This window comes from Burkholderia sp. Nafp2/4-1b (genome assembly GCF_003635165.1).
Classification (GTDB): domain Bacteria; phylum Pseudomonadota; class Gammaproteobacteria; order Burkholderiales; family Burkholderiaceae; genus Burkholderia.
Genome location: NZ_ML058620.1, coordinates 57,672 through 105,116, shown reverse-complemented (window position 1 = coordinate 105,116; position 47,445 = coordinate 57,672). Strand labels below are relative to the sequence as shown.

Annotated in this window: 48 protein-coding genes and 2 pseudogenes (1 of these 50 cut by a window edge); 25 read left to right on the top strand and 25 right to left on the bottom strand. The window is 63.8% G+C overall.

Going from position 1 to position 47,445, the window contains the following annotated elements:
• On the bottom strand, positions 1–756 hold a 756-nt coding region (locus C7H84_RS28635; protein WP_121861940.1), incomplete at its 3' end, for a glucose 1-dehydrogenase.
• Between the two features lie 148 nt (positions 757–904).
• On the bottom strand, positions 905–1,804 hold the full coding sequence (locus tag C7H84_RS28630; protein ID WP_121861939.1) for a LysR substrate-binding domain-containing protein: 900 nt from the start codon (positions 1,802–1,804) through the stop codon (positions 905–907).
• Between C7H84_RS28630 and C7H84_RS36585 the strand changes: the two genes are divergently transcribed.
• A complete protein-coding gene (locus tag C7H84_RS36585; protein ID WP_162999386.1) occupies positions 1,803–2,096 on the top strand; it encodes a hypothetical protein in 294 nt (97 codons plus the stop codon). The two genes, C7H84_RS28630 and C7H84_RS36585, sit on opposite strands and share 2 nt — an antisense overlap.
• Positions 2,097–2,135: 39 nt before the next feature.
• Here C7H84_RS36585 and C7H84_RS36580 read toward each other — a convergent pair whose 3' ends face one another.
• Positions 2,136–2,426, bottom strand: coding sequence for a hypothetical protein (locus C7H84_RS36580; protein ID WP_162999385.1), 291 nt, complete (start codon positions 2,424–2,426; stop codon positions 2,136–2,138).
• A 478-nt stretch (positions 2,427–2,904) separates the two neighbouring features.
• On the opposite strand from C7H84_RS36580, the gene C7H84_RS28620 reads away from it, so the two are divergent.
• From C7H84_RS28620 to C7H84_RS28605, 4 genes are all read left to right on the top strand, one after another.
• Positions 2,905–3,297 (top strand): RidA family protein, encoded by a 393-nt coding sequence (locus C7H84_RS28620; RefSeq protein ID WP_121861938.1) that lies wholly within the window; start codon positions 2,905–2,907, stop codon positions 3,295–3,297.
• Between the two features lie 10 nt (positions 3,298–3,307).
• Positions 3,308–4,087: an SDR family oxidoreductase gene (locus tag C7H84_RS28615; RefSeq protein ID WP_121861937.1), complete on the top strand. Its 780-nt coding sequence runs from the start codon at positions 3,308–3,310 to the stop codon at positions 4,085–4,087.
• Positions 4,088–4,147: 60 nt separating this feature from the next.
• Positions 4,148–4,441: a DUF1330 domain-containing protein gene (locus C7H84_RS28610; protein WP_121861936.1), complete on the top strand. Its 294-nt coding sequence runs from the start codon at positions 4,148–4,150 to the stop codon at positions 4,439–4,441.
• Positions 4,442–4,660: 219 nt separating this feature from the next.
• Positions 4,661–5,110, top strand: coding sequence for a RidA family protein (locus tag C7H84_RS28605; RefSeq protein WP_121861935.1), 450 nt, complete (start codon positions 4,661–4,663; stop codon positions 5,108–5,110).
• A gap of 360 nt (positions 5,111–5,470) precedes the next feature.
• On the opposite strand, the gene C7H84_RS28600 is transcribed toward C7H84_RS28605, so the two are convergent.
• Entirely contained in the window at positions 5,471–5,713 is a 243-nt protein-coding gene (locus C7H84_RS28600; protein WP_121861934.1) for a hypothetical protein, read from the bottom strand.
• A 341-nt stretch (positions 5,714–6,054) separates the two neighbouring features.
• Between C7H84_RS28600 and C7H84_RS28595 the strand changes: the two are divergent.
• The 3 genes and pseudogenes from C7H84_RS28595 (at position 6,055) to C7H84_RS28585 (ending at position 8,330) form a co-directional block, all read left to right on the top strand.
• Positions 6,055–6,408: pseudogene (locus tag C7H84_RS28595) on the top strand (carboxymuconolactone decarboxylase family protein).
• Positions 6,409–6,511: 103 nt separating this feature from the next.
• Positions 6,512–7,219, top strand: coding sequence for a type 1 glutamine amidotransferase domain-containing protein (locus C7H84_RS28590; RefSeq protein WP_121861933.1), 708 nt, complete (start codon positions 6,512–6,514; stop codon positions 7,217–7,219).
• A gap of 112 nt (positions 7,220–7,331) precedes the next feature.
• Positions 7,332–8,330, top strand: a complete 999-nt coding sequence (locus C7H84_RS28585) for a dicarboxylate transporter/tellurite-resistance protein TehA (protein ID WP_240462121.1) — start codon at positions 7,332–7,334, stop codon at positions 8,328–8,330.
• Positions 8,331–8,814: 484 nt separating this feature from the next.
• On the opposite strand, the gene C7H84_RS28580 is transcribed toward C7H84_RS28585, so the two are convergent.
• Positions 8,815–9,729 (bottom strand): hypothetical protein, encoded by a 915-nt coding sequence (locus tag C7H84_RS28580; RefSeq protein ID WP_121861932.1) that lies wholly within the window; start codon positions 9,727–9,729, stop codon positions 8,815–8,817.
• A 235-nt stretch (positions 9,730–9,964) separates the two neighbouring features.
• Between C7H84_RS28580 and C7H84_RS28575 the strand changes: the two genes are divergently transcribed.
• Together C7H84_RS28575 and C7H84_RS28570 are read left to right on the top strand one after the other, a co-directional pair.
• Positions 9,965–10,264 (top strand): H-NS histone family protein, encoded by a 300-nt coding sequence (locus C7H84_RS28575; protein ID WP_121861931.1) that lies wholly within the window; start codon positions 9,965–9,967, stop codon positions 10,262–10,264.
• Between the two features lie 152 nt (positions 10,265–10,416).
• A complete protein-coding gene (locus tag C7H84_RS28570; protein WP_121861930.1) occupies positions 10,417–10,875 on the top strand; it encodes a hypothetical protein in 459 nt (152 codons plus the stop codon).
• Positions 10,876–10,971: 96 nt separating this feature from the next.
• On the opposite strand, the gene C7H84_RS28565 is transcribed toward C7H84_RS28570, so the two are convergent.
• The 4 genes from C7H84_RS28565 to C7H84_RS28545 all read right to left on the bottom strand — a co-directional run bounded on the left by C7H84_RS28565 (position 10,972) and on the right by C7H84_RS28545 (position 13,872).
• Positions 10,972–11,307 carry a hypothetical protein gene (locus C7H84_RS28565; protein ID WP_205611471.1) on the bottom strand — a complete coding sequence of 112 codons (336 nt, stop codon included), beginning with the start codon at positions 11,305–11,307 and terminating at the stop codon, positions 10,972–10,974.
• A 463-nt stretch (positions 11,308–11,770) separates the two neighbouring features.
• Complete coding sequence (locus tag C7H84_RS28555) at positions 11,771–12,265, bottom strand: DUF6471 domain-containing protein (RefSeq protein WP_135370794.1); 495 nt, start codon at positions 12,263–12,265, stop codon at positions 11,771–11,773.
• A 167-nt stretch (positions 12,266–12,432) separates the two neighbouring features.
• Positions 12,433–12,930, bottom strand: a complete 498-nt coding sequence (locus C7H84_RS28550; protein ID WP_121861928.1) for a hypothetical protein — start codon at positions 12,928–12,930, stop codon at positions 12,433–12,435.
• Between the two features lie 258 nt (positions 12,931–13,188).
• Complete coding sequence (locus C7H84_RS28545; RefSeq protein WP_240462120.1) at positions 13,189–13,872, bottom strand: hypothetical protein; 684 nt, start codon at positions 13,870–13,872, stop codon at positions 13,189–13,191.
• A 303-nt stretch (positions 13,873–14,175) separates the two neighbouring features.
• Here C7H84_RS28545 and C7H84_RS28540 point away from each other — a divergent pair.
• Positions 14,176–15,624 (top strand): annotated as a pseudogene (locus C7H84_RS28540) (dihydroxyacetone kinase family protein); the annotation flags it as partial.
• 27 nt (positions 15,625–15,651) lie between these two features.
• On the opposite strand, the gene C7H84_RS28535 reads toward C7H84_RS28540, so the two are convergent.
• Entirely contained in the window at positions 15,652–15,939 is a 288-nt protein-coding gene (locus tag C7H84_RS28535) for a DUF1330 domain-containing protein (RefSeq protein ID WP_121861927.1), read from the bottom strand.
• 265 nt (positions 15,940–16,204) lie between these two features.
• Here C7H84_RS28535 and C7H84_RS28530 point away from each other — a divergent pair, with 265 nt between their 5' ends.
• Positions 16,205–17,587, top strand: coding sequence for an MFS transporter (locus C7H84_RS28530; protein ID WP_121861926.1), 1,383 nt, complete (start codon positions 16,205–16,207; stop codon positions 17,585–17,587).
• A 240-nt stretch (positions 17,588–17,827) separates the two neighbouring features.
• Here C7H84_RS28530 and C7H84_RS28525 read toward each other — a convergent pair whose 3' ends face one another.
• Complete coding sequence (locus tag C7H84_RS28525) at positions 17,828–18,118, bottom strand: muconolactone Delta-isomerase family protein (RefSeq protein ID WP_121861925.1); 291 nt, start codon at positions 18,116–18,118, stop codon at positions 17,828–17,830.
• A 408-nt stretch (positions 18,119–18,526) separates the two neighbouring features.
• Here C7H84_RS28525 and C7H84_RS28520 point away from each other — a divergent pair, with 408 nt between their 5' ends.
• Together C7H84_RS28520 and C7H84_RS28515 are read left to right on the top strand one after the other, a co-directional pair.
• Positions 18,527–19,153 (top strand): isochorismatase family cysteine hydrolase, encoded by a 627-nt coding sequence (locus tag C7H84_RS28520; protein WP_121861924.1) that lies wholly within the window; start codon positions 18,527–18,529, stop codon positions 19,151–19,153.
• 144 nt (positions 19,154–19,297) lie between these two features.
• Complete coding sequence (locus tag C7H84_RS28515) at positions 19,298–20,479, top strand: MFS transporter (RefSeq protein WP_121861923.1); 1,182 nt, start codon at positions 19,298–19,300, stop codon at positions 20,477–20,479.
• Between the two features lie 119 nt (positions 20,480–20,598).
• Here the strand turns inward: C7H84_RS28515 and C7H84_RS28510 are convergent, their stop codons facing one another.
• Positions 20,599–21,150, bottom strand: coding sequence for a helix-turn-helix domain-containing protein (locus C7H84_RS28510; RefSeq protein ID WP_240462119.1), 552 nt, complete (start codon positions 21,148–21,150; stop codon positions 20,599–20,601).
• Positions 21,151–21,370: 220 nt separating this feature from the next.
• On the opposite strand from C7H84_RS28510, the gene C7H84_RS28505 reads away from it, so the two are divergent.
• Positions 21,371–21,994, top strand: a complete 624-nt coding sequence (locus C7H84_RS28505; protein ID WP_121861921.1) for an isochorismatase family cysteine hydrolase — start codon at positions 21,371–21,373, stop codon at positions 21,992–21,994.
• A 109-nt stretch (positions 21,995–22,103) separates the two neighbouring features.
• Here the strand turns inward: C7H84_RS28505 and C7H84_RS28500 are convergent, their stop codons facing one another.
• A complete protein-coding gene (locus C7H84_RS28500; RefSeq protein WP_121861920.1) occupies positions 22,104–23,012 on the bottom strand; it encodes a LysR family transcriptional regulator in 909 nt (302 codons plus the stop codon).
• Between the two features lie 94 nt (positions 23,013–23,106).
• On the opposite strand from C7H84_RS28500, the gene glaH reads away from it, so the two are divergent.
• Positions 23,107–24,039: a glutarate dioxygenase GlaH gene (gene glaH / locus C7H84_RS28495; protein WP_121861919.1), complete on the top strand. Its 933-nt coding sequence runs from the start codon at positions 23,107–23,109 to the stop codon at positions 24,037–24,039.
• 91 nt (positions 24,040–24,130) lie between these two features.
• Complete coding sequence (locus C7H84_RS28490; protein ID WP_240462118.1) at positions 24,131–25,369, top strand: alpha-hydroxy acid oxidase; 1,239 nt, start codon at positions 24,131–24,133, stop codon at positions 25,367–25,369.
• Between the two features lie 148 nt (positions 25,370–25,517).
• Here the strand turns inward: C7H84_RS28490 and C7H84_RS28485 are convergent, their stop codons facing one another.
• The 8 genes from C7H84_RS28485 to C7H84_RS28450 all read right to left on the bottom strand — a co-directional run bounded on the left by C7H84_RS28485 (position 25,518) and on the right by C7H84_RS28450 (position 34,763).
• The gene (locus C7H84_RS28485) at positions 25,518–26,912 is read right to left on the bottom strand and encodes an aspartate aminotransferase family protein (protein ID WP_121861918.1); all 1,395 of its coding nucleotides are present in this window, start codon (positions 26,910–26,912) and stop codon (positions 25,518–25,520) included.
• 19 nt (positions 26,913–26,931) lie between these two features.
• On the bottom strand, positions 26,932–28,410 hold the full coding sequence (locus tag C7H84_RS28480) for an NAD-dependent succinate-semialdehyde dehydrogenase (RefSeq protein WP_121861917.1): 1,479 nt from the start codon (positions 28,408–28,410) through the stop codon (positions 26,932–26,934).
• A 124-nt stretch (positions 28,411–28,534) separates the two neighbouring features.
• Positions 28,535–29,005: an Lrp/AsnC family transcriptional regulator gene (locus C7H84_RS28475; protein WP_121861916.1), complete on the bottom strand. Its 471-nt coding sequence runs from the start codon at positions 29,003–29,005 to the stop codon at positions 28,535–28,537.
• 13 nt (positions 29,006–29,018) lie between these two features.
• Complete coding sequence (doeB, locus tag C7H84_RS28470) at positions 29,019–30,044, bottom strand: N(2)-acetyl-L-2,4-diaminobutanoate deacetylase DoeB (RefSeq protein ID WP_121861915.1); 1,026 nt, start codon at positions 30,042–30,044, stop codon at positions 29,019–29,021.
• A gap of 4 nt (positions 30,045–30,048) precedes the next feature.
• Positions 30,049–31,257 (bottom strand): ectoine hydrolase DoeA, encoded by a 1,209-nt coding sequence (gene doeA / locus C7H84_RS28465; protein ID WP_121861914.1) that lies wholly within the window; start codon positions 31,255–31,257, stop codon positions 30,049–30,051.
• A 10-nt stretch (positions 31,258–31,267) separates the two neighbouring features.
• Complete coding sequence (locus tag C7H84_RS28460; protein ID WP_121861913.1) at positions 31,268–32,272, bottom strand: cyclodeaminase; 1,005 nt, start codon at positions 32,270–32,272, stop codon at positions 31,268–31,270.
• Position 32,273: 1 nt separating this feature from the next.
• On the bottom strand, positions 32,274–33,245 hold the full coding sequence (gene eutB, locus C7H84_RS28455) for a hydroxyectoine utilization dehydratase EutB (RefSeq protein ID WP_121861912.1): 972 nt from the start codon (positions 33,243–33,245) through the stop codon (positions 32,274–32,276).
• A 105-nt stretch (positions 33,246–33,350) separates the two neighbouring features.
• The gene (locus C7H84_RS28450; RefSeq protein WP_121861911.1) at positions 33,351–34,763 is read right to left on the bottom strand and encodes a PLP-dependent aminotransferase family protein; all 1,413 of its coding nucleotides are present in this window, start codon (positions 34,761–34,763) and stop codon (positions 33,351–33,353) included.
• Between the two features lie 457 nt (positions 34,764–35,220).
• Between C7H84_RS28450 and C7H84_RS28445 the strand changes: the two genes are divergently transcribed.
• The 7 genes from C7H84_RS28445 to C7H84_RS28415 all read left to right on the top strand — a co-directional run bounded on the left by C7H84_RS28445 (position 35,221) and on the right by C7H84_RS28415 (position 41,883).
• Complete coding sequence (locus C7H84_RS28445; RefSeq protein ID WP_121861910.1) at positions 35,221–35,703, top strand: MarR family transcriptional regulator; 483 nt, start codon at positions 35,221–35,223, stop codon at positions 35,701–35,703.
• On the top strand, positions 35,700–37,856 hold the full coding sequence (locus C7H84_RS28440) for an FUSC family protein (protein WP_121861909.1): 2,157 nt from the start codon (positions 35,700–35,702) through the stop codon (positions 37,854–37,856). Before C7H84_RS28445 ends, C7H84_RS28440 begins: the two co-directional genes overlap by 4 nt.
• A 34-nt stretch (positions 37,857–37,890) precedes the next feature.
• Positions 37,891–38,103, top strand: coding sequence for a DUF1656 domain-containing protein (locus C7H84_RS28435; protein ID WP_044849171.1), 213 nt, complete (start codon positions 37,891–37,893; stop codon positions 38,101–38,103).
• Between the two features lie 2 nt (positions 38,104–38,105).
• Positions 38,106–39,068 (top strand): HlyD family secretion protein, encoded by a 963-nt coding sequence (locus C7H84_RS28430; protein ID WP_121861908.1) that lies wholly within the window; start codon positions 38,106–38,108, stop codon positions 39,066–39,068.
• Positions 39,065–40,576 (top strand): efflux transporter outer membrane subunit, encoded by a 1,512-nt coding sequence (locus tag C7H84_RS28425; protein ID WP_121861907.1) that lies wholly within the window; start codon positions 39,065–39,067, stop codon positions 40,574–40,576. The genes C7H84_RS28430 and C7H84_RS28425 overlap by 4 nt, the downstream gene beginning before the upstream one ends.
• A gap of 180 nt (positions 40,577–40,756) precedes the next feature.
• Positions 40,757–41,182 carry a TOBE domain-containing protein gene (locus C7H84_RS28420; protein WP_121861906.1) on the top strand — a complete coding sequence of 142 codons (426 nt, stop codon included), beginning with the start codon at positions 40,757–40,759 and terminating at the stop codon, positions 41,180–41,182.
• Between the two features lie 335 nt (positions 41,183–41,517).
• Complete coding sequence (locus tag C7H84_RS28415; RefSeq protein ID WP_121861946.1) at positions 41,518–41,883, top strand: bleomycin resistance protein; 366 nt, start codon at positions 41,518–41,520, stop codon at positions 41,881–41,883.
• Positions 41,884–41,994: 111 nt separating this feature from the next.
• Here the strand turns inward: C7H84_RS28415 and C7H84_RS28410 are convergent, their stop codons facing one another.
• The 4 genes from C7H84_RS28410 to C7H84_RS28395 all read right to left on the bottom strand — a co-directional run bounded on the left by C7H84_RS28410 (position 41,995) and on the right by C7H84_RS28395 (position 46,438).
• Positions 41,995–43,056, bottom strand: a complete 1,062-nt coding sequence (locus C7H84_RS28410) for a DMT family transporter (protein WP_121861905.1) — start codon at positions 43,054–43,056, stop codon at positions 41,995–41,997.
• 802 nt (positions 43,057–43,858) lie between these two features.
• Positions 43,859–44,521: a ProQ/FinO family protein gene (locus C7H84_RS28405; protein WP_121861904.1), complete on the bottom strand. Its 663-nt coding sequence runs from the start codon at positions 44,519–44,521 to the stop codon at positions 43,859–43,861.
• A gap of 581 nt (positions 44,522–45,102) precedes the next feature.
• Positions 45,103–45,594, bottom strand: coding sequence for an NAD(P)H-dependent oxidoreductase (locus C7H84_RS28400; RefSeq protein ID WP_121861903.1), 492 nt, complete (start codon positions 45,592–45,594; stop codon positions 45,103–45,105).
• Between the two features lie 190 nt (positions 45,595–45,784).
• Positions 45,785–46,438: a TetR/AcrR family transcriptional regulator gene (locus C7H84_RS28395; RefSeq protein WP_121861902.1), complete on the bottom strand. Its 654-nt coding sequence runs from the start codon at positions 46,436–46,438 to the stop codon at positions 45,785–45,787.
• A gap of 83 nt (positions 46,439–46,521) precedes the next feature.
• Between C7H84_RS28395 and C7H84_RS28390 the strand changes: the two genes are divergently transcribed.
• A protein-coding gene (locus C7H84_RS28390) for an MBL fold metallo-hydrolase (RefSeq protein ID WP_121861901.1) crosses the window boundary here: on the top strand, positions 46,522–47,445 show its 5' portion. Its footprint extends 201 nt past the window's final position; the window shows 924 of its 1,125 coding nt (coding positions 1–924); it begins with the start codon at positions 46,522–46,524; the stop codon falls past the right edge of the window.

Below are 47,445 nucleotides of genomic sequence, written 5' to 3'. Positions count from 1 at the left end.
CGCGTTCATTTCATTCAGCATCCCACCATTGACGTCGAGCGTGATGCCCGTCAGGTAGCTCGACAGGTCGCTCAGCAGGAACAGGCATGCATGGGCGACGTCCGCGGCCTCGCCGAGCCGGCCGAGCGGAATGCCCTTGATGATGTCCTCGCGCATGTCGGGCGTCAGCTTGTCGCCGGTGATGTCGGTCTGGATCAGGCCTGGCGTGATCGAATTGACCCGGACCCGGTCGGCGCCGAATTCGCGCGCCATCGCCTTCGCGAGGCCGAGCACGCCGGCCTTGGCGGCGCTGTAGTGCGGGCCGCCGAAAATGCCGCCGCCGCGTTGCGCGGAGACCGACGACATGCAGACGATGCTGCCGCCGCGCTGCGCCTGCATCGCGGGCAGCACGGCTTGCGACATGTACAGCGTGCCGCGCAGGTTCACGTCGACGATCGCATCGAAGTCGCGCGCCGAGATATCGAGCGTGCGCACCGGCTGCGTGATGCCGGCGTTGTTGACGAGGCCGTCGATGCGCCCGAAGTGCTCCAGCGTCGCGCGGGCGGCCGCCGCGCATGCGTCGCGGTCGGTCACGTCGCAGGCGAGGCCGAGATGGCCGGCGCCGAGTTCGGCGGCGGCCGCTTCCGCATCCTCGCGGCGAAGGTCGAGGATCGCCACGCGTGCGCCCTGCGCGGCCAGCGCGCGGGCCGTGGCCTTGCCGATTCCGCGCGGCGACGCGGCGCCGGTCACGATGATGGTCCGGTTGTCGAGCAACATCGCTTGTCTCCTGTGTTGATGTGTTGTCCGGAGTTTCGGCTCACCGGACACCCGCATCAACGCGGAAACGCTCAGCCATAGTTGAGAAAAATTCAGATGACGGCGCGCGGGCCGCCGATGCTGCAACGCAAAATCCCCGACGCGCCGCTCAACTCGCCCCGCCGTGCGCCGCGACTTCCCGCTCGATCCACGCCAGGAAGCGCTTCACGCGCGGCAATTCCGTGTTCTGCCGCGGGTAAACAAGGTGATGCGCGCCGACTTCGACCGCATGGGCCTCGCCGAACACCGGCACCAGCAACCCTTCACGGATCTTCACCGACGCGAGCATCAGGCTTTCGAGCGCGATGCCGAGGCCGAGCGCGGCGGTTTCGAGCGACATGTACGAGCGGTCGAACGAGAAGTCGAAGGTTTTCTGCGCCGCCAGCGGCACGCCGGTGCGGCCGAACCACTGCTTCCACTGGACCAGCGGCGTTTCGGAATAGATCAGACGATGGGCGAGCAGGTCTTCCGGCGCGTGTACCGGATGTTGCTCGAGGTACCGCGGCGACGCGAGCGGCGCGATGAATTCGCCGCGCACCGTCTTCACCTCGAGGGTGTCCCAGTTGCCGTAGCCATGGCGGACGTCGATATCGTAGAAGCCGTTCGAGAATGACGCGTTTTCGTAGGAGCACGCGAGGTTCAGCTGGATATCGCCGTTCGCCTCCTGAAACGACGACAGCCGCGGCAGCAGCCACATGAGCCCGAAGCTCGGGCTCGAATGCACGCGCAGGATATCGACCTCGGTGCGGCTCGACGCGCGCTCGGTCGCGCGGCTCAGGTCGGCGAGCGAGCCCGTGACGTCGGCCAGGTAGCGCTCGCCGGTCGGCGTGGGGACGAGGCCGCGCCCCGAGCGCTGGAACAACGGCTGACCGATCTGCGATTCGAGGTTGCTGAGCTGGTGACTCACGGCGGACGCGGTCAGGCCCAGCTCGTCCGCCGCACGATTGACGCTTTTGGTCCGGGCGACACTTTCGAACGCGATGATGGCCTTGAGCGGGGGAATGCGCATGCTGGAATCCGTTGAAGCGCGTACGTTCGCGCGCAATAGCGAGCACGTTACCGAATTTCAGTGGACGAGGAAACCCAAGTATCGCTATTACACGCTTGAAGTTGTAAGCCAGCGCATGCAGGCACACTTCAGTGCTCACATTGGCAAACCGACGAGTCAGGAAGTGGGTGTAGCCCATCCGATGTTTGAACGTCGCGAACACGTGCTGACAGCCGGCCTTCATACCGTCATCATATCCGGCATTCTATCCAGCTTTCACTCCGCAGCTTCCAGTACTGACTCGTGTTCCTAGCGCGTAATCCGCCGGTAGTCGCTTGGCTTGCACGCGATTTCATCGCGCGGCAGCGGCCAGTTCGCCATTCCGTACAGCGGCGATGCCACCGGCAAGACGTTGCTGGTTCAGATGACGCCGGCCGCGAAAGACCTTTCCTTCCCCGCAGGCCTCCAATTCCCTGCCAACCTCACGCCGTAGCAGGTCGTCCGGCCGGCGCCGTCCCAGATTGTCAGCCCGCTGACCGCGCTGGTCTCCGCCCAGATGCAGACCGACGTTGCCGACCTTCAGGCCTATCATTTTTGTTTTTCTCTCGTGAAAGATGTCCACTGATTTAAAAGCAGTGGACATAGCCTGCCCGCTCAGGTCACAGAGTTCCAGACGTCCATTTCTGCACGCTTACCGTTGTCGCGCAGCCGCTCGCCGCAGTTCGCGTTCGAGTTCCTGATGCGGCATTGACCCCGCTTCGTTTGCCGTGGACTCACGCTGGCCACTTTGGGGTCGGTTAGTGCCTGTGGTGCCGCCCGCCGCGACTGGTATGCGAAGGGGCGTAGTCGTCCAGTTTCCTGGCGCTTGGGTGCTATTCAGCGCCAATTTGACATGCTTTCCGATGTGGGGCCGTATTCGTCTGGCGACCGACGGCTTCGCAGAAAGTCACATTTTTCGAGATCACACGGTGGAACTGCATCCTAAGAAATTAACGGTAACTGCCTCTGTACCCAAGAATACATCGTCCCTACCATCAATTCTCAGCGAGCAAACCATTCCAACGCGCAAGCGCCCTGCGCTCTTCCCCGAGACGTTGGCCTCCTTTTACGGACCTTCAATCATGAGTAAGAAGACCATTGTTCCCGTTCCGGGCGTTAGCGAAAAATTCGACGTGCCGCTGTCCTTCGTAGTCAAGGCCGACAAGTTCCTTTTCGTGTCTGGCGTTCCACCGATTGACCATAAAACGGGCGCTCTAGTGAGGGGCGATATTGAGACGCAAACGCGCGCGAGTCTCAGCACGATCAAGTACGCACTGGAATCCGCAGGCTCTTCGCTGGACAACGTGGTCAAAGCAACGATCTATATCACCAACTCGGCGTATTACAAGATCGTGAACGATGTCTATCGCGAGTTCTTCTCCAAAGACTTCCCCGCTCGGACGTTCGTGGCAATGTCTTCCTGGCCGATGGAATTCGACATCGAGATTGAGTGTGTTGCGCTGAGCGGCGACTAAGGGAGCGGTCATGGATCTCAATATTCGCGGTCGCAAGGCACTGGTATGTGCCGGCAGCAAAGGACTGGGACGCAGTTGCGCCATGGCACTCGCGGACGACGGCGTCATTCTGACCATCGTTGCCAGGTCCGAGGGCCCTCTTGAAGCGACGGCCAAGGATATCCGCGAGGCGACGGGCGTAGAGGTAACGACGGTTGTTGCAGACATCACCACGCCGGCAGGGCGAGAACTGGCGCTGAAGGCGTGCCCGGCGCCTGACATCCTCGTGAACAATGCGGGCGGCCCTAAGCCAGGTGATTTCCGGTCGTGGTCGCGTGATGACTGGATCCACGCCCTCGATGCCAACATGCTCGCTCCCATCGAGATGATCCGACTGACGATCGACGGAATGATGGAGCGCAAATTCGGGCGCATCGTGAACATCACCTCCTCGGCAGTGAAGGCCCCTATCGACAGTCTTGGACTGTCCAACGGTGCGCGTAGCGGTCTGACAGGTTTCGTCGCTGGACTTGCGCGTAAGACGATCGCCAACAATGTGACGATAAACAATCTGTTGCCTGGCTCCTTCGCAACGGATCGCCTGACCTCCATAGTGAAGGCGCAGTCTCAATCAACTGGACTCTCTGAGGAAGCCGTTACTCAGGATTGGCTGCAAAAGATTCCCGCCGGTCGCTTCGGCAATCCGGATGAATTTGGAAAGGCCTGCGCATTCCTTTGCAGCAGTCATGCGGGATTCATCTCCGGCCTGAATCTGTTGATCGATGGCGCGGCATACCCGGGCACCTTCTAGATCGCGCAGCGATGCAGATCCAGCGTACACCAATCACCATTTCTACCGAGGCGGATTCCCTTGAAAGCCTATGTCATTGCTCAAATAGCTGTCGATGACGTCGACCGATACAAGCCGTATGCAGCCCAGGTGCCGGCCACCATCGCTGCGTACGGCGGCAGGTATCTGATACGCAACGGTGCCAAACATGCGCTTGAAGGAGCGCCGCCAACGGAGCGCATAGTTGTCCTGGAGTTTCCTTCGCTGGAGCGAGCCAAGGAGTGGTATACGTCCGAGGCGTATCAGTCGGCTCGGGTGATCCGCTTGAGCGCGTCCACCGGCAACTTGTTCATTATCGAGGGCTCCGAGGAATAGAAGCCTGCCGCTGTTTCGAGCATGCGATGATCACTTGACGGTTTGATCCACCGGCTATGTTGGTGTCTCGTCGGCTCGTTGTCCGCGCGTACCACAGTGATGCTCGCCATCTTGGTCGATTTTGCCAAGCCGCGACGTCCATTACCGGACTAAATTCCCTGTACGCCGGGCGTCGGGCGCACCGACGGATTTCGGACGTAGGCAACCGAAACGAAAATTATGAAGAACGTCTATGCGCTGCTTGCCGGCGCCCTCACCGCCGTTGTTGCTTCTTCCGTAGCCACCGCCGCGCCGCAATATCTCAACTCCGGCATGGTTTTGAAAGGGGGATTCCCCTTCTCGGAAGCCGTCAAGGTCGGAGACACGCTTTATCTGTCGGGTCAAGTCGGGCTCGTACCGGCCACACAGAAACTCGCCGTGGGTGGTCTGGAGGCCGAGTCGCATCAGACCATGCGAAACATCAAGACCGTTCTCGAAGCAAACGGCTACACGATGGACAACTTGGTCAAGTGCACGGCATTTCTCGCCGACATGGTGGAATGGCCGGCCTTCAACAAGATCTACAAGAGCTATCTCACCGAAGGCAAGTATCCGGCGAGAAGTGCCCTAGGCGCGGATGGGCTGGCCTTGGGTGCGCGCGTCGAGGTCGAGTGCATTGCATCCAAATGAGAGGACCCACACTTGAGCTTGCAATCAGTCAAAGTGTCCGTGTCGAAGTAAAGCTGAGCCACCGCGCTAATCGAATCGTCGGCCAAGTGTGGAGGCCGACGCTGTGATGGGCAGCCGTGGATAAAGCGTGTCGCGCCTGGTTCTTTGACCTCCTGATCGACGTGATGGATATGCGTGGCGACGCGCGAAGGGCGTAGGCCCGCAGCGCCTTGCCACTCGCGGCGGTGTCAATCGTCCGCGGGATCGGCCTTGGCGCTGCCATCGAGGCTCAGCTGTCTGAACTGTATGCACTTCTTCGCTATGGCGCTGCAAGAAGCGATGTTTCTCGGACTGCGTGAGCCAGAGCGGCGCTCCGCCCAGTCAGGCAGTGTTGGAAAGCGTCGTTTCGACAGGCCGGTAGACAAGTCCCGGTTCGTCAATCCTACGACGGTTGTCGACGGCAAAACGGATGCCGAGTTGTTTGCGGATGTAGTCCTGTGTCAGGCCGAAGTGCGGACCGATCAGGTGCACCGCCACCACGTCGCGAATCTCATGACGCGACAGTAGCCACGCACGGTGATGGCCCGTGCGCAGAATCGTCGAGATTTCGACGAAAGACAGCATTCGCCGCTCTGTTGCGATATAGCGTCCGTGCGCGGAGACGGTATCGGCTTCGGCCGCATGCAGATCGACGAACTCATCAGCCCCGGCAACGCACCCTCTCAGATAACAGCCCCGACTGCAGGTACTCCTACCCAGCCACGGCCCCCGATTACCCGGCGCGGGAAGATAGCAACGGGGCACTTACGCCGCACCGATCCAGCCACGACAAAGTTTTTCTTTCAGTTTTAGGCAGTTTATCTGCGTTGCCGCTGCGGCGGAAAAAAGCCAATATTACGCCCATGGACTGTGCGTTCGAGGGTGCATGGATGGTAGCCCCCTCTGACCTCAGCGGAGCACAGATTGTGATGCAAGACAGGAACGCCTATCGAGACGCACTGCTGGGCAAAGTCGGCGATTTTGCATACATCACCCCCGACGTATTGCCACGCCTAATCACCATCGAACGCGCGCCTGCCAAGGCTAGCAAGCTTTAGACCGAATGCACCACTTGGTCGGCTTGGCGGTGGCCGTCACGACATGCTGTGACGGCTGCATCGCACTGCACACGAAGAAGGCGGTCGACCAGGAAGCGTGATTGGAGGAAATCTCCGAGACCCTTGGCGTGGCGATCGCACTCAATGTCCGGTGCTGCACTAACTTATACGGCCCGAGTTCTGGAAGCTCACACGGCCTGCTGGGGCAATAAGACTGGATAGATTTTTTTGTGTGTCTTTCGGCTTACCAACTAGTTGGTAAGCAAATCGCGGGGCTGACCCACGGCCAGCCTCTATCCGTAGCAGTAGTCAAAAGGGAAATACCATGAAAGCAACTGGAAACAAGCAAAAGCGCGTACTGCTGGTGATGAGTTCGTTGGACGAAATGGGCATCAGCGGCAAGCACACCGGCACCTGGTTCACCGAATTGGCTGCCCCTTACTACATTCTGACCGAAGCAGGCTATGAAGTAGTGCTGGCATCCCCCCAGGGCGGCGAAGCACCGATCGATCTGTTGAGTCACAAGGTGCCGTTCACGACAGAATACACCGAGCGGTTCCTGAAGGATCCGGTGGCGCTGTACGCGGCCAAGAACACCCGCAAGCTGCGCAACATCGACTACACCGGCTTCGATGCACTGTTCGTGCCGGGCGGTTACGGCCTGCTGTGGGATCTGGCTTCCGACTCCTTCCTCATCAAGCTGATCAAGGAATTCCACGCCGAACAGCGTCCGATCGCAATGGTCTGCCATGCTCCGGCCATCCTGCGCGATGTCAAGAAGGACAACGGCGAATACCTGGTCAAGGGTGTAAGCCTGACGGGCTTCAAGAACGCCGAAGATGGTGAGATCGAACTGGACAAGCACCTGCTGTTCTCCCTGGAAGACGAACTGAAGAACCGCGGCGCCAACTACGTGAGCAAGGCCAATTGGGAGCCGAACGTTGTGGTTGACGGCCCGCTGATGACCGGTCAGAGCCCTGCTTCTGCAGCACCGCTGGCGCAAGCATTGGCTGAGCGACTGAAGGCACAGTAAGCCGGTGACGCATGGCCCGCCTGGCGGGCCATGCGTTTTCACCAAATATCACTGTGGAAGAAATTGTTACGGAAAAGTGGCACTGCTGTCGCGCTTAAACTAGGAGTTTCCCTTGAACTGCAAGCTACGGTTTCTGTTCGATACCGTCATCGGCAAACTGACTGCCGTTCCGGTCGCCTTCTTCGGCATGGCAGTCGGAACCTTAGCTCTTTCGCAGGCGTGGCTGGTCGCTGAGCGGATATGGCCGAGCGCAATAAAGCCGTCACGTTGGTTCGGTGTGCTGGGTTTACTGATCTGGGCTGTGCTGTTATTGGCCTACGTGTCTAAGTGGTGCTGGCGTCGAAACGCAGCTTTGGCGGAGATGCGCGACCCATTGAGTTCTTCGTTGGCGGCACTGGGGCCAGTATCAACTATGCTTGCCTCGGTGGCACTGCTTTTCTGGTCGCGGCAAGCGGGAATGGTGCTATGGCTCTCCGGCCTCATATGGCAGGTGGCCTTGGGTTTGTGGGTCTATGGGCGTTTCTGGAAGGGAGGTCACGCGCCGACGAGCGTTACCGCAGCAGTCTATCTGCCCGCGGTGGCACAAAATCTTGTGGCTGGCATGTCGAGTGCGGCGTTCGGATGGAGCCAGCTCGGTGTATTGTTTTTCGGTGCAGGAATGTTTTCGTGGCTTGCGCTGGAGTCAATGATACTCAGCCGCGCAGCTACCCACACACCTTTACCAGAGGCGCAGCGACCGCTGCTGGGGATTCAAGTCGCGCCGGCAGTAGTAGCCGGCGTCTGCTATACCAGCCTGCGGCTGGAGGCGGCCGACTTTTTTGTGCAAATGCTGTTGGGATATGGTTTGTATCAGGCAGGCTTGGCGCTGCGGTTGTTGCCGTGGATTTGGCGGGATACCTTTTCGCCATCGTACTGGTCGTTCAGCTTCGGCGTAGCCGCGTTGGCGAATTTGGCGTTGCGACTGCATGAACGGTCACCAAGTACCGTAACCGCGGTGTTGGCGCCGCTCACTCTGGTAGGCGCCTCGTTGGTTATTGGCGGCTTGTTGCTGGGCACTTTGCATCTAACCTGGCAAGGCCGGTTACTGCCATCCGCTGGAGTGATCCCGTAATCCCGGACACGGCCGGCGGCCGAAGCCCCTGCCTGCGAAGGCTCGCTGCTCCGCCACCATTCAGGGTAATCGAATGGTTCCGGTAAACGTTCGGGTTGCGGCTCTATCTTCGCCACCGCGCCGGACTGTCTCAACCCTACCCCCGTGGTCGTCCGGATTTCCCCAGCGCGCCACCTGTCATGCCCGTCCGCGCCAGCGGTCACTAACCGAAGCCCTTCCAGGGGAAGGGGCGGCCCTCTCGGCGGGCGGCTCGGGGCTCGGCCGACGCGTGACGGGGAGTATGGTGTTCGAAGTGGGCCATCCCCAGGGAAAACTTTCATCGTGAGTCAGGAGGCGCGCGCAGTGCAGTGACCGAGCTGCGCAGCGTGCAAACGGAATAAAAGCGCCCGGGGCAGAGCGCTTGCTCCAAATCATGCAGGACGTGCTCGGCACGATGATCGACCATCGGAGAATCGTCGTTATGGAAGAGCGACTACGCCCCCCTTTAACGCTTGGCCCATCCGAATTCTCGAATCACGAAGCCGGTGGCGTGAACCGCTAGTGCCGCATCTTCTTCTGTAACATCCCGCAGGCCATATCGATGGGTCTCGTTGTGTTTTCCCCTTGGGTGCAGTCTATTTACGATCTCCAGTGCCGAACACAGGGTACGTGACTCGTCAAAGCCAACATGCTTTTGGATGGCGGCTATGACCTTACCTAGATCCTTCTCCAGGATCTGATCCTCCCCATTCTTTTGATAGAGCCAATGCGATGCCATGGCCGCACACGCGTTCCGACATTGATCGACAACCGATGTCGGGATTTCCCGATAGGCGACGTCTAGGACGCGCTTGACCGCAACGCGGATTGCCTGAAGGCTCTCGGGATGAACCCGTGTCTCGTCGATCTCGGGAAGTATTCCTATCGCAGACTCGGCGCGCAGCGTCACCATGACATCGTGAGCGACAGTCCGCTCGACTTGCACAATGCGCCACAAGGAATACGCAACCGCAGTGCCGATCGCAAGCTGCAGCCCTTCGCCTCGCTCCGGCTTGCCCAAGAGTTCCTGGCACTCTAGGTACAGGTTCAATCGCTTTGCAATTCGGCCGTCGTTACGCCCGCTCGCGATATCGGAGACCAAGTTCGAGTGAGCGTTGACGACGCACATCTCTTGGTTGGAGTTTCCCTGTTTTTGAAATACCCGCCCCCTTCGAACGCGCGACACTGCATCAAACGAGTCCTCGCGGAATATCCACGAGAACGGCACGCTATCGATACTTGCAGGCATTCTTTCAAGGTCGGCTGGCGATTGCACCAGAACGCATTGAGACAGCACTGGCGGAGGCACGACCAAATACGAAGCGTTATCGCGCCCCTCATAAACCAGTCCACTTTCTCGTTCGATTCCTAGGCGCGCCATGTGCAGTTGATCCCTGTTGCTAAGATGAGAGCTATACAGCGCTGAACGTCGAGCACACCGGAATCACGGGGCGAGAACGACCTGGTGGGCGCAATAATCATCGGGCGGCAATGATGAATGCGCTCGATGATCGACCTCGAGGCAGTCTCTACCGCTCAAGACACACACTCTATCCCCACTTTCCTTCAGCAAACCTATATCATGTGCCCGTGCATTCCGCCAGGAGGAAGAGAAGATGGCCAGCTACAAAGACTTGAAAGCCCAGATGGAAGCGCTAGCAGAAAAGACCGAAGCCGCCCGCTTAGCGGAGTTCCAAGCTATCGTCGACGACATTCGCGCTAAGGTAGCCGAATATGGGATTACCGAGAAAGACATCTTTGGAGCGCGCCGCACTCGATCTGCGAAGCACGCCAACGCCCCCGTAGAAGCCAAGTATCGCGATCCCAAGACCGGCGCAACCTGGTCCGGCCGCGGTCGTGCGCCCGCCTGGATCAAGGACGCCAAGAACCGAAATCGCTTTCTCATTCAAGAGTGATCTTACTGGTAGCAAGTTGGGCCACGAAGCGCTGATGCCACGGCGCGTCAGCGCACCCTGAATTGCCCCGTCAGCCCGGGGACGTAAAGATTTGCTCCCGGGTGTCGTTATGTCCGTATGTCAGTTCATCGACATTTTCAAGGACAACACGAATGCAATTGAAGAAAGTGATGCTGGTCGCCGTGTTGATTACTGTCGCAATCATGTCGGGTTGTGGTGATAAGCACGACCGTAGCGAGCAGAACTCGGCGGCAGGGTCGCCCGGTCAGCCACCGCCGAGCCACGCAACATCCGAGACACCCCCGGCCAGTGAGTCGGTCAGCCAGGTGCAGCAGGCAAACGTTCAACAACTTGCGGTACCTTCGGGACCCACACCGGCCGCTGAGGGGCTAATTCGCGCGCATTTCGATGAGTTGTTTGCTGTCGACGCCAATGGAAACCTCAGCCCGAAGGTTCCGATTGAAGTCAACGGCACTCAGATGACGCTAGGCGTCTCGTTCGGCGGCCGCGATCAGTTTGGCGGCTTCGCCTTCGGCCAAGCAGTTGGTCACGTTTTCGGTGTTCGCCGACTGCAAAGCGGTTTCGTACAGATCGTGAAGTTGTATAACTAATCGTCAAGTGCGGACAATCTGCACGATTTGAGACGTCCGGCATTATCCCCGCTCGACAAGCGACTTACTCATCGCATCGGGGCGCCTTGCACTCAATCACGTACGGGAATCATCGCCAGTTCCAGCGAGTAGCTGCATGGTGACGTCGGAGTACGACTTCACGTCGTTCACCGTGCACCACTGTTTCCACACGTACTCTGCATCGAGTGACCAGCCATCCCGGCCGACCAGTTGATAAACGCGGCCCGACCGAGTCTGGCCACGCAGCGTTGCACGGTCGAAATTCGTAATCGCGGAACTGACACGACCAGTCGAATCGAGCACATCGGCCCCGACGAAATGCCGGGTCCCAGCATCTGTCTCGAAGATACGCCAGCTCGATAGCGTGACGTTAGGCACTTCGTCCGACGACGGCAGTCTCCAGATTGGCACCGCAGTCTCCTGTGCTAGTTGAGCTTCCAGCGTGCAAAGGTACAGCTGAGCAATATGCGGGCCATAAGGGCCCGGCGCCGCACTCACCACTTCACCGGTCGGGCTTCCGGCGCGACGCCGGCATTTCCCAACATTCGGGGTACATGGCGCACGTCAGCTCGATGTCGGCCAGACTCGGATAGTGGCGCAGCACCCTCTGGGCGACCGAGGCTACGTCCCGGGGTATGGTGTCGGCCGGCGACCTCGATAGCTCCACGAGAAACGCGCGCGCCCTAAGCACCGCAGCCGTGCGCTCGCTCGGCGTCGTCATTGCTCTGCCCCTTTACGGACCTGCCGGATCGCGGGACTCAAATAACCGGCAGGTCAAAACCGTTACCAATATACGGTTTCATTCTAGCCGTTGGCCTGTAATTGACAAGGCAACTTCGGCGCGGAACAACTACTCGGATGTAGGGTGGATACCCTACATCGCGGCCGAAACGAGCGCCCGAGAATCAACATACGCGTCCATGCTTTGGCTTCTGAGCACGGTCATACATTGCAGAAAGAACGTCAGCGAGAAGTCTCCGGCGGAGAGATGCGACAGCATCGTCTTTGCCGTGGTACTCACACCTACAACTGCGAGACGGTGTAGCAATTCGTCTGGTGTAACCCACGGCTGTTGCGTGAGCTCAGCCGCGAGAACGGCCTGCGCACGGGCTTCCCACGTACCTTCCGACGCAAATGCCTCCATCCACAAGGCGGGCGGGCGCGCACCCGTTACGTGAATGATCTGAAGGAGCAAAGTGAACTTGACAGAGCCACGCGCGACACGCGCGATAAGCGGGCGCTCCACCTCGTCAACTCCCGCCTCCGCCAAGGCATCGATCAACCGGGCATAACTACATCCTTCGCGCGCCATCGCGACATGAATCACGCGAGAAGACAGGCTCGCCCAAGGCGCCTCCGCTGCACTCACAAATATATCCTTGTGTTCTGGCCGATTCCGGTTAAATTAGAACGTAACGATGTCTCGATCCTAACTTGACCGAGAAGGTATATCTAGAGCAGCGTAGCAAATCCGCGGCTGTAGCGACAACCCTCAGAGACGGTTGCTTATCAAGCTCCTGGCGTCCAGGGACTCGTTCAGCAGCACCGGAATTCCACAGCCCCGTCGGTCGCGGCGTACTCGAACATAGACCGCATAAGAGCATAGTGTTCGTAGAAAGCATCGTCCTTGATAGACCGTGCACGCTCGTCCCAAGTATCGAAGTCGGCAACAAGCTTCGCTGAAGCGATTGCCCCGATAGTCCCGGTATGTCGTCCGTAGAGAATCAGCTCACGAAATGGGCCCGGCCCATTTGCGTCAGGATTCTGCCAGTGGTAGCCAATCAAGCGCGCTAGGCCATTGAGCCAGTCCCAATACTCGCGCCGGTTGTCGCTGACTCTGAACCACTGTTCCGCCTCGAACTCGTAGCTGGCCCCAACCTCCAATCCCTCTGCATTCTGAGGGCACTCGAGATTGCCGGCCACAACTACAATGTCCTCCGAGCACGAATCCTCGAGCGATATTTCCGTGCTATCAGAAACAGCGTGAACAGCCAGCTTCTTCAGCCCCTTCCACGCTACGAAATAGACTCCCATACAACTCCGTAAGTGTAGATGCCAAGCCCGCCGCTTGGTTGAGCGCGTCGGGCGATCCGACACACCTTTGATCTGTCATGTACTCGCGTCCGGTTCAGTCGATGCTTCACCGGCTCACCATGCACTGCTACCTCGAAAGTGAGTTTTGTATAGCGAGCAGCTCGCGTTACGTCGACACGGTCGAGCGCTCTTCGCTCGTGTGGATAAGGAATGCGCGGCCAGCGGCCGCGCATGTCAGAATGTTCACAACATGACCTTTCAACCGAGCCACACGCCTCCTACTCCGTTAGCAGCCCTCGCAAACACTGGCTTCCTAACCAACGGCTCCTGTTCGGCGAAATTGGCGTATTGCTCGGTCAGCAGCGCACTGGCAAACACATGCTGCAACGGAACGTGGTCAATGTCCGTGGTCGCTTGTTGTTGAATAACCCCAGTCACCAGCCCTGCCATTTCATGCCAGTCGTGCACCGTTGCACCCCGCTGCGGGGCTGCACGGTAAATCTCGTCTCTCAGCGGTCTGTCGTGGAAACGAACTTCGAGGAATTTCGCCCCCCAACCGTCAGCATTGAGGACCTTCAACCCGATTGGCAGTCGTTCATATTTTCGCCACATGTCGATAGCCGCCCAAAGCTCCGGGTCAGTCATCTCCGCAACCCAGTAAAACTGAGTACCTTCAAGCTGAAGTCGCATCGTCATCAGCATTCGGTCAGAGAGCTGCATATGCCCAAGTCCAAAATTGAAGTTTTCGACACTACTTGGGATGCAACGCGCTTCATGAGCCTTCAGCGGGAAGGTCAAGAAGGGCATGTTTTCGGGCAGCCCACGAGCCATCGCTGGACGATTACCAAACGACTGAAGCTCTTCAAGTCGACCGATTGCTACCGGGACTTTGTTGCTGTTACCGACAGTGTATGCGTTGCGTACTTTCATCATCTTCCCCATGAAATAGGACTCGACTCACTACTCTTAAGAAAACCTTGCCTACGTTTTTTACAATTTCGTATAACGAAATATCCGATAATTAACCAATCATCCCTGCGTAGCGGTATAGCGCCAAATCACCACATGACGAGTGGTTGATGCTCACGACCCGCAGCGAACACGTCTCGAGATCCACGAGCAAGAATCTTGAAAGCTTCCGGTTCGTAAATGGTGCTGCGTCGCACCATGTTTTATCCCGTTACCGCAGACTTTGTTGCACTCGAACGGCGGTTCTTACGTTCCTGCAGACTTTGTTGTACGCCCATACTCGCCGCGATCCGCGCGAGCGCCGGCCCGAACGGCGCGCTGCTCGTCGTGAAAAACTATACCGGCGACCGCCTCAATTTCGGGCTGGCCGCCGAACTCGCGCGCGCCGAAGGCATTCCGGTCGAGACGGTAATCGTCGCCGACGACGTCTCGCTGCGCGGCCGCGTCGAGCGCGGGCAGCGGCGCGGGATCGCGGGCACCGTGCTGATCCACAAGCTGGCCGGCGCGGCCGCCGCGCGCGGGCTGCCGCTCGCCCGCGTCGCGGCCATCGCGCGCGAGGCCGCCGCCGACCTCGGCACGATGGGCGTCGCGCTCGACGGCTGCACGATCCCCGGCGCCGACAAGTCCGGCTTCAGTCTCGGCGATCACGAAATCGAGCTCGGTCTCGGCATCCACGGCGAGAAAGGCGTCGAACGCACCGCGCCGCTGCCGGCCGATGCGCTCGTCGACACGCTGCTGTCGAGCATCGTCGCCGATCTCGTGCTCGATCGCGGCGAGCGCGTCGCGCTGTTCGTCAACGGTCTCGGCGCGACGCCCGACATGGAGCTGGCGATCGTGCTGCGCGCCGCGTTCGACAACCTGAGCCGGCGCGGCATCGCCGTCGTGCGCGCGTGGGCCGGCACGTTCCTGTCCGCGCTGAACATGCCCGGCTGTTCGATCTCGCTGCTGCGGCTGAACGACGAACGCGCCGCGCTGCTCGACGCACCGACGCAGGCGCGTGCGTGGCCGGGCGGCGGCGCCGTCAACACTCAGGTTGGCGTGGCCGCGGCAGCCGCGCCGGATGAACCGCTGCCGCCGCTCGATGCGACGGGCCGCGCGTGGGCTGCCCGCTTGCAGCCGGCGTTGCAGGCGGTCGCGCAGGCGCTGATCGACAACGAAGCGACGCTGACCGAACTCGATACGGCCGCCGGCGACGGCGATCTCGGCGCCAGCATGCAGCGCGCCGCACAGGCGATCCTCGCGTTGCCGGAAGCCGCGTACGGCACGCCGGCCGGTGCGCTCGCCGCGCTGGGCGCAGCGTTGCGCCGCGCGATCGCGGGCAGCTCGGGGCCGTTCTATGCGACCGCGCTGCTGCGCGCGTCGCGGCGGCTCGCCGCCGCGACGGATACCGCCGAACCATCGGCGCGCGACTGGGCCGCGGCGTTGCGCGCTGCGGCGGACGCGATCAGCGAATTGGGCGGCGCACGTGCCGGCGACCGCACGATGCTCGACGCGCTGGTGCCGGCTGCCGATGCGTTCGACCGTGCGCTCGACAACGACCGCGACCATGCGAGCGCGTGGGCCGCAGCGGTGGAAGCCGCGGAACACGGCGCGCAGCAGACGGCCGGCATGACGCCGCGCGCGGGACGGGCGAGCTACCTGGGCGAACGTGCGATCGGCGCGCCGGACGGCGGCGCGGTGGCCGTCGCGTACTGGCTGCGCGCGTTGCTGCCGCACGTGCGGTAGTGCGGTAAACGGCGCGCCCGGCCGCGCTCAGACGCCCTCGACCAGCACCGCGCGATAGCGCGCGCCCTTGAACCGGTGCTGGACGACGGTCTGGTATTCGGGGCCGCGATACCACGCGTGCGCGGCCTCCTTCGACGGGAACTCGACGATCACGACACCCTCCGGGCCTTCACCCTCGAGGATTTCCTGCGGCCCATATGCGGCGAGCACCTTCACCGGATGGCCGGCAAGAGTGGCACCGACCTGGCTCGAGTAGATGTCGAGCTCATGCTGATCCTGCGTGCTTTCCCGGGTGAAAACGATGTAGGTCGCCACGATATGCGCTCCTGATGAATGATGAAAAAAGGGGACGCCACGCGCTGCACCGTCCGATGAATTCTGCGTGGCAGCGCGCAGCTTACAGCCGTTCGTCGACCAGCGCCGCGGCGAGCCGGCGACGGCCGTCGCGAGCCACTCTCCATGGCACGGGAAAACCCCGATCCCCACATCGTCCTATGACATCGGGCGTCGCCAATTGGCGGGATTACTTTGATCCTCGTCGGCGCCCGCCCCGGGCGCATGCTGATAGCGAGGATCCCTCATGCGATACGTGCCATCGTGGACTTCCGTTTCCGCCGCCGCGTCCGTTCCGGACGAGTCGGCTTCCCGCGGCGAAGAGCCGCACAGCCTGCCGCGCGTCGCGATCGCGGCCGCCGCCCTCGGCAATGCGACCGAATGGTTCGATTACGGCATTTACGCGTACGGGCTCGCCTACATTTCCGCGGCGCTGTTTCCCGGCAATACGGCCAGCGCGACTCTGTTCGCTCTCGGCACCTTCGCGATCTCGTTCCTGATTCGCCCGCTCGGCGGGCTGTTCTGGGGCCCGCTCGGCGACCGTCTCGGCCGCAAGCGCGTGCTCGCGCTGACCGTCCTCACGATGTCGGGCGCAACGTTGCTCGTCGGCTTGCTGCCGACCTATGCGAGCGCCGGCTGGCTCGCGCCCGCGGCATTGATCGTGCTGCGCATGATTCAGGGCTTCTCGACCGGCGGCGAGTACGGCGGCGCGGCGACCTTCATCGCCGAATACGCGCCGGACTCGCGACGCGGCCTGTGCGGCAGCTTCCTCGAATTCGCGACGCTCGCCGGCTTCTCGCTCGGCGCGTTGCTGATGCTCGGCTTCGCGCTGCTGCTCGGCGACTCCGCGATGCATGCATGGGGCTGGCGCCTGCCGTTCCTCGTCGCGGCGCCGCTCGGCCTGATCGGTTTCTATCTGCGTTCCCGTCTCGAGGAAACGCCGGTGTTCCGCGAACTCGAGGAACAGGCGCACCGTCGCGAACAGGCCGCGCCGACCGCGCTGCCGATCGGTCAGCTGCTGGTCCGCTATGCGCGTCCGCTGGTGCTGCTCGGCGGGCTCGTCGTCGCGCTGAACGTCGTCAACTACGTGCTGCTCGCGTACATGCCGACCTACATGCACAAGGAACTCGGCGTCAGCGAGAACATGTCGCTGCTGATTCCGCTGATCGGCATGCTCGCGATGATGGTGCTGCTGCCGTTCGCCGGCTGGCTGTCGGATCGCGTCGGCCGCAAGACGATGTGGTGGATCTCGCTCGTCGGGCTGTTCGTCGCGGCCGTGCCGATGTTCACGCTGATGACGCACGGCGTGCTCGGCGCCTTCGTCGGCTTCGCGGTGCTCGGCCTGTTGTACGTGCCGCAATTGGCGACCATTTCCGCGATGTTCCCCGCGATGTTCCCGACGCATGTGCGGTATGCGGGCATGGCGATCGCGTACAACGTGTCGACGTCGCTGTTCGGCGGCACCGCGCCGATCGTCAACGACTGGTTGATCGGCAAGACCGGCAACACGATGATTCCCGCGTATTACATGATGGCGGCGTGCGCGGTCGGTTTGGTCGCGCTGTTGGCGGTGATCGAGACGCGCGGGTGCTCGCTGCGCGGGGAGACTGTGCCGGGGCAGGTGGGTTGACGCATTCGCGACGAATCGCGTCCGGCTTCCCATAAACGGCACCCTTCACATCGCCCGCCTTCCGGCAACGGAGGCGGGCGATGCGCGTTTCGGGCGGTCGGTGTGCGCGGTCGTCGATGATGAGCGCTATCGCGTGCAAATATTGCGAAGCGGCGAACGACAACCCGATGTAGCGCCGCTCTCTGGAGATAGCTCGGGTTAGCGCTGAAGGAACGAGTCTCACAAGCGAGGAACAGTGGCTCAGTGACTACGGGGACCAAAACCCGAATATGAACGCAATTGGCTGATCTGCGGCTGCGCAAGATAGCCAGCCTTGACTAGCGGGAGTTCATCCAGGAGTTGCCTCAGGCCGTCTTCGTCATCTGCTTCTGAAAGCATGCAGGCTCCGCCTTCCGCCCTCAGCCATATCTGCCGAACGATCCCGGAAGCGTAAAGCTGGCGGACAAACTCGGCCTCCGCTTCGATAGCTTCCTTATCAAGCGACATGGATGATGCGTCTTTGCTACGGGAAATCATCACGAGGTATTGCATGTTGCTCTCCTGGGTATGGCCCTGCGATCACGTGGGCGGCTTCGTCCAAAAAATGCGAGCAGCACCGGAACACAGCGCCGGGTGAAATGGATGAGGCCGGTCTATCTCGAGATGCGCCGTCCATGCCAGTGCGATGCGCTGCCTCGATTTTGTTAGTATGTTTTTCATAGTAGCAACATTTTTCCGTGCGCGTAAACCCTTCTTTTTCCCATCGATCGCGTTAAAAAGCCCATCATCCTGACATGGGATTCTCACCAATCTTGACACTATGATTTTCATATATACAATGCCTGATCAGAGAGGCTTCATCCCTGATTGAATCGGTATCGCGAGCCACGCGCATGTCCGGACCAAGGGCAAGCCATGTCAGATCACCGTTTTGGTGCGCGCCACTTCCGGAGAAATGCAATGAGTCACTTCGTCTACGAGGCCAGCTCGACAGCACTACTGTTTGTCGACCCCTACAACGACTTCCTGGCGGAAGAAGGCAAAGTCTGGCCCTTCGTCAAGGCCGTCGCTGAAGAGGTCGGGTTGCTAGCCAACCTGCGACTCATCAACGAAGCCGTCCGCAATGCCGGTATCCAGGTCGTCTACGTACCGCATCGCCGGTGGCAGCCGGGCGACTATCAGTGCTGGCATCATCCGAGCCCGAGCCAGCGCAAGATCATGGACGGTCATCACTTCGCCAAAGGCGAGTGGGGTGGCGAGTGGCACCCCGATTTCGCGCCGCAAAAGGGCGACATCGTGGCACACGAACACTGGGGCTCAAGTGGCTTTGCCAATACGGATCTCGACTTCCAGCTCAAGCAGCATCGCATCACGCATGTGGTGATCGTCGGCCTGCTGGCCAACACCTGCATAGAAGCTACGGCGCGATATGCGACGGAGCTTGGATACCATGTGACGCTCGTGAAGGACGCAACGGCCGCTCTCAAGCGGGAATCGATGCACGCAGCACACGAACTGAACGGGCCAACCTATGCGCACAGTATCGTGAGCACCCGCGAACTCCTTGACGCGTTGCCCAAAGCCTGAGCACGCGTTGCCCTGTAGGTCGTTCGCCTGCATGGCTGGTATCGCCTTCACGATCGATGCCCGCCAGTCCTTCTGGACTCCTACGATGCCGCCAATCCCGCGCAATCCTGCGCAAGTCCGCCCTCTTACCGTAGCAAAGGCACCATGATCTCCCCGCGCCAGGTGTTTCTGATGGCTCTTTGCTGCGCGCTCGCGGTCTCGCCCATCTACTACCACCAGCCGCTGCTGCCGCAAATCGCATCGACATTTGGTGTGCCGTCGGCGCGTGGAAGCCTCATTGCCACGCTCACCCAGCTTGGCTATGCGATGGGCCTGCTGCTCTTTGTCCCGCTCGCCGACGGTATCCAGCCACGCAAACTGGCGTCGCGAGCGATTGTCGCGAACGCGGTGGCGCTGGTCGCCTGCGCAGCGGCACCCTCCTTCTTCGCGCTCGCGCAATGCAGCTTCCTGGTTGGCATGACGTCGATTTCGGCGCAAATCATCATCCCCGCGGTGTCGGGCATGGCGACGCCCGAGACGCGCGGACGCGTGGTCGGTTCCCTGCTGGGCGGGCTCTCCTCCGGTGTCCTGCTGGCACGCACGCTGAGCGGCGGCGTAGGCGCGCTTTGGGGCTGGCGCTCGATATTCGTGATCGCTTCCGCCATCGACATCGGACTTCTATTGGTCATCAGGGAACTGCCTGTGTCGAACTCACTCGCGGCGATCCGCTATCGCGAGTTGATGCACTCGCTCGCTGGCCTCGTCCGCCAGGAGCGGCTGCTTCGCCTCTCCGCGACGCTGGGGTTTCTTGTATTCGCCGCCTTCAGCGCGCTCTGGGCAACGCTCGCGGTGCTGCTCGCACGATCGCCCTACCACTACGGTCCCGCCACGATCGGCGCATTTGGACTAATCGGGCTTGTCGGTCTGTCAGTCTCGGCACAAGTGGGTACCGCCGTCGACCGCATCGGCGCGCGCCGTGTCGCGACCGCGGGTGCGCTCACGGTTTCCATCGCGTTCGCGTTTATCGCAGCGGGCGGACGCAGCCTGACAGGGTTGATCGTCGGGATGATATTGCTGGATCTGGGCAATCGTGCCAGCTTCATTGCCAACCAGGCGCGGATCTATGCGCTGCGCCCCGAAGCCCGCAGCCGCCTGAATACCGTGTACATGGTTTCGTACTTTCTTGGCGGCGCATTCGGTGCGGCACTCGGCGGCGCGGGAGCCCTGCGGGCTGCCTGGCTCGGCCTCGCCGCGATCGGAGCCTCGCTCTCGCTCGCCGCCGTTGTCGTCAATGCTTCAGCAGAATCAAATGACCTTCAAAGCACGGCTCGCGACGAAACCGCGTGACGCGATCTCGACTCGCAGCGTCAATATGCGCGAGCAAGACCTCATGCCCGGAGACGTTCCCTGACGATTTCCTCGAACAGTGCGCAGCCTGGACGATAGCCCGCCGCGCGCCACCTCAATCAATCAGATCGGGCCTTCGCGGCCCGATATGCGTCACGCCGTTTCTCGCGCTCTTTAGCGAACGTTGCACTCAAGGTTGCATCGAGGTCGCGGCGCTCCACATACTCGCCACACGACGGGCAGATATAGTCGAGGCCGACTTCGTGCCCGCACGCACGATGCGTAAACCGCACGGCAACCTCCTCGCCTTTGCTCTTGCACCAGGTCTCGCCCCAGGTGCGTAGCGCCTGGATCACCGGGTAGTACGCCCGGCCTTTCTCCGTTAGACGGTACTCGTAGCGCAGCGGCCTTTCCTGATACGCATGTCGCTCGACCATCCCGTCCGCTTCGAGCGACTTCAGGCGCGTTGCCAGCATCTGGGGCGTCGCCTCGGTCTGAATCTGGATTTCCTCGAATCGCGTTGCGCCCATGTACAGTTCGCGCAGCACGAGCGTCGTCCATTTGTCACCGACAACTTCGGTCGATCGCGCCACCGGACACACCGTGGTCACTCCCTTCTCCCTGCGTCTCATGTCGCCTCCAGCCACGTTCAATGCAACTACGTTTTTCATAGTATCACGGATTTTTCTGCGGCGACGGCCCCCATATCCGGGGCAAAAGTCGCGCTGAATATCCATAACCGAGGCATGGCATTGATACCCGAGTTGAAACTATGAAATTCATATATATACTTCGTTCGTGAGGCATGCGAGCGTCGGACGCCGCGCAGAAATTCCGCACTGCGGGGCCCTGCATTCAATGCCCGCCCCAAATCGCTTCCCGGAGAACATCATGTCGGACCCCGTCTATCACGCCGAACACACTGGCCTTTTGCTGGTCGACCCGTACAACGACTTCCTGTCGCATGGCGGCAAGATCTTTCCGATGATCGAGGCAGTCGCCAACGACGTTCGGCTCCTGGAGAACCTGCGCGCAGCGGTGGGCGCCGCACGCAAAGCCGGCATCCAGGTGTTCTATGTGCCGCATCGTCGCTGGCAGCCGGGCGATTACGAAGACTGGGATCATCCTAACCCGACGCAACTGATCGTCCAGAAGCGCCAGTCTTTCGCAAAGGGGACATGGGGCGGCGACTGGCACCCCGATTTTGTTCCGCAGGGAAACGACGTCGTCATCAACGAGCATTGGGCGCAAAGCGGTTTCGCCAACACGGACCTCGATTTCCAGCTCAAGCAACACAAGATTTCACACGTCATTACGGTTGGCCTCCTCGCCAACACCTGCATCGAATCGACCGCACGATTCGCAATGGAGCTCGGCTATCACGTGACGCTCGTGCGCGACGCGACTGCCGCCTTCTCGCCGGAAATGATGCGAGCCGCCCACGAACTAAACGGCCCCACGTTCGCCCACTCGATCGTCACGACGGCCGAATTGCTCACGGCACTGCCGGCATGAACGCCAGTCGACGCTGGCGGCCTCAAGCGATCAATCCACTAGCAAAACATTCCAAAGGACTCGCACATGATTGCCAGTTGGGGACGTGTGGCGCGGTGCGGTGTCGAGGTCAAGCCTGACTAACCGTGAACAACGCGAGGGATTCCTTCACGAATGCGCGAACCGCGGGTGAGAGCTCCCGCTTCCTGCTTGCCATCGCGAGATGGCATGGATACTCGAAATCCGCGATCGGCCGATAGCAAATCCCCGGCTGTGTGAAGTTGCGCATCGATTCCGGAACGACGACCACGCCGTAGCGAGCCGATGCAAGACTGATCGCGGCGATGAAATCGTGAACGCGATGCTCCAGAAAGGGAACGAAGCCCCCCGCTACGCCCAGCGCGGTCAGTACCTCGCTGAATCCGCCGTCGTCATCGTCGAAGTGCGGGGCAATGAAATGCTGATCTTTCAGGTCGCTGACCGACACGTGCGCGTTCGCCGCCAGTGCGTGGTCTTCGGCCATCGCGACCAAAAGACGTTCGGTCTGCACAATTGTCGCCACGATGCCTGCCGGATGCTGGCGCCAGGGTCTCACGATACCCACGTCGATCTCGCCGCTGGCGAGCGCTTCGAACTGACGCGGGGTCTCCATCGCCACGACCTCGATTCGGACGTCGCCGTGCGTGATCCGAAACTGGCGCAGCATTCTGGACAGCACGCCGCTAGTCACGCCGGACGTTACCGATCCGATCCGGACAACCCCGGCAAGGCCTCTGGCCGCCAGTCGGCCGACCTGATCCGCACGCTCGAAATGCCGCAATGCGGCTATCGCTTCGGCGTGGAACAAACGCCCCGCATCGGTCAGCGTAACGGGCTGTCGCTTGTTCCGGTTCAGGAGGCGAACGCCGATCTCCTGCTCGAGGCGTTGAATCTGGGCACTGAGCGCCGATTGCGCGACATTCAGGCGATCCGCCGCCCTGGCAAAGTGGAGGTCCTCCACGACGGCAACGAAGTACCGCAGCTGACGGGCGTCGATCATTTAATCTCCAAAAGCGACTAAACATTCAAGTATTGCTTCTGGATGATATCAAAGAAGAGGCATTCAATAGAGGCGTGAACAACAGGAGGACAACATGGACACCCTGATCGCCACCCCCGAATCCGTCACGCGCCGGCAGCCGCTTTACCGCCTCTCTGCGCATCCCACCCATCACCGCATCATGCACGTGACCGTTACCCCCGACGCGCTCGCGGGGTTCCTGGCGGACGCGCGAAATATCGACGTTCAGAATCTCGAATACGTCCCGTTCATGCGCCATCATCTTGCCGATCTGCTGGTCGAACGTCTCGGCAACGACTTTGCTGAAATGCTCGTCGAACTGGTCAAGGACCGTCGGCACGGAGGCTTCACCATCGGCCTCGAGGACCTTTCGCAAGAGTCTTCCGACTTCGTGAAGTTCGGTACGGCCATCGGTCATATCCTTGGCCCGAGCAATCACGATGCGATGTCGGGAACGTATTACGCCCGCTTCGTGGTCAAGCACACCGACACCAGCGACTCGTATCTTCGTCAGGCGTACCGGCTGTTCACGATGCACACCGACGGTACGTACGTGAGCGATGCAACGGACTGGCTGTTGATGATGAAATTCGCCGAACGAAACGCGGTCGGCGGCGAATCGCGGTTTCTGCACATCGACGACTGGGACGAGCGCGATCGCTTCGTCAATCACAAGCTCGGAACCCGGCCGTTCCTTTACAAGGGATCCACCTCCAAGAACGTCACCGAACAGATCGAACGGCCGCTGTTTTTTCAGAGCGAATTCGGCCTGTCGATCTCGTTCATCGACCAGTTCGTTCAGCCGTCCAACCGCGAAGAAGCAGCGTTTCTCCGTGCACTCTCGCAGTCGATGGAAGCGTCGGCCGGCACGAAGGAAGTGTCTTTGCCGGTGGGCGGTCTGGTGGTGCTGAACAACTATTTCTACCTCCACGGGCGAGCGCCATTTCAGCCGAACGACGCGCTGTTCCGAGAGTTGATGCGTCAGCGGGGCTCGTTTGCGTATTGATGTCGCCGGCGTCGGCTCTCCGGCGGTGTCCGGTACAACGGCCGCGGAAAGCTGGCGCAGCGATCTGGATGCAACACAGTGAGGCGATGAAATGAAAGACTACGCGGAGCACATGACCGTGCAGGAGACGACGCGCGTCGAGCGGATTGGACAGGCGGCATACGAGGTTAAACAGCATCTCCCCCGACGCCTGCGCCAGATTCTCTCGCTCGCGGACTTCGAGGGAGCGGCACGGCGCGTTCTGCCGCGTCCGCTCTTCGGCTATATTGCCGGCGCGGCGGAGGACGGTATGTCGATCGCGGCGAATCGGGCAGCGTTCGAACGCTTGAAGTTCCGCACGAGGGTGCTTGTCGACGTGTCTCGCCGGTCGCAGCAGACGACGATCTTCAACCACACCTACTCTTCCCCGTTCGGAATCGCACCCGTCGGCATCAGTGCCATTTCGGCATATCGAGGCGATGTCGCGCTGGCCGCGGCCGCCAGGGATGAGAATATCCCTGCAATCATGAGCGGCTCGTCGCTCATTCCGATGGAGACGGTTCATGCCGAGGCACCGGGTACCTGGTTCCAGGCTTACCTGCCCGGCGACGCTGCTCACCGCGATGCCCTGATCGAGCGCGTCAAAGCCGCTGGCTTCTCGACGCTCGTCCTCACCGTCGACATTCCCGTTTGGGCGAACCGCGAAAACAACGTGCGAACGGGCTTCTCGCTGCCGTTGCGTCCGTCGCTGCGTCTCGCGATGGACGGCATCACCCGCCCGCGCTGGCTGCTCGGCACATTCGCCCGGACGCTGATCAATCACGGCATGCCTCACTTCGAGAACTCGTTCGCGACACGAGGGGCGCCAATGCTGTCCGCTTCGGCGATACGTGACACCACTGGACGCGATCACCTGTCATGGTCGGACATTGCAAGAATTCGTCACTGTTGGAGCGGAAATCTGGTCATCAAAGGCATCCTTCACGCAGACGATGCGCTGCGGGCAGTCGCGATTGGCGCGGACGGGATCATCGTGTCGAATCATGGCGGGCGCCAACTGGACGGGGCGGCCGAACCGCTTGCCGTGTTGCCGCGGATTTGCGATGCCGTGGGCGGCAAGACCGTTGTGATGATGGACAGCGGCATCCGGCGAGGGGGGGATGTTCTGAAGGCACTCGCGCTCGGTGCGCAGTTTGTATTCGTAGGCCGCCCGTTCATGTATGCGGCCGCGGTGGGCGGCGTGACGGGCGTCAGACATGCGATCGGCCTTCTCAGGGACGAAGTCGACCGAAACATGGCGATGCTCGGTAAGGTAGCCATTCGCGAGATCGATCGCGACATAGTGGTCTGAACGAAGCGTGCCACCCGGATAGCGTTTGGCCATTCTTCTGTACGAAACCCGCTCGTCAGTAGATTGACACCCAAAACGATACGCCGCCGCACTCCCGTGCGACGGCGTCACGTCACGCGCCTGCGCGCGCATCAGAACCGGACGAAACTCAGGCGACGCTCGAAAGATTCCGCTCCGCGACCTCGTCCACCGCTTCCTTCACGATCCCGACAATCTCGTCCGCCTCTTCACGCGTCATCACGAGCGGCGGCGCGAAACCCAGAATGTCGCCATGCGGCATCGCGCGCGCGATCACGCCGCGCTGCAGCGCCGCGGCCGACACCTGCGCGCCGATCTTCAGCGCCGGGTCGAACGGCGTGCGCGCATCCTTGTCGGCCATGAATTCGAGTGCGGCCAGCATCCCGACGCTGCGCACCTCGCCGACGAGCGGATGCGCGCCGAATGCATCACACAGCTTCGCGCCGAAATACGCGCCCACCTCGGCCGCATTGCCGACGAGGTTCTCGCGCTCGAGGATCGCGAGGTTCGCGAGCGCCGCGGCCGCGCACACCGGGTGACCCGAATACGTCCAGCCGTGCCCCATCGGCCCGTGCTCCTGCGAGCCGCGCGCGATCACGTCCCACACCTTCTCGCCGACGATCACGCCCGACAGCGGCGCATACGCACTCGTCAGCCCCTTCGCGACCGTGATCAGGTCGGGCTGGATGCCGAAGTGCTGCGCACCCATCTTCGAGCCGAGACGCCCGAACCCGCACACGACTTCATCGGAGATCAGCAGGATGTCGTGCTTGCGCAGCACGGCCTGGATCGCGGGCCAGTAACCGACCGGCGGCTCGATGATGCCGCCCGTGCCCATCACCGGTTCCGCGATGAAGGCCGCGATCGTGTCGGCGCCTTCGCGCGCGATCAGCTTCTCGAGTTCGTCGACGCAATACGCGACGAACTGCGCTTCGCTCATGCCGACCGGCGCCTTGCGATACCAGTGCGGACACACCGTGTGCTTCACGCGATCGATCGGCAGGTCGAAATGCTGATGGAAGCTCGGCAGGCCCGTGAGGCTGCCCGTCACGACGCCCGAGCCGTGATAGCCGCGCTCGCGCGAGATGATCTTCTTCTTGTTCGGGCGGCCGAGCACGTTGTTGTAGTACCAGACGATCTTGACCTGCGTCTCGTTCGCGTCGGAACCCGACATCCCGTAGTAGACCTTCTTCATCCCGGCCGGCGCCCAGTCGATGATGCGCGACGACAGCTCGATGATCGCATCCGACGAGTGGCCGACATACGTGTGGTAATACGCGAGCTGCTTCGCCTGCTCGTACATCGCGTCGGCCACTTCGGTGCGGCCGTAGCCGATGTTCACGCAGTAGAGGCCAGCGAACGCGTCGATATAGCGCTTGCCCTGGTGATCCTCGATGCGGATGCCTTCGGCGCCGCGCACGATCTTGCCCGGCAGCGCGCCGGTCTCGTGGTCGTACGCGTGCGTCGACGGGTGCATGAAGTGGGCGCGGTCCTCGCGCAGCAGTGCGTCGATCGATTGTTTCATGATGGCTCCTGTGAATGAGTCAGGCCGACGCCGCGACGGGCAGGCCGAGATTGCCGAGGCAAAAATATTTGGTTTCGGTGAACGGCTCGAACCCTTCGCTGCCGCCTTCGCGCCCGAGGCCCGAGGCCTTCATCCCGCCGAACGGGATCGGCGCACCGGTGAATTTCACGCCGTTGACCGACACCATCGCGAAATCGAGCCGCCGCACGAGCTGGAAGATGGTGTCGATGCGCGTCGCGCACACATACGCGGCGAGCCCGTACTCGGTGTCGTTCGCTCTCTCCACGACCTCGTCGAGCGTGTCGAACGCGCACACCGCCGAAATCGGCGCGAAGTTTTCCTCGTCGTACACGCGCATGCCCGGTGCGGCATCCGCGATCACGGTCGGCTCGTAGAACCAGCCGCCGAGCGCGTGCGGCCGGCCGCCGGCGACGATGCGCGCACCGCGTGCACGTGCATCGTCGACACGTGCCGCCGTCGCATCGAACGCGGCCTGGTGCATCAGCGGGCCGACGTCGACGCCCGGCTCGAACGCGGGTCCCGTCTTCAGTTCGCGCACCGCATTCGCGTAGCGGCCGACGAATGCTTCATACAGCGGACGCGAAACGAAGATCCGGTTCGCCGCGCAGCAGTCCTGCCCGGAGGTCTGGAATTTCGCGCCGACGGCGACCCGCACCGCGTGGTCGAGGTCCGCGTCCTCGGTCACGATGAATGGCGCGTTGCCGCCCAGTTCGAGCGCGATCTTGCGAATGCCTGCCTTAGCGGCGGTTTCGGTGACGAGCCGCCCGACACGCGTCGATCCGGTAAAGCTCACCGCACGCACGCGCGCATCGCCGACCAGCGTTTCCATCGCCATCTGCGGCTCGCCGAGCACGACGTTGAACACGCCGGCCGGGAAGCCGGCCTCGTCGGCGAGCTGCGCGAGCGCGAGCGCCGAGAACGGCGTCTCGTGTGCGGGCTTCACGACCACGCTGCAGCCCACTGCGATCGCGGCGGCCGCCTTGCGTGTAATCATCGCGACCGGGAAATTCCACGGCGTGATCAGCGCCGCGACGCCGACCGGCTCCATCACCGTGCCGAGATGCGCGCCGTCGATATGCGTCGGGATCGTGCGGCCCGCGACGCGTTTCGCCTCGCTCGCGAACCATTCGATGAAGCTGGCCGCATAGCGGATCTCGCCGCGCGATTCGTCAAGCGGCTTGCCCTGCTCGAGCGACAGCAGCGAGGCCAGATCGTCGAGATGCCGCAGGATCAGCGCATGCCAGCGCAGGAGCGCGGCACTGCGGACCGTCTGCGGCGTCCAGCGCCACGTATCGAACGCACGCTGCGCGGCATCGACGGCGCCGACGATCTGCGCGCGCTCGAGCATCGGTACATGGCCGATCACGGCCTGGTCGGCGGGGTTCACGACGGCGACCGTCGCGGCACTGTCGCTGTGGATCCAGCGACCGTCGACATAGCACGTCGACTTGAACAGAACGGGGTGTCCGGGCAACATCCTGCGTCTCCTCGTTTGGGGTGGGCACGAGCTTCATTCTGTCGTGTCGCCGCGTGCGGAATTTTCGGTTTCGGCGCCCGCTTCTTGCGGTTTTTTCCGTATTGCCGCGGGTTCGCGCGAAGTTTCAGAGCCAGTCCGGCGCGCCGCCGGATTCGCACTTCACGACCTTCGTCACGATGTACGTGAAGTAGCGCTCGATGCCGAGGTCCTCCATCAGCAACGCGTCGATGAAGCGCTGGTAGTGGTCGATGTCGCGCGCGACCACATGCAGCACGTAGTCGACGCCGCCGCCCGTCGCATAACACTGCGCGACTTCGGGCGCCGCGCTCACGCGTTCCTCGAAGCGCCGCATGTCGGGCGCGGTATGACGCGACAGCGTCACCTCGACGACGATGCGGCTGCCCGAGAACGCACCGATCCAGTCGACGTCCGCGCGATAGCCGCGGATCACACCGCTTTCCTCGAGCTTGCGCACGCGCTCCCATGCCGGTGAGATCGACAGGTTCACGGCCTCCGCGAGCTTCGACTTCGTGATGCGTCCATCGCGCTCCAGAATGCGCAGGATCGCCAGGTCGTATCGGTCGAGCTTGATCACGGCGCGCGCGTCCTCACACTGCCACCGGAATGTTGCGCTCGACGATGTCGGCGACAACCGCGATCGTGTCGCCGGCCTGCACGATGCCCGGGAAGTGCCGGGCCGCGAGCAGCCCGCGCCGCCGCGCGACGTATTCGACCGGCGCGACGCCCGTGCGGTCGATGTCGTGCACGCGCGCAAGCACGTCGCCGGCCGCCACCTCGCTGCCGAGATCGCGGCACATCTCCAGCAGCCCGCGATGCTCGCTCGTCGTGAAGCACGAGCCGTCCGGCATGTCGAGCAGCGTCGTCGTGCGCGGCGCGTTGCCGTCGATGACATCCTTCGCGAGCACGCCCGCATGCGCGAGAAATCCATACACGCCGCGCTCGGCGATCGCGACGCTCGCGGCCGTCGACGAACCGCCGCCGCCCAGCTCGGTCGACACGAATACCTTGCCGGCTTCCTCCGCCGCGGTGTCGAAGAGGCCCACGCTGTCGAGCTCCAGCATGCGCATCGAGTACGGCGCGCCGAACGCGCGCATCGCGCGCTCGCACCGTGCCTCCTGGTCGCGGTCCTCCAGCACGTGGATCGCCGCGAACGGCACGAAGTCGAGCGTGCGGCCGCCCGCATGGATGTCGAGCACGTGTGTCGCGAGCGGCAGCAGATGCCGCTGGAAGTAGTCGGCGATCTTCTCGGTGACGGTGCCGTCCGGCCGCCCCGGAAAACTCCGATTCAGGTTGCCGGCATCGATCGGCGACGTGCGGCAGCCGGCGCGAAACGCCGGATAGTTCATGAACGGCACGACGATCACGCGGCCGGTCACGTCGGCGGCCTTCAGCGAACCGGCGAGCTTCGACAGCGCGACCGGCCCCTCATATTCGTCGCCGTGGTTGCCGCCGGTCAGCAACACCGTCGGCCCGTCGCCGCGCTTCACGACGGTCATCGGAATCATGATCGCGCCCCACGCGGAGTCGTCGCGCGAGTAAGGCAGCTTCAGAAAGCCATGCTGTTCACCGTCCGCGTCGAAGTCGACGGTTGGCGTAATCGGAGAAGCACGCATCGTCCTACTCCTTCACGAACAGCTTGCGCGGCGTGTTGCAGAACGTCTCGACGCCGGTCTCGGTGATCAGGATGCTCTCCGTGATCTCCAGCCCCCAGTCGTCGAGCCACAGTCCCGGCATGAAGTGGAACGTCATGCCGGGTTCGAGCACCGTGCGGTCGCCCGGGCGCAGGCTCATCGTGCGCTCGCCCCAGTCCGGCGGATAGCTGGCACCGATCGGGTAGCCGCAGCGGCTGTCCTTCTCGATGCCCGCGCGGCGCAGCACCGCGAAGAACGCATTCGCGATGTCCTCGCACACGTTGCCGGGCTTCGCGGCCGCGAGCCCCGCCTCGATCCCTTCGACCACCGCGCACTCGCCTTCGATGAAATGCGCGGGCGGCTTGCCGAGATAGACGGTGCGCGACAGCGGGCAGTGATAGCGGCGGTAGCAGCCCGCAATCTCGAAGAACGTGCCGGCGCCGCGCGCGAACACGGAGTCGTCCCAGGTCAGATGCGGCGCGGCCGCGTCGGCGCCGGTCGGCAGCAGCGGCACGATCGCCGGATAGTCGCCGCCGAAGCCGTCCGCGCCGCCGATGCCGGTCGCATAGATCTGCGCGACGAGATCGCTCTTCTTCATGCCGGGCTCGATCGCATCGACGATGTGCGCGTGCATGCGCTCGACGATTCGCGCGGCCACGCGCATGTACTCGATCTCGCGCGGCGACTTCACCGCGCGCTGCCAGTTCACGAGCGCCGTCGCATCGACCCAGCGCGCGTTCGGCAGATGCTTCTGCAGCGATGCGTACGCCGCCGCGCTGAAGTAGTAGTTGTCGAGCTCGACGCCGATGCGCAGCGTGCTCCAGCCGCGCGCGGCGATCACTTCGGTCGACAGGTAGTCCATCGGGTGACGGGCCGTCGACTGCACGTAGTGATCGGGGTAGCCGACGATGTTGTCGTGCGCCATGAACGCGGTGCGCTTCGCGCCGTTCGCGTCCTGGCCGCGGCCGTACCAGACGGGTTCGCCGTCCATCGGCAGCAGCACGCACTGGTGCACGTAGAACGACCAGCCGTCATAGCCGGTGAGCCAGGCCATGTTGGTCGGGTCGGTGACGATCAGCAGGTCGATGCCGGCCCGCTGCATCGCCGTGCGCGTCTTCGCGATGCGCGCAGCGTATTCGCTGCGCTCGAACGCGAGACGCGGCACGGCTTCATGGGTTTCGATGACTGCGGACATCTGTCTCCTCTCAGGTCGTGAGGTCGTTGTGGAAAATCGTGCCCATCTCTGCCGCGCGGGCGCGCTGCAGCGCGAGCACGGCAATGGCGGTGTCCTGCGCGCCGGTGCCGGTCAGGTCGCAGATCGTGATGTCGTCGCGATGCGTGCGGCCGTCGCGCTGCCCGACGATCACCTGGCCGAGTTCGGGAAACACGGCGTCGGCCGCGACCGCCCCGGCCGCGATCGCATGCGCGAGTTCGCCGGCCACGCGGGTCTGCTGCAGCCGGTCGCAGAAATAGCGCGCCGCGCCGAACACCGACGGCGCGAGCTCGGTCTTGTAGTCGGCGTCGGAGCCCATGGCCGTCACGTGCAGCCCTGGATGCAGATCCTCGGCATGCACGAGCGGCTCGCGGCTAGGCGTGGTCGTGACTGCGATGTCCGCGTCGGCGAGCGCCGCATGCACCGAGCGCGCGACGACCGCATCGATCCCGTGCGCGGCGCGCACGTCGGCCGCGAATCGCGCGGCACGTTCGGCGTCGCGTGCCCACACCGTCACACGCGTGATGTCGCGCACGAGCATCAGCGCGTCGAGCTGCAGACGCGCCTGTTCGCCCGCGCCGACGATCGCCGCGCGGTGCGCATCGGCCCGTGCGAGCCGGCGTGCGGCGACCGCTCCGGCCGCCGCGGTGCGCACGGCCGTCAGATAGCCGTTGTCGAGGAGCACGGCCTCGGTCAGGCCGGTTTGCGCAGACAGCACGAGCATCAGCCCGTTCAGGCTCGGCAGCCCGAGCGACGGGTTGTCGAAGAAGCCGGGGCTCACCTTGATCGCGAAGCTGTCGAAGCGCGGCAGGTACGCGGTCTTCACGTCGACTTCGCCGTGACGCGCGGGCAGCGCGAGATTGAGAATCGGCGGCATCGCGACGGCCTCGGTCGCGAGCGACGCGAACGCGGCTTCGACCTGATCGATCGCAGCGATGTCGAGCGGGACCAGCGCGCGCAATTGCGCCTGCCCGAGCAGCGTGACGGGATGGGCCATGTCAGTTCTCCGAAACGAGCCGGCGATGCACGGCCATGTCGATGTTCGCGCCGCTCACGACCACGACGATGGGGCCGCCGCGATCGCGGCGCGCAATGCGTTCGTCGAGCAACGCGGCCATGCCGACGGCGCCCGCGCCTTCCACGACGAGCCGTTCTTCGCGATACGCATGCGCGATGCCGCGCGCGATCGCCGGCTCGTCGAGCAGCACGACGTCGTCGGCCAGCGTGCGCGTCATGTCGAACGTGTAACGGTTGTCGAGGCCGATGCCGCCGCCGAGCGAATCGGCGAGCGTCGGCTGTTCGTCGACGTCGATCGGGCGTCCGGCCGCAAGGCTCACATGCATCGCGGCGCCGCGCGCCATCGACACGCCGATCACCTCGATCGACGGCCGGATGGCCTTCGCGGCAAACGCGACGCCGCTGAAGAGTCCGCCACCCGACAGCGGCACGATGAGCGTGCCCGCGTCGGGCAACGCTTCGAGGATCTCGAGCCCGATCGTCGCCTGCCCCGCGATGATCCGCGGATCGTCGAACGGCGGCACGTAGGCATAGCCTTCGTCGCGCACGAGGCGCCGCGCTTCGATCTGCGCGTCGTCCTGGCTGTCGCCGGCGATCACGACCCGCGCGCCGAGCGCCGCGACCGCGTCGACCTTGTTGGCCGGCACGAGCGACGACATGCACACTGCCGCGTCGATACCCAATGCACGCGCCGCGTGAGCCACCGCGCGGCCGTGATTGCCGGTCGATGCGGTGACGACACGCGTCACGTGCCGCGCGGCGAGTTCAGCGAGCGCGTTGGTCGCGCCGCGCAGCTTGAAGCTGCCGGTCGGCTGCAGCGTTTCGAGTTTCAGGTGGACGGGTGCGCCGACGCGCGCGGACAACGCGGCGGACGCGACGAGCGGTGTGACGCTCACATGCCCGGCAATGCTGCGGCGCGCGCGATAGACGTCGGACAGCGACAGGAAGGACATGGAACGCACGCCTCGTTGATGTGGTGCGATCCAGTCTAATGTTCCAAATGGCGCTTTCGAATGTCCTGGTACATTCTGCGTCGCGCATGGGACGCCGGCGTCGCTTCAATGAAAATCGTGCACGTGCGGATACTGCTCGAACACGCCCGCGATGGTCTCGAGCGCCGCGTTGCATGCGGCGTCCGTCGTCTCCGCGCCGATGCACACGCGCACCGCGTTCGGCCGCTCGGTGCTGCCGACGAGGAACGGATCGGGCGACGTCACCGCGATCTTGCGCGAACGCAATTCGCGCACGAGGCGGTCGGCTTGCCAGTAGTCGGGCACGCGCAGCCATGCCGACAACGCGTTCGGATGCGCGCCCAGCACGTAGGGCCCCAGCGCGGCCTTCACCATCTCCTGGCGCACCGCGAGCCGCTGCCGCTGCAGTTCGACGAGCCGCCGCGCGGTGCCATCGGCGATCCAGCGTGTCGCGATCTCCGCGATCGGCGACGTCGCCATCCAGCTGCTCACGCGCAGCACGCTCTCGACGCGCAACGCGAGCCGCCTCGGCATCGCGAGGTAGCCTGTGCGCAGGCCGGTCAGCACCGATTTCGTCATGCTCGTGCAGTAGAAGCCGAGATCCGGAATCAGGCTCGCGATCGGCGTGGCCGTCTTCGCGGGCAGCGGGCCGTACACGTCGTCCTCGATCACGTACACGCCGTAGCGCGACGCGATGCGCGCGATCGACTTGCGGCGCGAATCGGACATCATCGATACCGTCGGATTATTGAGCGTCGGCGTGCAGACGAGCGCGCTGATCTTTTCGCTGTCGCACATTTCCTCGAAATGTTCGGGACGGATTCCGTGTTCGTCCATCTCGAGCCCCTTCAGCGTAAACCCGAGCACGTTCGCGGAGCCGATCACGCCGTGGTCGGTCAGGCTCTCGCACAGCACGGTGTCACCGGGTCCGACGATCGACGCCAGGGCAAGAAAGATGCCGTGCGCGGCACCGTTCGTGATCAACAGTGACTCGGGGTGGACCGGCAGGTTGAGCGACGCGAGCCACGCGGCGCCGGCCTCGCGATGCGCGTCGAGGCCCGCGATCGGCCGGAACGAGCGAATCCACGGCTGATCGTCCGCGCCAGCCAATGCCGCGCACACCGATCGCCACGCAGCGTCATGCTCCGATGTATGCACGATACGCGCGATGGAGAAGTCGACCAGCTCGCGCTCGGCCGTGTCGAGCATGTAGTTCGACATCGATTCGGTCACGCGCGCGGCCACGAAGCTGCCGCGCCCCACTTCGCAGCGGATCAGGCCCTGCCTTTCAAGTTCCTTGTACGCGTTGGTGACGGTCTGCACGCTGACGCCGAGGCTCGACGCGACGTCGCGCTGCGGCGCCAGCCGCGCGCCCGGCGCGAGCGCGCCGCTTTCGATGTCGGTGGCGATCGCCTTCACGAGCCGCTTGTATTTCGACTCGATGCCATGCACCGCGCCGATCGCGTCGTGCCAGCGCGCCGATACCTCGGTCCGTCCCATCTCGATGTCTCCGTCGTTGCTTCCGCATGGTCGCTCAGAAAGACACCCGGAGATTATTGTCCTAGTGCAATCGCGGGCGGAATCAGGACGAAGCCGCGCGCGGCGGGCGACACATTCCTTTGGCGCGGCCAGTACGCGGCCGCCGACGGGCTCGGGGCTTCGCGCTTGCAACGTCCCCATATCCCGGACACCCGGCGCTCATACATGGAATGGAATCGCTGCGGTCCGACCGGTATGGTCTGCCCGTCCGCCGGTTTGCACTGGCGCACATTCCGGTCCCGCTCACGTTCACATCCTTACAGCTTGACCGGCCGCGGCCCGGCCGCCTAAATTGCTCTCTGAAGGACGGCGCCCCGGGCGAGGGCGATGACATCCGGGTGACAACATCGGGGTGACAACATCCGGGCGACAAAAACGATAGTTTGCTATCGAATGTTTTTGCCCTATCATCTCGCCCATGACCAATCTGCACGACCTTCGCCTCGCCGTCAGCAGCCTGCTCGTGCTCACCGCCCGCAAATGGCGTCGCACGAGCGACGCCGTGCTGACCACGTACAACGTCTCCGAAGCCTGCGCGACACCGCTGCTGATCGCCGGCCGTCTCGGCGAAGGCGTGCGCCAGGGCACGCTCGCCGAACACGTCGGCATCGAGGGGCCATCGCTCGTGCGCCTGCTCGACCAGCTGTGCGCGGCCGGTCTCGCACGCCGCGACGAGGATCCGCACGACCGCCGCGCGAAAACGATCTCGCTGACGGCCGCCGGCCGCGCGGTCACCGCCCGGATGGAAGAAGACCTGCGCGTGCTGCGCGCACAGGTGCTCAAGGGCGTCACGCGCGCCGATCTCGAAGCGACGCTGCGCGTGCTGAACGCGTTCAACGCGGCCGATGCGCAGCAGCATCCGGCGCAGCGTTCGCCCCACCCCGCCGATTCCGCGTCATGACCTTTCCGAGCGTTCGCGACTGGCTGTTCTCGGGCAAGACGTTCGCCGCGTCGATGCTGGCGCTGTACCTCGGCCTGTATTTCCAGCTGCCGCGTCCTTACTGGGCGATGGCAAGCGTCTACATCGTGTCGAACCCCTTCGTCGGCGCGACGCGCTCGAAGGCGCTGTATCGCGCGCTCGGCACCGCGCTCGGTGCGGCCGCCGCGATCCTGTTCGTGCCGCCGTTCGTCGAAACCCCGCTCCTGTTCAGCATCATCGTCGCGACGTGGTGCGGCACGCTGCTCTACCTCGCGATTTCCGACCGCACCGCGCGCAGCTACGTGTTCATGCTTGCCGGCTATACGATGCCGCTGGTCGCGCTGCCGACCGTCACCGATCCGTCGACGATCTTCGACGTCGCGATCGCGCGGACCGAGGAGATCGTGCTCGGCATCGTGTGCGCGAGCGTGGTCGGCGGCGCCGTGTTCCCGAACCGGCTCGCGCCGACGCTGATCGAGCGCACCGACGCATGGTTCAAGGACGCCGCGTTCTACGGCCGCGAGACGCTGTCCGGCCACCTCGCGGGCAAGGCGCTGTCCGCGTGCCGGCAACGCCTCGCCGCGACCATCACCGGCCTCGAATTCCTGCTGAGCCAGCTGAGCTACGACCATGCGCACCCGCGCGTGCTCGCGCGCGCGCAGGCGCTCGCCGGCCGGATGCAACTGTTCCTCCCGCTGATGTCGTCGCTCGCCGATCCGCTGATCGCGCTGATACGCGACCTGCACGTGCGCCCGCCCGCGCTCGACGCGCTGCTCGCCGACGCCGCGAAGTGGTTCGACGCACCGCTGCCGTCCTTGACGGCCGGCGCCGACGGCGAGACGGCCCACGATCCGGTCGCGGACAACCTGCGCGAGCGCATCGCGTCGCTGCAGCCGCCCGACAGCGCGCTGACGAGCTGGGACGCCGCGCTGCTGTCGAACGCGCTGTGGCGGCTGCACCAGGTCATCGACATCTGGCAGGACTGCCGCTCGCTGCGCGCGCTGATCGCGAACGAGTCGGGCGTCTGGCAGCCGCGCTACCGGCACTGGCGCCTCGGCGGCACCGAGCGTTTCTTCGACCGCGGGATGATGCTGTTCTCGACGCTGACGGTCGTCGGCGCGATCGTGTTCGCGTGCTGGCTGTGGATCGAGTCCGGCTGGCACGACGGTGCCGGCGCAGTCACGCTCATCGCCGTCGCGTGCAGCTTCTTCGCCGCGCTCGACGAGCCCGCGCCGCTCGTGTTCAAGTTCTTCCTCGCCACCACCGCGAGCGTCGTGTTCGCGGGCCTGTACCTGTTCGTCGTGCTGCCGCACGTGCACGACTTCCCGATGCTCGTGCTGATGTTCGCCGGCCCGTTCATCCTGATCGGCACGCTGCTGCCGCGCCCGCAGTTCAACATGGTGACGATGCTCGTCGCGGTCAACACCGCGACCTTCGTCAGCATCCAGAGCGCCTACGAGGCCGATTTCTTCGTGTTCCTGAACAGCAACCTCGCGGGGGTCGCCGGGCTGCTGTTCGCGTACGTGTGGACACGTGCGACGCGGCCGTTCGGCGCCGAACTCGCGGTGCGGCGCCTGCTGCGCTCGGGCTGGGAGGATGTCGCGCGTTCCGCGTCGACGCAGCCGCTCGACGACCAGCGCAATCACGCGTCGCGGATGCTCGATCGCGTCACGCAGCTGCTGCCGCGTCTCGGCGCGTCCGACGACCACCGCCATCCGTCGATCGAAAGCTTCCGCGACCTGCGCATCGCGCTGAACGCGCTCGACCTGCGCCGCTCGCGCCGCAAGCTGTCGGGCGACGTGCCCGACGCGATCGACCGTGTGCTGGCCGGCGTCACCGATCACTACGCGCGCTGCGCGGCCGCGAATGCGCGCCAGCCGGTGCCGCCGGCGCTGCTCGCGTCGATCGACGATGCGTTGCAGCGCGTGGCCGGCCACAACCTGCCGCGCGCGTCGACGGCACCCGCACCGGCCGACGACGGCCCGACGCCCGCCGCCCCCGCCACGCCCCCGACGGGGGCCACGCATCGCCGGCTGCGCGACACGCTGCATGCGCTCGTCGGCCTGCGGCTGTCGCTGTACCCGGCCGCGTCCGCGCAGCCGCCGCATGCCGCACCGGATGGAGCCCGCGCATGATCCCGCTTTCCAACCTGTCTTTCCGACCGCGACCATGATCGGCGAAATCGACATCTTCGGCGTATTCGTGCCGGCTCCGCTCGTGCTGATGCTGATCGCCTACCTGATCAACATCGTCGTGCGCGCGCTGCTCGAGCGCGTCGGCTTTTACCGCCTCGTCTGGCACCGTTCGATCTTCGACCTCGGCATCTACGTGTTCGTGCTTGCCGCCGTCGTCATCGTCTCTCACCATCTCGTGGCTAGCTAACCGTGAAAAAAACCTGGCTCTCGGCAGGGCAGATCCTGCTCACCCTGATCGTCGTCGTCGTGGCCGCCCTCGTGCTGTGGCGGATCATCAACTACTACATGTTCTCGCCGTGGACGCGCGACGGGCACGTGCGCGCCGACGTGATCCAGGTCGCGCCCGACGTGTCGGGCCTCATCACCGCGGTGCAGGTCGCCGACAACCAGGAGGTCAAGCGCGGCCAGGTGCTGTTCGTGATCGACCAGGCCCGCTACACGCTCTCGGAACGGCTCGCCGAAGCGACGCTCGCGCAGCGCCGCGCGACGCTCGCCCAGGCGAAGCGCGAATATGCGCGCAACCTGCAGCTCGGCAACCTGGTCGCCAGCGAACAGGTCGAGGAAAGCCGCACGCGCGTCGAGCAGGGCGAAGCCGCGGCCGCCGATGCGCAGGTGTCGCTCGACACCGCGAAGCTGAACCTGCAGCGCACGACGATCGTGAGCCCCGTCGACGGCTACCTGAACGACCGCGCGCCGCGCGCCGGCGAATACGTGCCGGCCGGCCGCGCGGTACTGTCGGTCGTCGACCGCAATTCGTTCCGTGTCGACGGCTACTTCGAGGAAACCAAGCTGCGCGGCATCCATATCGGCCAGCCGGTCGACATCGTCGTGATGGGCGAGCCGCATCCGCTGCGCGGCCACGTGCAGAGCATCGTCGCCGCGATCGAGGACCGCGACCGCACGCAGGGCGCGAACCTGCTGCCGAACGTGAACCCGGCATTCAGCTGGGTACGGCTCGCGCAGCGCGTGCCGGTACGCGTCGTGCTCGACGAGGTGCCCGACGATTTCCGGATGATCGCCGGCCGCACCGCGACCGTCGCGGTGCGCACCGACACGCGCCGCGACGACAACGCAAAGCCGGCCGCCGGCGCTTCCGCGGCAGCTTCGGCGTCCGCGCCCGCGGCCGTCAGCGCGACCGGAGCCTCGCAATGAACCGGCACGGCCTGCGCCTCGCCGCGGCCCTCGCGCCGCTCGCGCTCGCACTCGGCGCGTGCAAGTCCGTCGGCCCTGACTACACGCTGCCGCAGCAGGCGTACGTGAACGCGCCGCTCGCGAATCATGCGCTCGACGACGCGGACGGCACGCTCGTATCGCGCAACGCGGTGCCCGGCAACTGGTGGCAGCTGTACGACGATCCGGTACTCGACGCGCTCGTGCGCAGCGCGCTGAAATCGAACACCGACCTGCGCGTCGCCGCGGCCAACCTCGCGCGTTCGCGCGCGACGCTGGAGGTCGCGAACGAGCAGGGCGGTTTTTCCGGCCGCGCGGAAGCAGCGGTGCAGCGCGCGCAGGAATCGGCCGAGCAATATCTGCTCGAAAACAAGCTGCCGGTCGTCAACGAAGGCACGGTCGGCATCAACGTTTCGTACGAACTCGATCTGTTCGGCAAGCTGCGCCGCGGCGTCGAAGCTGCACGCGCGGACAGCGAAGCCGTGCAGGCAGCCGCCGACCTCGCACGCATCACGGTCGTCGCCGATGTCGTGCGTGCGTATGTCGAATCGTGCTCCGCCGGCGACGAGCTCGCGATCGCGAAGCAGTCACTCGCGCTGCAGCAGCAGCGCGTGAAGCTGTCGCAAAGATTGCGCGACGCCGGGCGCGGCAACCAGACCGACGTGACGCGCGGCGTCACGCAAGTGCGCACGCTCTCTGCCGACATCCCGCGTTTCGAAGGTCGCCGCAAGATCGCGCAATACCAGCTCGCCGCGCTGCTCGCGCGCTCGCCGGCCGACCTGCCGAAGGCGGTCGCGGAGTGCGAGCGGCTGCCGAAGCTGCGCCAGCCGATTCCGATCGGCGACGGTGCCGCGCTGCTGCGCCGGCGCCCCGACGTTCGGGAAGCCGAACGTCAGCTCGCGGCCGCGACCGCACGGATCGGCGTCGCGACCGCCGCGCTGTATCCGTCGGTCAGCATCGGCGCGTCGGCCGGTTCGGTCGGCGTCGCCGCCGACCTGTTCTCGTCCAACACGAATCGCTGGTCGTTTGGACCACTGATCAGCTGGTCATTCCCGGTCAACGGCCAGCGCGCACGCGTGCGCGAAGCCGAAGCCGCGACCGGTGGCGCGCTCGCGCATTTCGACGGCATCGTGCTGAATGCGCTGCGCGAAACGCAGTCGAGCCTCGCGACGTATGCGGCCGACGTGCAGCGCACCGATGCGCTGCGCACGGCGTATGAATCGGCACGCAGTTCCGCTGACGAAACGCACCGGCTCTTTGCAGCCGGCCGTGAATCCTTCATTTCCGATCTCGATGCGACGCGCACGCTGACCAGCGTGCGCGCGCAGGTCGCCGCGGCCGAAGGGCAAGTCGCCGCCGATCAGGTGAGGCTGTTCCTCGCGCTCGGCGGCGGTTGGGAAGGTGATGCGGCGCCCGCCGCGGCGCAGCAGACGTCGGCGGCGGCAGCACCGGCTGCTGCATCGGCTGCTGCATCGGCCGCAGGGAAGTAAGCGCACGCGGAACGGCACCACGCGCACGATACGCGCGCTGTTCCGCACCATCCTGCGCGGTCTCGCATGTCCGGTATGTCGAAGCAGGCGTCTCGCTTCGCCTGCATTGCCGGTAAACTCGTCCGCTGTTTTCGTCATTCGCTTGCCGCCAGCCGGCGGCCCCTTTTCCGGAGAGTCATCATGCGAACCAGCGCCCGTAATCAATTCGCCGGCCAGGTCGGCGCGGTCAAGCCTGGCGCCGTCAACGACGAAATCACGTTGCGTACCCGGGACGGCCTCGACATCGTCGCCGTGATCACGCACGGCAGCGCCGCATCGCTGGGTCTCGCGGCCGGCACGAACGCATTCGCGCTCGTCAAGGCATCGTCGGTGATCGTGATGGTCGACGTCGACAGCAGAAAGGTGTCGGCCCGCAACTGCATCGCGGGCACCGTGGCGTCGATCGCGAAAGGTGCGGTCAATTCGGAAGTCGTGATCAAGACGGCAGGCGGCGCCGAGATCGTCGCGATCGTCACGAACGACAGCGTCGAGCGTCTCGGCCTCGCGAGCGGCAAGGCCGCGTCTGCGATGTTCAAGGCATCGAGCGTGATCGTCGGCGTCGACTGATCGCCCGGTCGATTGCAATGGTGCCCCGTCGCACGCCGCGACTGGACGCGACGCGCAACGCTCGATCGGCGTGTCGGCGTGTCGGCGTGTCGGTGTGTCGGTGTGTCGGTGTGTCGGCGGGCACGATGACGTCCGCACTCGAACACGCGCACGAGCGTGCGTATGAGCACATACTGCAATCGCTGCCGTCCGGGGCCGCAGTCTCCGCGGCAGCGTAGTCACGACGGGAGCCCGCATGGCTTGCCGCAACGCATCGTTTGACCGATCATGCGCAACAGCCGTACGCGCGCTTTCCCGCGCGTTCGTTCGATCGCAACGCCCACCGGAGCAGCAACTTGACCGACCTGGCGAGTCCCAACCTGCCGTCTCGCGATTTCGCGGCCACGTCGCTTTTCTACGCGAAGCTCGGCTTCGTCGAAACCTGGCGCGACGACGGCTGGATGATCCTGCGACGTGGTGAGCTGTTGCTGGAGTTCTTTCCGCACCCTGACCTCGATCCGGCCACGAGCTGGTTCAGTTGCTGCTTCCGGCTCGCCGATGTCGGCGCATTTTTCGACGCGGTGCTCGCAGCCGGCATTCCCGAGCAAACGACCGGCTGGCCGCGCGCGCATCGACCGAAACGCGAGGCGTGGGGCGGCATCGTGGGCGCGCTGATCGATCCGGACGGTTCGTTGATCCGGTTGATTCAGATGGAAGATTGAAGCGGCTGCTCGTCACCCGCAACGATCGACAAGGAGCGCCGCGGTGGCCGCGAAACCGCCGCACCATAAATGGCTACCTTGAGATATCCGACACGCGCCCTGGTCGCGCGATCAGTGCCGATGGCGATGGTGAATGTCGGGGAAATGCGCGTGACTGTGCGTGATCGGCAGATGCACGTGCGCATGCGTGTGCGGTTCATCGCCGTCGTACGGAAAGTCGTGCGTGTGCTGGTGATGTTCATCGTGCCGATGGCGGTGCGTATGCTCGAGCCGCTCGTGCGCGTGCTCATGCACGTGCCGTTCGCGCACGTGCAGCCAGATGCCGAGCGCCATCAGCGCGGCCGCGATCCAGAACGTGATGGACGGTAACGCCGGCCAGATCAGCAACGACAACACGACGCCGAACAACGGCGCCACCGAGAAATACGCGCCCGTGCGCGCGCTGCCGAGATGACGCAGCGCGACCACGAACAACACGAGACTGATCCCGTAGCCGCCGAGGCCCGTCAACATCGCGGCGGCCGTGGCCGGAAGGGCCGGCAGCGACGCGCCGGTCGCGAGCGCGATGCCGATATTCACCGGGCCGGCGACCAGGCCCTTCACGCACGCGATGACCATCGCGTCGTTCGCGGCGACCTTGCGCGTCAGGTTGTTGTCGACCGCCCAGCACAGGCAGGCGCCCGCGATCAGCAGCGCGCCGAGCGGCACGCCCGTGCTCCCCGGCACCCACGACAGCAGCGTGCCGCCCGCGACGATCGCAACCATGCCGAGAAACACCTGGAGATCCACGTTCTCGCGGAACACGACCCACGCGATGATCGCCGTCAGCACACCTTCGAGATTGAGCAGCAGCGCGCTCGTCGCGGCCGGCGTGCTCGATAGCCCGAGCATCAGCAGCGCCGGACCCGCGATACCGCCGGCCGCGATTGCGCCGGCGAGCCACGGCAGGTCTGCAGGTTGCAGCGGTGCTGCGTCCTCGGCGGGCATGCGGCGGTTGCGCAGTCGACGCAGCAGGATCCCGATCGCGAGGCCGATCCCGCTGCCGAGATAGAACAGCCCGGCGACCATGAACGGCGACATTGCACCAAGCAACGCCTTGGCGAACGGCGTCGCGGCACCGAACAACGCGGCGGCGGTGAGCGCGACGAGAATCGCGGAATGTCTGGGGTTCATGATGCGATTTTTACCTGGCGACTAAAGGCGTTGAATCCACGGGATCGACACGCTTCGCGTGGTGCCGGCAATGCGTATGGTTTGCGTGTGCCCGTCAATGTTGGAGATGACGGGCCGAATCGCGTCGGTTTCGGAGCCTGTCGTGTCATGCGCTGTCGGCAATCGATGTATGTCGATGCGGCGGTTCCGGTTGCGGAGATTATCGCGTTTGCATTACGGATCGCCAACTGGTGCGCAGACGGAGCGGCGGGAGGGGGCGCGGTGGCGTAATGGGACGTCACGCCGCTCTTCACACTACGGCGGGATTTCACGCGTTTCCATGGCTTTCTATATACATAGGTATGCAGATCAATTCGCCGCTGGTGTGCAAAGCTCAATATTTTGGAGCCGAATACCCACATGGATGTCCGTCGGCGACGAACTCGATGCCATACGCGTCGACCGTTTTCCCGGAAGTATCGACTCGCAGTCGCACTGCAATACGCGTCTGAGAATGATTCCTCGAAGGGAACGGCACGGTGAACTCGCGATGCACCTCGACCCTGCTCGAGGTCCGCCCGCCATGCTCGCTCGACACGACAAGCGATGCATCGTGCAATGCGGCGTGCACCGACGCGCTTTCGTCGTCAAGGCCGATCGGCAGTTCGATGCTGATGGGGTAATGGGAAACTGACCGGCGATGTCGCCGTAGAGGCGGTCCCGACCCACCCCGAGTGGGGACAGGTCGGTCTGTCGTGGGATGCGCTGCATGCACGGGGCACGCAGGCCGTCACCGCGCGCTCACGCGGCGACGCGTCGCGTATTACTCGCTTGCTGCCGTCTGCTGCTCGGCTTGCGGTGCTGCGTCGACCGGGGCTTCCACGTCCGCCGGCTGCGGCGCGGCGTCGGCCTGCGCTTCGGCCTTCGGCTGCTGCGGAGCGCCCTTCGCTTGTGCACCGCCCTTGTTGCCCGGACGACGCGACTTCAGCCGGCGCGCACGGGCCGCGTCGTCATGCGTCACGCGCCCGGCTTCGTTACCTTGCAGATCGACACGCACCGCGTCTTCGACGAGACACGACCAGTACCGATTGCCGCGGCACCACGTGGACATCGCCTCGCGCAGCTCGGCTTCGCTCAGGCCGATGGCCTGCGCTTCGCGGGCGAGGTCGTCCCAGATACCGACCTTCAGCGGCACCTTCGGGGCCGGATTCTTCGGGAACGCGCGCGGGAAGCGGCGCTGCAGTTTGCCGATCGCGACGATGACCGGATCGACCGGGGTCGACGGCTTCGACGGCTTCGCCGAAGCGGGCTTGGCGCCGGACGGCGCTTTGGCCACGGCACCCGATTTGGCCCCGCGAGCGGGCCGGTCGCCGGACTTCGGCTTCGCGCCAGCGTCCGGTTGCGTCGCCGGTCGCTTCGCGTTGCGCTCCTGCTTGGCCTTGGCTGCGAGCTGCGCCCGCAATTCGGCAAGTTGTTCAAAACCCATAAATTCAATCCACCAGGAATATAAGGTGTGGTTCGTGCGGCCATTCCGCACATCGGCGTTCGCCGCATCGCCTGCGGCTTGTCTGCCACCGATGCGGAACATTGCGGGGCCGCATCGCCACGACCACTGTTTCAGGCACCCGGCCACGATGCCGGACAAAGGCAGGAGTGGAAGTATACCGGTACGCGCGGCAGTCGGTTGACTCACCGGTTCGCAATTTGCCCGATTCGGGGTGCGGGCGTTGCATCCGCGCGGTCGCGTTGCGCATTATGGCGGCGTTTTCGTCCGGTAGCGACATGCGCGTTACGTAGTGTCGCTTTCTGCACGTCGCTTTCCGGTACGCGAATCGCGCGTCGCATCGGTTATTCCACAGTACGAAACGGCGGGCGTGGGCGTGGGTGCGAACGGCGTCGACCTTTGCGGACTCGCGCGGTACGAAAGACGGGACTTCCGAATGCGATTCGCGCGACGTGGCGGCGTTCGGGGCCGATCGCTATGCGCGTTCCATTAGTTGCGTACGCATCGATCTTGGCCTTTGCGCGCGAATGCGGCGCCGAATCGGACAGCTTGACGGACGGCCATCAGAACACGCCGAGCGCAAGCCCCGCAGCAATACCGGCACCGATCTCCGCGCAGCGCGCGAGATCCTCGCTATCGATTGTCTTCGGTGCGAGGATGCGCTCCGGCGTCTGCGCATGGGTGCAAACGATCAGGCCCGGTGCCACGTTCCTGAGCCGCCATCCGGTCGCGATCCGATCGATTTGGCGCAGCGCATTTTGACCATCGCTGCCTGCGCAAATCATCGCCGCATACGGGCGGCCGTTCACGCGATCCAGCGCCGCGTAGTAGCAGCGATCGAAGAAATCCTTCATCAATCCGGACATCGCCGCGAGATTTTCCGGCGTCGCGAACAGATAGGCGTCGGCCGCAAGCACGTCGTCCGCGCTGGTCGCATCCGCGCGCTGCAGTCTGACGTCGACGCCGGGTTGCTCGCGCGCAGCGGCCGCAGCCGCTTCGGCCATCTGCTGCGTGCCTCCGGTCATCGTGTGATAGACGATCAATAGCGTCTTCATCGGTGTTCGCTCGCGTTCGGTTTTCACGTATGACCGCTGCTTGTGTTGGTGCGGCCTGGACTATTGCATCGACGCGTGTGCCGGGATCTGCGTTTTTATTCCGAGCGGCACTGACTTCAACGTGACGGCTCACACGGGCCTCGAATATATCGCCGCGCTCGCTGCGCTTCGCACTTTCGCTCGACGCCGGTCAGTCCTGCCCGGTTTGTGGCACACCGGCGTGGTCCACACGCGCGTAGTACGCGAGAAACATGTCTGCCGCCGCTTCCGCGACCTTCTGCTGTTCCCGAGCCTCGAGCGGCGGCTGCCCCATCGTCACCTGCGGCCAGAACGCAAACGCCTTCACGATCCCATGCAGTTGATGCGCGGCGAATACCGGATCCGTCGCCAACAGCCGGCCGGCCGCCACGGCCGCACGGATCCAGACTGTCACGTCCTCTTCGCGCTCGCCCATGCGTTCGACCATGTCGCGCGCGCGTTCCGGAGAATGGATGGCCGCGCCAATCGCGACGCGCGCAAGTGCGAGAAACGCTTCGTCGTTCAGCAGCCGCAATTTGCGGCCCAGCAGCGCGAGCAGTTGCTCGCGCAATGGCACATCCGCGCGGTATGTCGGCGCGCCAGTGGTCAGCGTCGCTTCCCACAGTTGATGCAGGATCGCGGCGAACAACGCCTCCTTTCCTGGGAAGTGGTTATAGACGGTGCGCTTCGACACGTCCGCGCGCGCCGCGATGCGATCCATGCTGGTCGCGTCGTAGCCGGCCGCGAGAAATTCGTCGATCGCCGCCGCGAGAATGGCCGCGCGCTTTCGATCGGTCAGGCGCTGAGGAGAAGTGCTCGTATCCATACAAAAATTTTACACCGCCGAGTTTACTTTTCCCAGGGATAAACTACACTGTTTAGTGTACTTTTATTTCCGGACAGATCGACATGCCCTCGCCTCTCGTTTTCCTCCATCGCGTATTGGGTTTCGCTGCCGCCAGACGTGGCCGCACGCTGTCCGGCGAGTCGCCGCAGCACAACGGCGAACGCTTCAGCAATGTCGCGCCACGACCGGTCGAAGGTTTCGGCAAGACGCTCGGCATCGCATGGAACATGCTGGTCAACAAGCCGCGCCACACCGTTCCGAGTGGGGCGCTTCCCGTCGATTCACTGACCCGCGAACAACTCGACGCGGCGCCCGACCGCAGCCTGTTTCGGCTCGGGCATTCGACGCTGCTATTGAAACTGCGCGGTGGGTTCTGGCTGACCGATCCTGTCTTTGCCGAACGTGCATCGCCGTTCCGGCGCATCGGGCCGAAGCGCTTTCATGCGCCCCCGATCGCGCTCGAGGATCTCCCGCCGTTGCACGGCGTGATTCTGTCGCACGATCACTACGACCACCTCGACCGGGAGACGGTGCGCGCGCTTGCAGCAACGACAGGCGTGTTCGTCACGACGCTCGGTGTCGGCGACCGCCTGATCGAATGGGGTATCGACGCGAAGAAGGTGCGCCAGCTCGACTGGTGGCAGAGCATCGATGTCGACGGTCTGACGCTGACCGCGACACCCGCGCAACATTTCTCTGGGCGCAGCCTGTTTGACGGGAACAGCACGCTGTGGGCGTCGTGGGTCATTGTCGACGACGATCTGCGCGTGTTCTTCAGCGGCGACACCGGGTACTTCGACGGCTTCCGGACAATCGGCGAACGTCTTGGCCCATTTGATGTGACGCTGATCGAAACGGGGGCATACGATCCTCAATGGCCCTACGTCCATATGCAACCGGAAGAAACCGTGCAGGCGCACATCCACCTGCGCGGTCACACACTGGTGCCGATTCACAATGGCACCTTCGATCTCGCGATGCATCGG

Excerpts from the sequence above, each read along its gene's own strand:
- C7H84_RS28500 (WP_121861920.1), bottom strand. The coding sequence starts at position 23,012 with ATGATCGACGCCCGTCAGCTGCGGTACTTCGTTGCCGTCGTGGAGGAC.
- C7H84_RS28530 (WP_121861926.1), top strand. The coding sequence starts at position 16,205 with ATGCGATACGTGCCATCGTGGACTTCCGTTTCCGCCGCCGCGTCCGTT.
- C7H84_RS28615 (WP_121861937.1), top strand. The coding sequence starts at position 3,308 with ATGGATCTCAATATTCGCGGTCGCAAGGCACTGGTATGTGCCGGCAGC.
- C7H84_RS28400 (WP_121861903.1), bottom strand. The coding sequence starts at position 45,594 with ATGAAGACGCTATTGATCGTCTATCACACGATGACCGGAGGCACGCAG.
- C7H84_RS28420 (WP_121861906.1), top strand. The coding sequence starts at position 40,757 with ATGCGAACCAGCGCCCGTAATCAATTCGCCGGCCAGGTCGGCGCGGTC.
- C7H84_RS28450 (WP_121861911.1), bottom strand. The coding sequence starts at position 34,763 with ATGGGACGGACCGAGGTATCGGCGCGCTGGCACGACGCGATCGGCGCG.
- C7H84_RS28460 (WP_121861913.1), bottom strand. The coding sequence starts at position 32,272 with ATGGCCCATCCCGTCACGCTGCTCGGGCAGGCGCAATTGCGCGCGCTG.
- glaH (WP_121861919.1), top strand. The coding sequence starts at position 23,107 with ATGGACACCCTGATCGCCACCCCCGAATCCGTCACGCGCCGGCAGCCG.
- C7H84_RS28435 (WP_044849171.1), top strand. The coding sequence starts at position 37,891 with ATGATCGGCGAAATCGACATCTTCGGCGTATTCGTGCCGGCTCCGCTC.
- C7H84_RS36585 (WP_162999386.1), top strand. The coding sequence starts at position 1,803 with ATGCTGGAATCCGTTGAAGCGCGTACGTTCGCGCGCAATAGCGAGCAC.
- C7H84_RS28605 (WP_121861935.1), top strand. The coding sequence starts at position 4,661 with ATGAAGAACGTCTATGCGCTGCTTGCCGGCGCCCTCACCGCCGTTGTT.
- C7H84_RS28505 (WP_121861921.1), top strand. The coding sequence starts at position 21,371 with ATGTCGGACCCCGTCTATCACGCCGAACACACTGGCCTTTTGCTGGTC.
- C7H84_RS36580 (WP_162999385.1), bottom strand. The coding sequence starts at position 2,426 with ATGTCCACTGCTTTTAAATCAGTGGACATCTTTCACGAGAGAAAAACA.
- C7H84_RS28515 (WP_121861923.1), top strand. The coding sequence starts at position 19,298 with ATGATCTCCCCGCGCCAGGTGTTTCTGATGGCTCTTTGCTGCGCGCTC.
- C7H84_RS28410 (WP_121861905.1), bottom strand. The coding sequence starts at position 43,056 with ATGAACCCCAGACATTCCGCGATTCTCGTCGCGCTCACCGCCGCCGCG.
- C7H84_RS28525 (WP_121861925.1), bottom strand. The coding sequence starts at position 18,118 with ATGCAATACCTCGTGATGATTTCCCGTAGCAAAGACGCATCATCCATG.
- C7H84_RS28440 (WP_121861909.1), top strand. The coding sequence starts at position 35,700 with ATGACCTTTCCGAGCGTTCGCGACTGGCTGTTCTCGGGCAAGACGTTC.
- C7H84_RS28580 (WP_121861932.1), bottom strand. The coding sequence starts at position 9,729 with ATGGCGCGCCTAGGAATCGAACGAGAAAGTGGACTGGTTTATGAGGGG.
- C7H84_RS28570 (WP_121861930.1), top strand. The coding sequence starts at position 10,417 with ATGCAATTGAAGAAAGTGATGCTGGTCGCCGTGTTGATTACTGTCGCA.
- C7H84_RS28485 (WP_121861918.1), bottom strand. The coding sequence starts at position 26,912 with ATGAAACAATCGATCGACGCACTGCTGCGCGAGGACCGCGCCCACTTC.
- C7H84_RS28620 (WP_121861938.1), top strand. The coding sequence starts at position 2,905 with ATGAGTAAGAAGACCATTGTTCCCGTTCCGGGCGTTAGCGAAAAATTC.
- C7H84_RS28480 (WP_121861917.1), bottom strand. The coding sequence starts at position 28,410 with ATGTTGCCCGGACACCCCGTTCTGTTCAAGTCGACGTGCTATGTCGAC.
- C7H84_RS28545 (WP_240462120.1), bottom strand. The coding sequence starts at position 13,872 with ATGGGGAAGATGATGAAAGTACGCAACGCATACACTGTCGGTAACAGC.
- doeB (WP_121861915.1), bottom strand. The coding sequence starts at position 30,044 with ATGCGTGCTTCTCCGATTACGCCAACCGTCGACTTCGACGCGGACGGT.
- C7H84_RS28395 (WP_121861902.1), bottom strand. The coding sequence starts at position 46,438 with ATGGATACGAGCACTTCTCCTCAGCGCCTGACCGATCGAAAGCGCGCG.
- C7H84_RS28590 (WP_121861933.1), top strand. The coding sequence starts at position 6,512 with ATGAAAGCAACTGGAAACAAGCAAAAGCGCGTACTGCTGGTGATGAGT.
- C7H84_RS28445 (WP_121861910.1), top strand. The coding sequence starts at position 35,221 with ATGACCAATCTGCACGACCTTCGCCTCGCCGTCAGCAGCCTGCTCGTG.
- eutB (WP_121861912.1), bottom strand. The coding sequence starts at position 33,245 with ATGTCCTTCCTGTCGCTGTCCGACGTCTATCGCGCGCGCCGCAGCATT.
- C7H84_RS28510 (WP_240462119.1), bottom strand. The coding sequence starts at position 21,150 with ATGAAAAACGTAGTTGCATTGAACGTGGCTGGAGGCGACATGAGACGC.
- doeA (WP_121861914.1), bottom strand. The coding sequence starts at position 31,257 with ATGTCCGCAGTCATCGAAACCCATGAAGCCGTGCCGCGTCTCGCGTTC.
- C7H84_RS28575 (WP_121861931.1), top strand. The coding sequence starts at position 9,965 with ATGGCCAGCTACAAAGACTTGAAAGCCCAGATGGAAGCGCTAGCAGAA.
- C7H84_RS28520 (WP_121861924.1), top strand. The coding sequence starts at position 18,527 with ATGAGTCACTTCGTCTACGAGGCCAGCTCGACAGCACTACTGTTTGTC.
- C7H84_RS28550 (WP_121861928.1), bottom strand. The coding sequence starts at position 12,930 with ATGGGAGTCTATTTCGTAGCGTGGAAGGGGCTGAAGAAGCTGGCTGTT.
- C7H84_RS28600 (WP_121861934.1), bottom strand. The coding sequence starts at position 5,713 with ATGCTGTCTTTCGTCGAAATCTCGACGATTCTGCGCACGGGCCATCAC.
- C7H84_RS28405 (WP_121861904.1), bottom strand. The coding sequence starts at position 44,521 with ATGGGTTTTGAACAACTTGCCGAATTGCGGGCGCAGCTCGCAGCCAAG.
- C7H84_RS28490 (WP_240462118.1), top strand. The coding sequence starts at position 24,131 with ATGAAAGACTACGCGGAGCACATGACCGTGCAGGAGACGACGCGCGTC.
- C7H84_RS28630 (WP_121861939.1), bottom strand. The coding sequence starts at position 1,804 with ATGCGCATTCCCCCGCTCAAGGCCATCATCGCGTTCGAAAGTGTCGCC.
- C7H84_RS28425 (WP_121861907.1), top strand. The coding sequence starts at position 39,065 with ATGAACCGGCACGGCCTGCGCCTCGCCGCGGCCCTCGCGCCGCTCGCG.